40 protein-coding genes (1 of these 40 running past the window's edge) are annotated in these 57,671 nt (G+C 67.7%); 28 read left to right on the top strand and 12 right to left on the bottom strand.

Translation table 11 applies throughout. The features are described 5' to 3' along the window. Positions 1-28 precede the first annotated feature (28 nt). The 6 genes from VFQ05_04420 to VFQ05_04445 all read left to right on the top strand — a co-directional run bounded on the left by VFQ05_04420 (position 29) and on the right by VFQ05_04445 (position 8,352). On the top strand, positions 29-3,007 hold the full coding sequence (locus tag VFQ05_04420; protein ID HET9325996.1) for a response regulator: 2,979 nt from the start codon (positions 29-31) through the stop codon (positions 3,005-3,007). Further along, entirely contained in the window at positions 3,004-3,834 is an 831-nt protein-coding gene (locus VFQ05_04425) for a response regulator (GenBank protein ID HET9325997.1), read from the top strand. The genes VFQ05_04420 and VFQ05_04425 overlap by 4 nt, the downstream gene beginning before the upstream one ends. Positions 3,835-3,857: 23 nt before the next feature. Next, positions 3,858-4,385: a DinB family protein gene (locus VFQ05_04430; GenBank protein ID HET9325998.1), complete on the top strand. Its 528-nt coding sequence runs from the start codon at positions 3,858-3,860 to the stop codon at positions 4,383-4,385. Positions 4,386-4,478: 93 nt separating this feature from the next. Further along, positions 4,479-5,105 (top strand): hypothetical protein, encoded by a 627-nt coding sequence (locus VFQ05_04435; protein HET9325999.1) that lies wholly within the window; start codon positions 4,479-4,481, stop codon positions 5,103-5,105. A 45-nt stretch (positions 5,106-5,150) separates the two neighbouring features. Next, on the top strand, positions 5,151-7,526 hold the full coding sequence (locus VFQ05_04440) for a protein kinase (GenBank protein ID HET9326000.1): 2,376 nt from the start codon (positions 5,151-5,153) through the stop codon (positions 7,524-7,526). Between the two features lie 28 nt (positions 7,527-7,554). Continuing rightward, the gene (locus VFQ05_04445; protein ID HET9326001.1) at positions 7,555-8,352 is read left to right on the top strand and encodes a DUF1003 domain-containing protein; all 798 of its coding nucleotides are present in this window, start codon (positions 7,555-7,557) and stop codon (positions 8,350-8,352) included. A 4-nt stretch (positions 8,353-8,356) separates the two neighbouring features. Here VFQ05_04445 and VFQ05_04450 read toward each other — a convergent pair whose 3' ends face one another. Further along, entirely contained in the window at positions 8,357-11,476 is a 3,120-nt protein-coding gene (locus VFQ05_04450) for a hypothetical protein (protein ID HET9326002.1), read from the bottom strand. 147 nt (positions 11,477-11,623) lie between these two features. Between VFQ05_04450 and VFQ05_04455 the strand changes: the two genes are divergently transcribed. The 6 genes from VFQ05_04455 (at position 11,624) to VFQ05_04480 (ending at position 22,881) form a co-directional block, all read left to right on the top strand. Then, on the top strand, positions 11,624-12,793 hold the full coding sequence (locus tag VFQ05_04455) for a hypothetical protein (protein ID HET9326003.1): 1,170 nt from the start codon (positions 11,624-11,626) through the stop codon (positions 12,791-12,793). A 28-nt stretch (positions 12,794-12,821) separates the two neighbouring features. Further along, positions 12,822-13,502, top strand: coding sequence for a hypothetical protein (locus VFQ05_04460; GenBank protein HET9326004.1), 681 nt, complete (start codon positions 12,822-12,824; stop codon positions 13,500-13,502). Positions 13,503-13,540: 38 nt separating this feature from the next. Then, positions 13,541-14,782, top strand: a complete 1,242-nt coding sequence (locus tag VFQ05_04465) for an aspartyl protease family protein (protein HET9326005.1) — start codon at positions 13,541-13,543, stop codon at positions 14,780-14,782. Further along, complete coding sequence (locus VFQ05_04470) at positions 14,779-15,264, top strand: cupin domain-containing protein (protein ID HET9326006.1); 486 nt, start codon at positions 14,779-14,781, stop codon at positions 15,262-15,264. The genes VFQ05_04465 and VFQ05_04470 overlap by 4 nt, the downstream gene beginning before the upstream one ends. Positions 15,265-15,630: 366 nt before the next feature. Then, positions 15,631-19,620, top strand: coding sequence for a FlgD immunoglobulin-like domain containing protein (locus VFQ05_04475; protein ID HET9326007.1), 3,990 nt, complete (start codon positions 15,631-15,633; stop codon positions 19,618-19,620). 231 nt (positions 19,621-19,851) lie between these two features. Beyond that, positions 19,852-22,881, top strand: coding sequence for a S8 family serine peptidase (locus VFQ05_04480; GenBank protein HET9326008.1), 3,030 nt, complete (start codon positions 19,852-19,854; stop codon positions 22,879-22,881). A gap of 72 nt (positions 22,882-22,953) precedes the next feature. Here VFQ05_04480 and VFQ05_04485 read toward each other — a convergent pair whose 3' ends face one another. The 5 genes from VFQ05_04485 to VFQ05_04505 form a co-directional block, all read right to left on the bottom strand. After that, entirely contained in the window at positions 22,954-23,487 is a 534-nt protein-coding gene (locus VFQ05_04485; GenBank protein HET9326009.1) for a hypothetical protein, read from the bottom strand. 146 nt (positions 23,488-23,633) lie between these two features. Continuing rightward, positions 23,634-24,185, bottom strand: a complete 552-nt coding sequence (locus VFQ05_04490) for a hypothetical protein (GenBank protein HET9326010.1) — start codon at positions 24,183-24,185, stop codon at positions 23,634-23,636. Positions 24,186-24,365: 180 nt separating this feature from the next. Beyond that, the gene (locus VFQ05_04495) at positions 24,366-25,190 is read right to left on the bottom strand and encodes an isocitrate lyase/phosphoenolpyruvate mutase family protein (protein ID HET9326011.1); all 825 of its coding nucleotides are present in this window, start codon (positions 25,188-25,190) and stop codon (positions 24,366-24,368) included. 14 nt (positions 25,191-25,204) lie between these two features. Beyond that, positions 25,205-26,224 (bottom strand): Tad domain-containing protein, encoded by a 1,020-nt coding sequence (locus VFQ05_04500; GenBank protein HET9326012.1) that lies wholly within the window; start codon positions 26,222-26,224, stop codon positions 25,205-25,207. 177 nt (positions 26,225-26,401) lie between these two features. Further along, positions 26,402-28,039 carry a serine/threonine-protein kinase gene (locus tag VFQ05_04505; protein HET9326013.1) on the bottom strand — a complete coding sequence of 546 codons (1,638 nt, stop codon included), beginning with the start codon at positions 28,037-28,039 and terminating at the stop codon, positions 26,402-26,404. Between the two features lie 69 nt (positions 28,040-28,108). On the opposite strand from VFQ05_04505, the gene VFQ05_04510 reads away from it, so the two are divergent. After that, positions 28,109-28,888, top strand: coding sequence for an SDR family oxidoreductase (locus tag VFQ05_04510; protein ID HET9326014.1), 780 nt, complete (start codon positions 28,109-28,111; stop codon positions 28,886-28,888). Here VFQ05_04510 and VFQ05_04515 read toward each other — a convergent pair. Beyond that, the gene (locus tag VFQ05_04515) at positions 28,875-31,445 is read right to left on the bottom strand and encodes a zinc-dependent metalloprotease (GenBank protein HET9326015.1); all 2,571 of its coding nucleotides are present in this window, start codon (positions 31,443-31,445) and stop codon (positions 28,875-28,877) included. The genes VFQ05_04510 and VFQ05_04515 overlap by 14 nt on opposite strands. A gap of 196 nt (positions 31,446-31,641) precedes the next feature. Here VFQ05_04515 and VFQ05_04520 point away from each other — a divergent pair, with 196 nt between their 5' ends. Both VFQ05_04520 and VFQ05_04525 read left to right on the top strand, forming a co-directional pair. Next, positions 31,642-32,502, top strand: coding sequence for a neutral zinc metallopeptidase (locus VFQ05_04520; GenBank protein HET9326016.1), 861 nt, complete (start codon positions 31,642-31,644; stop codon positions 32,500-32,502). Between the two features lie 62 nt (positions 32,503-32,564). Then, complete coding sequence (locus tag VFQ05_04525; protein ID HET9326017.1) at positions 32,565-34,826, top strand: protein kinase; 2,262 nt, start codon at positions 32,565-32,567, stop codon at positions 34,824-34,826. 58 nt (positions 34,827-34,884) lie between these two features. Here VFQ05_04525 and VFQ05_04530 read toward each other — a convergent pair whose 3' ends face one another. Beyond that, positions 34,885-37,551, bottom strand: a complete 2,667-nt coding sequence (locus VFQ05_04530; protein HET9326018.1) for a hypothetical protein — start codon at positions 37,549-37,551, stop codon at positions 34,885-34,887. Positions 37,552-38,310: 759 nt separating this feature from the next. Here VFQ05_04530 and VFQ05_04535 point away from each other — a divergent pair. Beyond that, on the top strand, positions 38,311-42,729 hold the full coding sequence (locus tag VFQ05_04535; GenBank protein HET9326019.1) for an immunoglobulin-like domain-containing protein: 4,419 nt from the start codon (positions 38,311-38,313) through the stop codon (positions 42,727-42,729). Positions 42,730-42,870: 141 nt separating this feature from the next. Continuing rightward, the gene (locus VFQ05_04540; GenBank protein HET9326020.1) at positions 42,871-43,428 is read left to right on the top strand and encodes an outer membrane beta-barrel protein; all 558 of its coding nucleotides are present in this window, start codon (positions 42,871-42,873) and stop codon (positions 43,426-43,428) included. A gap of 44 nt (positions 43,429-43,472) precedes the next feature. Here the strand turns inward: VFQ05_04540 and VFQ05_04545 are convergent, their stop codons facing one another. After that, on the bottom strand, positions 43,473-44,186 hold the full coding sequence (locus VFQ05_04545) for a FlgD immunoglobulin-like domain containing protein (GenBank protein HET9326021.1): 714 nt from the start codon (positions 44,184-44,186) through the stop codon (positions 43,473-43,475). A 311-nt stretch (positions 44,187-44,497) separates the two neighbouring features. On the opposite strand from VFQ05_04545, the gene VFQ05_04550 reads away from it, so the two are divergent. From VFQ05_04550 to VFQ05_04570, 5 genes are all read left to right on the top strand, one after another. Further along, positions 44,498-44,926, top strand: coding sequence for an anti-sigma regulatory factor (locus tag VFQ05_04550; protein HET9326022.1), 429 nt, complete (start codon positions 44,498-44,500; stop codon positions 44,924-44,926). Next, the gene (locus tag VFQ05_04555; GenBank protein HET9326023.1) at positions 44,911-45,861 is read left to right on the top strand and encodes a sensor histidine kinase; all 951 of its coding nucleotides are present in this window, start codon (positions 44,911-44,913) and stop codon (positions 45,859-45,861) included. The genes VFQ05_04550 and VFQ05_04555 overlap by 16 nt, the downstream gene beginning before the upstream one ends. Next, complete coding sequence (locus VFQ05_04560; GenBank protein ID HET9326024.1) at positions 45,839-46,468, top strand: response regulator transcription factor; 630 nt, start codon at positions 45,839-45,841, stop codon at positions 46,466-46,468. The genes VFQ05_04555 and VFQ05_04560 overlap by 23 nt, the downstream gene beginning before the upstream one ends. A 317-nt stretch (positions 46,469-46,785) precedes the next feature. After that, positions 46,786-47,553: a hypothetical protein gene (locus tag VFQ05_04565; protein HET9326025.1), complete on the top strand. Its 768-nt coding sequence runs from the start codon at positions 46,786-46,788 to the stop codon at positions 47,551-47,553. 274 nt (positions 47,554-47,827) lie between these two features. Continuing rightward, complete coding sequence (locus tag VFQ05_04570) at positions 47,828-48,349, top strand: rhodanese-like domain-containing protein (GenBank protein ID HET9326026.1); 522 nt, start codon at positions 47,828-47,830, stop codon at positions 48,347-48,349. 27 nt (positions 48,350-48,376) lie between these two features. On the opposite strand, the gene VFQ05_04575 is transcribed toward VFQ05_04570, so the two are convergent. Beyond that, positions 48,377-49,954: a peptidase S10 gene (locus VFQ05_04575; protein ID HET9326027.1), complete on the bottom strand. Its 1,578-nt coding sequence runs from the start codon at positions 49,952-49,954 to the stop codon at positions 48,377-48,379. A 124-nt stretch (positions 49,955-50,078) separates the two neighbouring features. Between VFQ05_04575 and VFQ05_04580 the strand changes: the two genes are divergently transcribed. The 3 genes from VFQ05_04580 (at position 50,079) to VFQ05_04590 (ending at position 52,211) form a co-directional block, all read left to right on the top strand. Further along, a complete protein-coding gene (locus VFQ05_04580; protein HET9326028.1) occupies positions 50,079-50,801 on the top strand; it encodes a sigma-70 family RNA polymerase sigma factor in 723 nt (240 codons plus the stop codon). Beyond that, a complete protein-coding gene (locus VFQ05_04585) occupies positions 50,798-51,781 on the top strand; it encodes a serine/threonine-protein kinase (GenBank protein ID HET9326029.1) in 984 nt (327 codons plus the stop codon). Before VFQ05_04580 ends, VFQ05_04585 begins: the two co-directional genes overlap by 4 nt. Before the next feature lie 64 nt (positions 51,782-51,845). Further along, a complete protein-coding gene (locus VFQ05_04590) occupies positions 51,846-52,211 on the top strand; it encodes a hypothetical protein (protein HET9326030.1) in 366 nt (121 codons plus the stop codon). A gap of 6 nt (positions 52,212-52,217) precedes the next feature. On the opposite strand, the gene VFQ05_04595 is transcribed toward VFQ05_04590, so the two are convergent. After that, positions 52,218-53,396: a hypothetical protein gene (locus VFQ05_04595; GenBank protein ID HET9326031.1), complete on the bottom strand. Its 1,179-nt coding sequence runs from the start codon at positions 53,394-53,396 to the stop codon at positions 52,218-52,220. 193 nt (positions 53,397-53,589) lie between these two features. Here VFQ05_04595 and VFQ05_04600 point away from each other — a divergent pair, with 193 nt between their 5' ends. Beyond that, positions 53,590-53,865 (top strand): DUF2277 domain-containing protein, encoded by a 276-nt coding sequence (locus VFQ05_04600; protein HET9326032.1) that lies wholly within the window; start codon positions 53,590-53,592, stop codon positions 53,863-53,865. 31 nt (positions 53,866-53,896) lie between these two features. Further along, positions 53,897-54,619: a YebC/PmpR family DNA-binding transcriptional regulator gene (locus tag VFQ05_04605; protein ID HET9326033.1), complete on the top strand. Its 723-nt coding sequence runs from the start codon at positions 53,897-53,899 to the stop codon at positions 54,617-54,619. A 30-nt stretch (positions 54,620-54,649) separates the two neighbouring features. Here VFQ05_04605 and VFQ05_04610 read toward each other — a convergent pair whose 3' ends face one another. Continuing rightward, complete coding sequence (locus tag VFQ05_04610) at positions 54,650-56,020, bottom strand: hypothetical protein (GenBank protein ID HET9326034.1); 1,371 nt, start codon at positions 56,018-56,020, stop codon at positions 54,650-54,652. 172 nt (positions 56,021-56,192) lie between these two features. Between VFQ05_04610 and VFQ05_04615 the strand changes: the two genes are divergently transcribed. After that, positions 56,193-57,671, top strand: partial view of a M3 family metallopeptidase gene (locus VFQ05_04615; protein ID HET9326035.1) — the 5' portion only. 567 nt of this gene lie beyond the right edge of the window; only the first 1,479 of its 2,046 coding nucleotides appear in the window; the start codon lies at positions 56,193-56,195; its stop codon lies off the right edge, out of view.

Genomic DNA, 57,671 nt, shown 5'->3' on the forward strand with positions numbered 1-57,671 from the left:
CTTTCGGCCGCAGGGCGGAGAGCCCCAGATGAGCTCGGTGACCGTCGAACAACGTGAGCGCCTGCTCACCATGCAGTATGCGACCTCGCGTGTCCTCGCCGAGGCCGCCACCATCGATGAAGGCATCCCGCGCATTCTGGAGACGATCTGCCGCACCCTGACCTGGGATCACGGTGCAGTCTGGATCGTGAGCGCCGATGCCGAAGGACTGCGCTGCCTCTACTCGTGGAGGAAGCCGGAAGCCTCCCTAGAGGAGTTCGAACAGAAGAGCCGGGCCACGACGTTCGCCAAAGGGGTCGGCCTTCCAGGCCGCGTGTGGGCCAGCGGCGAGCCCGCCTGGATCGCGGACGTCACGCGTGACACCAACTTTCCGCGCGCAAAGGTGGCGGAGCGCTGCGGCCTGCACGGCGCGTTCGGCTTTCCCATCCTTCTCGGTGGCGAGATTCTCGGGGTCCTCGAGTTCTTCAGCAGCGAGATCCGTGAGCCGGATACCGATCTGCTGCAGATCCTCTCCACCGTCGGCGGACAGATCGGCCACTTCCTCGGGCGACGCTGGGCCGACGAGGCGCTGCAACGCGCCCGCGCCGAGCTGGACCGATTCTTCACCGTGTCGCTCGACATGCTGGCCATCGTCGACTTCCAGGGCGCCTTCCGACGCTTGAATCCGGTTTGGGAGAAGACCCTGGGCTTCCCGGTCGACGAGCTCATGTCGAAGCCCTACCTCGAATGGATCCATCCCGAGGACCGCGAGAGCACCATTCGCGCGGCGAGCCAGGCCGCGGGCGGCGAGCGAGTCATCCAGTTCGAGAACCGTTACCGCTGCGCGGACGGCTCCTACCGCTGGCTGGTGTGGAACGCCACGCCGGTGCCGGAGGAATCCCTGATCTACTGCGTCGCGCACGATGTGACCGAGCGAAAGCGTGCGGAGGAGGCGCTGCGCGGCTATGCGCGTCAGCTCGAAGCGGCCAAGCGGGTGGAGGAGGAGAACGCCAAGCGACTCGCCGAGCTCGTCTTCGAGCTGAAGCTGGCGAAGTCGAAGGCCGAGTCCGCGACACGCGCCAAGAGCGAGTTCCTCGCCAACATGAGCCACGAGATACGCACGCCGCTCCACGCGGTGATCGGCATGACCCAGCTGGCGCTCGGCACGCGCCTGAAACCCGAGCAGCGCGAGTATCTGGACGTGGTCAAGGACTCGGCCGAGGCGCTGCTGGTGCTCATCAACGACATCCTCGACTTCTCCAAGATCGAGGAGCGGAAGCTCGACCTGGACCACGTGCCCTTCGACCTGCGCGACACCGTCGAGGACACCATGCGCCTGCTGGCATTGCGAGCCCAGCAAAAGGGCCTCGAGCTGGCATGCCGTATCTCGCCCGATGCTCCGGCACGGCTGATGGGCGACCCGGGACGGCTCCGCCAGATCGTCGTGAACCTGGTCGGGAACGCGATCAAGTTCACGGAGCATGGCGAGGTCGTCGTCGAGGTCGTTGCGCGATCGCACGACGCGGAGTCGGTCGAGCTGCACGTCATGGTGCGCGACACCGGGATCGGTATCCCATCGGAGGATCAGGCACGCATCTTCGAGGCGTTCGCCCAAGGAGACAGCTCGACGACGCGCCAGTTCGGCGGCACGGGACTGGGACTGGCGATCACCGAGCAGCTGGTCCGGCTGATGAAAGGCAAGGTCTGGGTCGAGAGCACACCGGGCCAGGGAAGCACCTTTCATTTCACCGCCCGATTCGGGCTCGCGGGGGCCGACGAAGGAGCGCCGGCGCCGGTCGATCCGACCCGGCTGCGTGGCCTGCGTGTGCTGGTCGTCGACGACAACGCGACCAACCGCCGCATTCTCGGCGAGATGCTCAGCAATTGGCGTCTCGATCCGACGCTGGTCGAAGGCGCGCCCGCCGCCCTCACGGCGCTCGAGGGTGCACGCCGGGCATCGCGGCCGTTTCACATGGTTCTGATCGACGCGCAGATGCCGGGCATCGATGGTCTCACGCTGGCGCGACGCATCCGAGACCGCAAGGCCTCTGGACCGGCTGTGATCCTTCTGACCTCGGCCGGAATCCAGGAGGCGGCGAGCCTGCGGCGGGCGGGCATCCACGCGGCGCTGCTCAAGCCGGTCAAGCAGTCGGATCTGCTCGACACGATCCTCACCACCCTGGGCAGCCGCACCGCTGGTCGCGAGAGGCCGCCCGAAACGGCGCGCGCGCGCACGCGCAAGCTTCGGGTGCTGGTCGTCGAGGACAACCGTGTGAATCAGACCATGGCGCTGCGCATCCTCGAGAAACGGGGTCACCAGGTGACCCTGGCGGAGAACGGCCAGCAGGCGGTCGAAGCGCTGGACCGCGAGGAGGGCTTCGACGTGGTGCTGATGGACGTTCAGATGCCGGTGATGAACGGCCTCGAGGCGACTGCACGCATTCGCGCCATGGAGAAGGGCAGCGACCGCCACCTCCCCATCGTGGCGATGACGGCGCACGCGATGCGCGGCGACCGTGAGCGATGCCTGGCTGCGGGAATGGACGGCTATCTGGTGAAGCCGATCCAGGCCGACGAGCTGATCGCGGCGCTCGAGGGCTTGGCGGGATCCGACGGCGCCCCCGAAGCGAAGGGCGAACCGGCGGAGCTTGCGGACGTCGCCGCCGCGCGAGCCGCGATGCTCCAGCACCTCGGCGGAGACGTCGCCCTGGCGAGCGAGCTGGCCCACATTTTTCTCGAAGACCACGCCGCCTTGCTGGCGCGGATCGAGGATGCGATCCCCGCCGGGGACGCTGAGGGACTACGCGTCGCCGCCCACACCCTCAAGGGCGCGGTGGGGAACTTCGGCGCCACGAGAGCCGCGGCCGCGGCGTTGAGACTGGAGAAGCTGGGCGCGGGTGGGAACATGGAGGAGGCTCCGCATGCGCTCGAGGACCTGAAATCCGAGCTGGCGCTCCTCGAAACACTGCTTCGCACCATCGTGAAGCCAACGAAGCGTTCCTCGAAACGAAAGCGCAGGACCCGATGAAACGCATCCTGATCGTGGAAGACGAGCGGGCCACGGGCCACCTTCTGGACAAGGTTCTGAAGGACACCGGATACGAGACATCTCTCGTGACCGACGGTGAGTCAGCGCTCACGGAGCTCCGCCGCGGGGCCTTCGACCTGATGCTGCTCGATATCTGGATGCCGATCATGAGCGGGCTCGAAGTCCTGGCCGCGATGCGTGCCGAGAATCTCGGCACCAAGGCCATTGTCATGACCTCGGACGGCACGCCCGAGACGGTCCTGCGGGCGGTGCGCGAGCAGGCGTATCACTACATGAGCAAGCCGGTAAAGCCCTCAGAGCTGCTCGACCTGGTCCGCGACACGCTCGCGGCCAAGCCCATCCCGCCGGTCGAGGTGATCTCGGCGCGTCCCGACTGGGTCGAGCTGATCCTTCCGTGTCAGCTGGAAGCCGCGGACCGCATCCACGGGCTCCTGGCCAAGCTGGTGGTGGACCTGCCCGAGGAGGTGCGCGACAACATCGGCTACGTATTCAGCGAGATGCTGCGCAACGCGGTCGAATGGGGCGGAGGACTCGACCCCAACCGCAAGGTGCGCGTCACCTACGTGCGCGCGCGTCGCATGCTGCTCTACCGCATCGCGGATCCGGGTCCTGGCTTCAAGGTGGAGGAGCTCGCGCATGCGGCGGTGAGCTATCCCATCGAAGAGGTCGGCGAGAGTGCCCGGGTTCGCGCCGAGATGGGGCTGCGTCCGGGCGGATTCGGCATCCTCACGGCACGCGCGCTGGTCGACGAGCTGATCTACAACGAGGCGCACAACGAGGTCCTGTTCGTGAAGTACCTGGACTAGGGAATAGGCAGTCTTCATCCGACATGGACTCGAGAGCCTTCGCGCCACTGTTCGACCTGCTGTTTCGCGAGCTCGTCTTTGGCTCGCCCGATCCCAAGTCGCGCACATACGTGCTCAACCAGGGCGACACGGGGCTGCTCGCGTCGCTGGAGCGGCTCTCCGCCTCGGCCGCCTCCACGACGCATGGCGGCGGCGCCTCGATCGCCGCGCACGTGGATCACCTTCGCTACGGCTTCTCGATGCTCAATCGCTGGGCGAGTGGAGATCCGCCGCCATGGAAGGACGTGGACTGGACCGCGAGCTGGCGGAGGAACGTCGTGTCGGAGGACGAGTGGCGGCAGCTGCGGGATGAGCTTCGTCGCGAGGCCGATGCATGGGCCGAGGTCCTGCACACGCCCCGCGAAGTGAGCGACGTTCAGGCCGGGTGGATGGGGGGCAGCGTGGCGCACTTCGCCTACCACATGGGGGCCATCCGGCAGATCGACCGCGCCACTCGTGGGCCGACCGCCGAAGACGAGGCTCGCGCCCAGGCCGAGACGCGCAAGTCCTGATGGAGGGGCGGCCGTAAAGCCTGTGCAGGGCTCGCCCGATGTGGCCGATAACCATGGCGGTTTTCGAGCGCATCAATCCAGAGGAGGCCGCCCATGGATTCCATCCTGTTCTGGCTCGGCGCACTGCTCGTCCTGAGCCTGCTGTCACCGCTGTTGAAGATCCTGATCGCCGCGACGCACGGCAAGGAGATCGGCGAATCCGCGCTGGCGCAGCAGCCGGACCGGATCCATCTGCAGAAGTCGACCCCCGAAGCCTGGAAGAATCGCCGCGCAGCCGAACAACTGGCCCACTCGTTCGTATCGCGGGGCTTCAGCGATGCGGGAGTTCACACGATCGCCGAGCTGCCGGTCGTCGTGCAGCTGCTCGCGCACGGGGGCGATTCGTTCTACGCGGCGATCTACCAGCATCCGCAGGTCGGAACCTGGTTCGATCTGGTCTCGCTCTACGAGGATGGGACGTCGGTGACCTATTCGACGGCGCGCCCCACGGCGCTCGAGCCGCGTCCCGGCCATCCCACCGTGAACTTGCCGGGTGCGACTCCCGATCACGTCGTGGAGAAGGCCAAGGGACAGCGGCCGCGCAAGCCCCTGATGCCGGCTTCGGCATGGGATGCGGCGGCCGTCTTCGAGCAGGCCTACGAGAACGCCACGGCCTACCGCAAGGGCGTGGGGATCTCGACCGCCGAAGTCGTCGGGACCGCCATGCGCAAGGTGGCCTGATCGCCGGGCTGGACATGTAGCGCCGCTCGTTAGAGTCTGGCTGCTATGCCGCTCGCTCCCGGCACCCGGCTCGGACCCTATGAAGTGCTGGCGCCGCTCGGTGCGGGCGGGATGGGCGAAGTCTACCGCGCGCGGGACACGCGTCTTCGGCGCGAGGTCGCGGTCAAGGTTCTGCGCTCGCAGGATCGTGAGCGGTTGCATCGCTTCGAGCAGGAGGCGCTCGCCGCCTCCGCCCTCAACCATCCACATATCCTCGTGGTGCACGACGTGGGCACCGAAGGCGAGACGGCCTACGTCGTCTTCGAGCTCCTGGAAGGGGAGACCCTCCGCGAGCGGCTCGCGGCCGGTCCTCTTCCCGAGCCGAAAGCCATCGCCTTTGCGCTCCAGATGGTGAACGCGCTGGCCGCGGCGCATGACAAGGGCATCGTTCACCGCGATCTCAAGCCCGAGAACATCTTCCTCACCAAGGATGGCTCGCTGAAGATCCTCGATTTCGGCTTGGCCAAGCTGTCGCGACGAGAAGAATCCGACGAGAGTCTCACGCGGGCGGCCACGGTCAGCTCCGACACGATGCCGGGCGTCGTCATGGGCACCATCGGGTACATGTCGCCGGAGCAGGTGAGGGGTCGGGCCGTCGACGCCCGCTCCGACCTCTTCGCGTTCGGCGCCATCCTCTACGAGATGCTCACCGGGCGCCGCACGTTCACCGGCGACTCGGCGGCGGAAGTGTCGAGCGCGATCCTGCGCGACACGCCGCCCCCGCTCACCCAGAACCCCGCACCTTCGCCGCTCGAGCGGGTGATCCAGCGCTGCCTCGAGAAGTCGCCGGACCAGCGCTTCCAGTCTGCGCGCGATCTCGCCTTCGCGCTCGGCGAGAGCTCGAGCGCCCCCGCGACCGCCGTGGCGCCCGGCATGTCGCGCCGGAGGCCCGCCAGCGTGTGGGGAAGGGTGGCGGCTCCTCTGGTGATCGGGCTCGGGCTTGCCTTTGCGCTCGATGCCGGGGGGATCCGGAAACGGCTCCTCGGCCCTCCGAAGGGCTCGGCCATACGGTCGCTCGCCGTGCTTCCGCTGCGGAACCTCACCGGAGATCCCGAGCAGGAGTATTTCGCCGACGGCATGACGGACGCGCTCACCAGCAGTCTGGCGCAGATCCGCTCGGTCAACGTCATCTCACGAACGTCCGCCATGCTCTACAAGGGGTCGAAGAAATCCCTGCGAGACATCGGCCGCGAGCTGCACGTCGACGTGGTGGTGGAAGGCTCGGTGGCGCGCGCCGGAGATCGGGTGCGCATTGCCGCGCAGCTGATCCGCGCCGAGACCGACGCTCACTTCTGGACTCGGACATTCGAACGCCCGCTCGGCGACGCGCTGGCGCTGCAGGGCGAGATCGCGCGCGCGATCGCCCAGGAGGTCGAGGCGAGGCTGACGGTCGATGAGCAGAGCCGGCTGGGGAAGGGGCGTCCCGTGCTGGCCAAGGCCTACGAAGCCGTCCTGCTTGGCCGGTTCTTCCTCGACCAGGGCACCGAGGAGGGGATGCAGAAGGCGCACCAGCAGTTCCGTCGCGCGCTCGAGATCCAAGCCGACTGCGCGCCGGCCTACGCCGGACTCGCGAGCTACTACGCGACGCTGCCATTCTTCACCACCTCGTCGCCGGCGGAGGTCTTTCCCAAGGCACGGGAGGCGGCGGTCAGGTCGGTGGAGCTGGATGACGGGCTGGCCGAGGCGCATGCGTCGCTCGCATACATCCGCGCGTATTACGAGTGGGACTGGGCGGCCGCCGAGCGGGAATTCCGCAAGGCGCTCGATCTCCGCCCGAGCTTCGCCGATGCCCACTTCTCCTACAGCCGGTTCCTGGCCGCGTCGGGACGCATGAAGGAGGCGATGGAGGAGATTCACCGCGCCGAGGAGCTGGATCCGCGATCCACTCTCCTCAACGCGAACGTGGCGTTGCTGAACTACTTTCAGGGTCACTACGACGAAGCGCTGAGTCATCTGCTCGAGATCAGCCGGGCCGACTCGACGATGTCCACCGCTCGCTGGGGCATCGGCCTGGCGTATGAAGCGAAGGGCATGGGCTCGCAGGCGCTGGCCTCGCTCGAGCAGGCCACGAAGCTCTCGGGAAGCCTGAACCTCAAGGCCTCCCTCGGCCACGCGTATGCGCGCTTCGGCGACGCCTCGCGCGCCCGTGAGATCCTCTCGCTGCTCACCGAGCGAACGCGCAAGGGCTATGTCCCTTCGTACTTCTTCGCCCTGGTCTACGTCGGGCTCGGAGACAAGGACCGCGCGTTCGAATGGCTCGAGCGCGCGTACCAGGAACGCTCGACCGTGCTCGCCTACCTGCGCATCGATCCACGCTTGGCACCGCTGCGTTCCGATCCGCGGTACTCGGCCCTCGTGCGCCGGCTGGGATTTCCCGCCTAACCGACCTTCGACTACGGAGGGAGCCGTCATGGAAACGCTGATCTGGATCGCGACAGGAGCGCTCGCTGGCTGGAGCGCGGGCAAGCTCATGAAGGGCCGCGACTATGGTTGGACGGGCAACATCCTTCTCGGCCTGATCGGGAGTCTCGTCGGCGGCTGGCTGATGGCGCTGCTCGGCGGCAGCCAGGGCCCGGAATGGTGGCAACGCGCCATCGTGGCCGCTCTCGGCTCGGTCGTCGTGCTCGGCATCGCGCGGCGGCTGCGGCCGATGGCGCGCCAGACCCGAGCCGTCCTGGGGGACGTGGCAGCCGCCAGCGCGGATCTCGAAGGTCAGATTCTCAAGCTCTCGGAGCTCGAGCGCCGGGTGGTGGCGCGCATGCTGCAGCGGCAGAAGCCTCTCGATCCGAACGCGACCTTCGAGCAGCAGCTGACGTTCGGCCAGCGGGTCGCAGACAAGGTCGCCTCCTTCGGCGGCAGCTGGACCTTCATCGGCCTCTTCCTGACGTTCATGCTGGTGTGGATGATCGTGAACACCGAGATGGAGAAGCCGTTCGATGTGTTCCCGTTCATCCTGCTGAACCTCATGCTGTCCTGCCTGGCCGCGCTCCAGGCGCCGATCATCATGATGAGCCAGAACCGCCAGGCCGCGAGGGATCGCAGCGACGCACGGCTCGACTACGAAGTGAACGTCCGCGCGGAGACCGAGATCGCGCGGCTGCACGAGAAGATCGACCTGCAGGACGCGGAGATCCACGAGCTGCTCCAGATCACGCGCCATCAACTCGCGGTGCTGGAGCGCATGTCACCGCACCCGAAGAAGGACTGAGGCCTCAGGCCGGTGGCGCCGAGCCCGGCGCCGCCGCGCGCGGTCGCGCCTGATCGGCCCAGGTCTTGAGCCGGCGGAGCGCCCATCGCGATTCGATGTTGTTCCCCGTGTCGGATTCGACGCTCATGAAGTACCAGTCCGCGGCATCGCGCAGCTTGCCTCGCTGCTCCGCCTTGAGACCGGCGAAGTAGTAGATCTCCGAGCGCTGTCTCAAGGTCTTGGTCGCGGCCAGGACCTCCGACTCTTCTCTCAGGCCGAGCAGGTAACGCGCGACCTCCAGGTGGTGCGAGCCGCGTCCCCGGCCGACGTGGTTGACCGTCTCGGCGTAGCGCGGGTGCGACGACCCGGTCTCCATGCAGACCGCGGCGCGCAGAAGCCAGTGATAATCGCCGAGCTCGCCCTGCAGGCGCGAGGGAGCCATCGTCCACAGCAGCTCGGGGACGCCTTCCTGCCAGGCGAGGATCCCGAGCAGGTCACGGTCACTCTCCGGGACGCGGCGCCGGATCCACTCGATCGCCGAAGCTTCGCCCTTGGCGTGCTTGAGATGACGATAGGCGACGATCGCGGACTCGAATCCCTCGGCTCCGGAAAGCTGCATGCGCGACTGCAGCTCGAAGGCCAGCCCGTGCAGACCTTCCGCTCCCAGAGCGTCGGGAATCGATCCGAACGTCCAGCGGTCGGTGAATCCGGCGCGCATCAAGGCTTCGGCGGCCTGCACGCCTTCGCTTTCCCGCGTGCGGAAGAACGCCACGAAACGAGGCGCGACCTCCCGGGTCCATTCGACCCCGGAAAGCCTGCCGCGCGCGTTCTGCAGCACACTCGCCGCTTCGCCGTACCGGCCCTGGCGCCAGAACAGCTCGGCCAGCAGCGCCGGACCGGCGCCGAGGTGCGGCGCCGCGCGATGAGCCGCCCAGGCGATGGCGAGCGCCTGATTCGGCTGACCCAGGTCCTGCAGGATGAGCGCCGTGCGCTCCATGGCTTCGAAGTTCCCGCTGCGGTGCAGGTCCCCCATCAGCTGGAGGGCCTGCTGAGCGCGTCCCTCGAGCTGAAGCAGGCGCGCCATCTGGATGCGTGCATCGAGGCTCATCGCCATCGCCGCCGAGTCGCCCTGAGTCCGCGCCATCCAGCGCTCCAGCACGCGGCGAGCCGCGGGATACTTGCCGCTCTCCTCGAGCCAGGTGGCGTAGCTCTCCACCATTTCCCAGGCGCCCGGATGTGCCGCCAGCTTGCGCGCCAGCGAGGCGCCGACGACCGAGTCGGGCAGGTCGGGCTGGCCGACGAAGGCGCGCAGCGAGTCGCCGTCGTGCTTGAAGAGATGCTTCCACGCCAGAAGCGAAGGATCCGAAGCCGCCAGCACGGCTGCGGCCGACGTCCCGAGCCGCTCAGCCACGCTCAACGCGCCAAGATCGCGCACCGCGATGGCCGCCAGCGCGACCCGGTTCGCGGGTCGCGAGTCGAGGCGCCTCGCGAGGTCGCGTGCCGCGTCACGCACGGCCGGGTCCTCGGGTGCGGTGTGCGCACGCAGCGCTTCATAGCTCCGAATCGCCTGCGCCGATCCCGGCGCGGCGGAGTCGACGTCAGCGCGCAAAGCCACGCGGTCGAGCTTGCCGACGCGCGCGTTGGCCAGGTGCGCATACCAGCGCTGGAAGGCGGCCGGAGTCTTGGCCGTCTTCTTGAGCGAGCCCGTGGCGAACCAGGTGGAGATCTCTGCCGGGCTCTTCGTCTCGATCGCACGCTGCGCGATCTCGTCGAGCGCCGCGTACACGAGACAGCGGCGCTGCGCGCGGGTGATGTCGGCGCTGAGCAGAACGCCTCCCGGCTGGGATTGGGCGGCGAGGACTGCTTCATAGCGCTGGACGCGCTGCGCGAGCGTCGGCTCGGCCGTGCGACTCGCCGGCTTTCGGGCGCCCTTTCGCGTCGTGACCTGACGCGGCGCCATGACCCCCAGCAGTCGCTCCGCGGCGCGCACGGAAGCCTGGCCACTCCGAAGGCCGAGACCGCTCCCGAGCAGGAGCGAGGACGGTACGCCGCGACGCTCGAGGCGGCTCACGAGCCCGAACCACGCCTCGTCCTGGTCACGATCCGCGGCCAGCACCAGCTGGAAATAGGGCGCCTCGAGCGAGACCGGCGGCGCGGCCGCTGGGGCGCTCGCGGCCTTGGACGCCGTTCGGGTCTTCGTGGCGGTCGTTCCCCTGCCGGACCGTGGGACGGTGGCTCCGCTCTTCGAGCGAAGCTTCGCGGAGCTGGCGGACTTCGGTGCCGACGCGGCGCGAGTCGAAGGCGGTGCGGGCGGGGCAACGCCGATCGCTTCGATCGCCAGACGCTCGAGCCCGGCGGCATCGCGCATCACGTAGAGCCGCACCGGGTCCAACGCCTTGAGCCGGCGCGCCTGCTCGCGTGCGGCCGCGGCATAGCCCGTCACGTCGGCGAGCAGGCAGGTCTCGCGCTTCGGATCCTCGGCTCCGAGCGCCCGCGCATAGGCGAGTGCCGCAAGGCCGCGAGCGGCGATCGGATCTGCGAGGCCGGCCCAGTTCGGGGTCTGCAGCGCGAGCAAGCCATAGGCAAGTGCTGCGTGGCGGAAGAGCGCGGCGTCGCGCGCACCGGTCGACCAGGCGCGATCGGCCTCCCGCAGCGCGGCCAAGGCATCGAGACGATCGAGCGCGCGCTGGAGATCGGCGCGCTCGGGTCCCGTGTTGTCGGACCAGCCTCGAGTCCAGGCCTGGCTACGCGCGACCTCGGTGATCATGTCGAGCATCTCCGGAAGATCGGGCAGCTCGGAGAGCCTGCCGATCTCACGGGTTCCGCAGCGCACCGTCCAGCGGCCGTTCGCGAATTGCGCGGTGACGGCCGAGTCACGCGAGCCGGCGAGGCGCCGGATCTCGGTGATCGCGAGCAGCACGCGACGATCGGGGCGAAGCCGGTAAGGGGTGAGCGCCCGCTCGCGCATCACCTCGAACTTGAGACTGCTGTCGGACGAGAAAGGAGTCGGCGGCTCGAACGTCTCGGTGACGGGCGTGCTGGCCTGCTGGGCGATCGGCGGAGAAGAAGGAAACTGGCCACGGTAGCTCACGACCGCGACAGCCGCGATGACAATGAAGGCCAAGATGGCCATCAGGATCTTCATGGGGATCCTCCGATCGGGGCGGAAAGCCGTTTCAGGTATCGGCCGCCCCGCGAGGCGTCTGCACCCCCCTCTGGGGAGGCCGGCGAGCCCCTTCGCGCGGCGGAAAGCGCTGGTCACGACTCCTGAAGATGTGCTGATCTTCGGGCCATGCGATTCGCATGGCCCGCGGCACTGCTCTCGACCATCCTGATCGCTGGCCGCGCCGACGTCGCGACCCTGCCGAAGGTGTCGCCGATCTGGGGCGATCTCCTTCCGGGTCCCTACGCCGTGGGGCTCGTGGTCCTCGAGGAGCAGGACGGCGCACGTCCCGGCCTTCCGATCGACAGCGTCACGGTCACCTCCGGCGGACGCCCGATGCCGATCGTCGTGTGGTATCCGGCGACGACATCGTCACGCCCGCGCGTCACCCTTCGCGAGTACATCGAGCTGACGCCCGCCGGCCTGGGCGCGGCGGTGGCCACGCTGGAGCGCCGCCGCCAGGCGACCGAAGCCTTTGCCGCGGAGGCCGTCGCTTCCGGACTTTCCCGACCTCGGGTCGACTCGGTGATGGCGCTGCCGATGCAGGCCGTCCGTGAGGCGCCACGCAAGGCCGGCCGATTCCCGCTCGTGGTCTTCCTGCACGCGACCCCATGGGGCGCGTCCGTGATGAGCGAGTATCTCGCGAGCCATGGATTCGTCGTCGCCGCGATCCAGTCGAAAGGCGCGCGGCAGGCCGCCTATCGCCTGAGTCGCGAGAACCTCGACGCCATGGTCGAGGACGCGATGTTCACGGTGAGCCGGATGCGGGAGGAGACCGACATCTCGCCCAGGCTGGGGGTGATCGGGATGAGCAACGGCGCCATCGCCGCCATGGCGCTGGAGCCGGGCGGACTTCGCGGGGACGCCATCGTGAGCCTCGACGGCGGGATCGGAGAGCGCGCTGGAGGAACGTATCTCCATGAGCGATCCGAAGGTCATCCCACGCGGTTCACCGTCCCCGTGCTGCATCTCTACACCCCCGAAAATCCGCACCTCGATCTCCAATACCTGCGATCGTACGAGCGGAGCGCCCGCATGCTGGCCCGGATCGGCCAACTGCGACACGCCGACTTCCTCACGGACGGCGCCCTCGAGCGGCTGCTGCCCGGTCGAGCAGGCCCGGCGCCGCAAGGCGCGGCGCGCGGCTTCTCCACGGCCTGTCGTTACACGCTCCAGTTCCTGCGCTGGCGGCTCAAGAACGACAGCGGAGCCAAACGCTTCCTCACACTGACTCCAGAAGCGAACGGGGTCCCCGCGGGATGGATGGGGATCGAGAGACTGCCCGCGACGGCACCCTGACTCACGGAAGGACCATCAGGGGTCATACGTGAAACGGAGCACCGCATGCTGGGGCGCCACGGGAGTGGCTTTGTTTCTCGCGCTCGGGCCATGCGAAGGCGAGGCGGTGGAGCGCTGGGAGGTCGAAGCTCGGCTCGGCGGCGCCTGGAACGCGCCACTTCCCACGACGATTCGCCAGGAGGGGCACGAAGACCTGGATCTGACCGCACGCTGGTCGACTCACGCGCTCGAGCAGCCGCTGTACTACGGGGGCCGCATCGCCGCCTGGAGCGGTCCAGCCGGCTGGGCACTCGATCTGGTTCACCACAAGCTCCATCTCGACGATCCGCCGCCGGAAGTGCAGAGCCTTGCCATCTCGCATGGCTACAATTTGCTCACGATCCAGCGACTCCTTGCGCGCGGCGGGTGGCGGTACGGCGCGGGGCTCGGCGTGGTCGTCGCGCATCCCGAGAGTGAAGTCCGCGGGCTCCGTTTCGACGAGCATCGGGGAATGCTGGGAAGTGGCTACTACCTGGGCGGGCCGACGACGGAGGCGCACATGGGTGGAGTGCGCTCCCTGTGGAAAGGGCTCAGCGGGACGTTGGAAGCGAGGCTCACCGTGTCGTTCGCGAGCGTCCCGGTCGCCGAGGGGAGCCTGCGCGTGCCCAATCTCGCGTTGCACGCGACGGCCGGTCTTTCCTGGGGGTCGGCCGACCACCGCGCTCGTTGACCGGCACGACGCGCTCGTCCTCCGCTTCGAATTTCGCCTTGGACTCCCGCATACTGCCGCGCATGAAAGGCGCCCCCGGCATCCTGGTCGCCATCCTCGCCGCCTTGCTCCTGACACCGAGCCTCGTCTCAGGCCAGTCGATCGCGAAGTCGGAGATCAAGTTTGGGCCCGGCGGTCACGCCACCATTCCGTTCGATCTTCGCAACCAGCACCTCTGGATTCGTGGGCGCCTGAACGGGTCTGATTCGATCTGGATCGTGGTGGATACCGGAGCTTCGGCGAGCGTGATGGACGAAGGGACGGCGCGTCGTCTCTCGATTCCGCTGACCCGAGGTTTCCAGGCCCATGGCGCCGCCGGAATGCAGCGGGGTTACGCCGCGGAGAGCGTGACCGTCGAGCTGCCAGGCCTGAAGCTCCATCGCCCCGTCATCGGCACTCTGGACTTGAGCGGCATCACGCAGTCGGGCGGCCGTCCGATGCAGCTGATCCTCGGCTACGAGCTGTTCGAATCCTCGGTGGTTCGCTTCGACTACGCGCGTGGACTCATGGAGGTGTGGGCCCCGGGAAGAGCCCCGAAGGATCTGCCGGGCACGAAGGTCCCCATGACCCTGGTTCAGAACCATCCCTACGTCGAAGCCACGCTGCACATCCGCGGGCGGCCGGCCCTGCAGGGCCGCTTCGTGATCGACAGCGGCTCGTCGGGAGCCTTGTTCATCGCGCCCGAGATCACGGCGGAGGAGAATCTGGTCTCGGCATTCCCGCGAACCCTCGTGGCGATCGGCCGCGGTGTGGGAGGAGAGGTCAGGAACCGGGAGGGCCGGGCGGACTCTCTCTCGATCGGCGGCCTGACCTTCAAGCGCCCGGTGGTCTCCATGCCGGGTCCGAGTCAGGGCCGCATCAGCGCGGTCGGATCGATCGGCAACATCGGAGGCCAGATCCTGGGCCGCTGCGCCGTGACCTTCGACTATGCGGGAAAGAGCATCTATCTGGAGCCCGGTCCGGAGTTCGATCGTCCCTTCGAAGGAGACATGTCGGGGGCCTCCTTCGCTCGGACCCAAGAAGGCCTCGTCGTGCGGTGGGTGAATCCCGATTCGCCCGCCGCTCAAGCCGGACTCGTGGTGGGAGACAAGATCACACAGGTGGACGATCAGCCGGCGAACACGATCGACCCCAGCGCGCTTCGTCTTCAGATGCGGGAGGAGGGGCGAACCGTGCGGCTCCGGATCCGGCGCGGGTCCGAGACCTTCGAGAAGGCGTTCACCCTGAGACGCCTGATTTGAGCCACGACGTTCGGCGCATCGTCGAGCAGCTTGGGCTGGAACCGCATCCTGAAGGAGGGTTCTTCCGCGAGACCTTCCGTTCCTCGCATGTGCTGCGCGCCGCGGATGGGACGCGTAGCGCCTCCACGGCGATCTACTTCCTTCTCCCGGCCGGCGTGTTCTCCGCCTTTCATCGCATCGAGGGCGCCGACGAGATGTGGCACCTCTACGGCGGCGACTCGGTCGAGATCCACACCATCGGTCAGGACGGCGATCACCAAACCGCCATCCTCGGACACCGCCTCGAGGAAGGCGAGCGGCCTCAGCTGCTGGTCCCCGCAGGGACCTTGCAGGCGGCTCTAGCGCTTGGCCCCGATGCCGGTCTATGCGGCTGCACGGTGTCTCCGGGGTTCGACTTCGCCGACTTCGTCATGCCGACGAGGAAGGAGCTGCTCGAGCGCTTCCCGCAGCACGCGGACCTGATTCGAAGGCTCACGAGGTGAGATAAGTCACGCGGTTGGGCAGTCCGGGCGGCCGACGTTCTGTCGGCCATCACCCACGTTGTCGCCAAACCACCCGCCTGCCTTCACGCCGCATCATCGCTCGTCGCGCATGCGCGAGATCAGGACGCGCACCCCCCGATCCCACGCGCGACCGCGCTGCACGCGTGGCGGACGCTGATCTCCGGTTCTCTCGTCGCGCCGAGTCCTTCACGCGGATTTCGCAACGAGATTACTGACTCCGTGCGAGATGCCTCGTCCGACAGATGTAACGGAGTTGGCAAGCGGCTTGCGTGGACGCACGCGCCCCAGCGCCGCAGCCAGCCACTCCGGGCCGCACTCATCGAACGTCCGGATCAGGGAGAAGCCGTGCCGCATTCTCGGACGTTCCCGTTCGCCTGCGTGGCGATCGTCGCCCTCGCGCTCACCACGACCTTCACCGGCTCGGCGCACGCCGCGAATGCCTCGCTCGAGCAGGTGAGAAACGGCCAGGCTACCTCGTCCGTGACCCCGACTCCGACCTGGGTTTCGGGCAACGCCGGCGCCAGCAACTCGCACTATCTCGAGAGTCACTCGATCGCCTATCGCACCGTCATGGACGGACTCCCGACCGACGGCACCGTGATCGAGCTGATCATCGGCTACAACCTCAAGCGCAGCGGCTCGTATGCGATCGACTACCTCACCCACTATCAGCGGCTGCTGCCGCACGTGCTCTTCGGCCACCGCGATCCAGAGGTCTTCGATCCCCTGAGCGGGATCACGGGCGTCGACGCCACGATCAGCACGGCGCCGATCCCGATCACCACCCGCAACCTCGTCGTCGATCCGGACGGGGCCGAGTCCGACCCCGCGCTGCCGCAGCCCTCGACCAACATGGCGGCCTTGTCGGATGCGGAGCGCCAGATGACGCTCTTCGGCGGCACGCTGATCGACGTCACGTACCTGAGCGAGGGCGACCCCAATCTGGCGACCGGCTCGTCCGAGACCCAGGTGAAGGTGCGGTTCAGGGCGAATAGCGCGCGCGCGGTCCTGGCGTGGGGCGGCCACATCGCCTGCCGCTGGGATTGGGGCTTCAACGCCGACGGCTCGCCGCGCTCGGCCGGCGGCATCAGCGGCTCCTCGTATCACATGCGCCTCATCAACTGGACGCTCGGCAGCCTCGGAAACCAGGACCGCTCGATGTCGACCGACGCCGTCTACCCGGTGCCCAGATGCGACATCTCGAACGCGGGGCCCTTCTGCGCGGGCACGACCAACACCCACAGCGCGCCGGCCGGAATGGAATCGTATCGATGGACGTTGTCCGACAACGGCAGCGGGGCCGTGATCGTCGGCAGCGACAGCAGCCTTTCGGTGTCGGTGCGCACCACCAGCGCCGGCAGCTACACGCTGGTGGTGACGACGGGCGCCAGCGGCTTCACCCGGGAGTGCCAGACCACGGTGACGGTGAACTCGCCGGCGGTCGCCGACGCCGGAGCCGATCAGGAGGTGTGCGCCAGCAGTCCTCAGGTGCGCCTCGCGGGCTGGGCCAGCGGAGGAGTCGGCACCTGGAGCGGCGGCGCGGGTTCTTTCAGCCCCAGTGCCAATGACCCATTCGCGCTGTACACGCCGACCGCGGCCGAGATCGCCGCAGGTGGCGTGACGCTCATCATGACCGTGCGCCCGGTGTCCGGACCCTGCGCGCCCGCGAGCGACGCCATGCGGATCAGCTATCGTCCGGCGGCGACCGTCAATGCCGGCGGCGACCAGACCGTGTGCGCGAGCAGCCCGCAAGTGACGCTCGCCGGCTGGGTCGGCGGTGGAGCCTCGAGCGGCAGCTGGAGCGGAGGCGCAGGCACCTTCCTGCCCGGCAGCGGCGCGCTCAGCGCGACCTACCTGCCGTCAGCCGCCGAGATCGCAGCCGGTGGCGTGACCCTGATCCTCACCACCAACGACCCGTCTGGGCCGTGTGCTCCGGTGAGCGACGACATGCGGATCAACATCCTGCCTGCTGCGACGGTGAACGCCGGCGCCGATCTCACCGTGTGCGCGACGAGTCCTCAGGCGACCCTGGCCGGCGCGATCGGCGGCGGCGCCTCGAGCGCGAGCTGGAGCGGAGGGAACGGATCGTTCAATCCGAATCGCTCGGCCTTGAACGCCGTCTACACGCCGACGGCGGCGGAGATCGCGGCCGGCAGCCTCACGCTCACGCTCGTGACCAATGATCCAGCCGGCCCTTGCGGAGCGGCGAATGACGTGGTGCGCATCGTGATCGATCCCGCGGCGACGGTGAACGCGGGTCCCGACCAGACGCTGTGCGAGAGCAGCCCGGAGGCGCAGCTCGCAGGCTTGGTCGGCGGTGGAGCGGCGAGCGGATCGTGGGACGGTGGAGCCGGAACCTTCAACCCATCGCGATCGGCGCTGAACGCCGTCTACACGCCGACGGCGGGCGAGATCGCGGCGGGCGGCGTGACGCTCACGCTCAATACCAACGATCCCGCCGGTCCTTGCGGCGCCGTGAGCGACCCGGTGCAGCTCGTCTTCCGCCCCTCGGCCATCGCCAATGCCGGCTCCGACCGCCGCGTGTGCGCGAGCAGCCCGCAGGTGACGCTCGCCGGCTCGGTGGCCGGAGGGGCGACGTGGGGCGGGTGGGGCGGTGGAGCGGGAGCGTTCAGTCCGAACCGGACGACCCTCAATGCCGTCTACACGCCGACCGCTGCGGAGATCGAGGCGGGGAGCGTCACGCTCATCCTGACCACCGGCGATCCCGCGGGTCCTTGCCCGGCCACGTCCGACGCCATGACCATCGTGATCGATCCCATCACGGTGGTGAACGCGGGTCTGGATCAGACGGTGTGCGCCAGCAGTCCGCAGGTGCAGCTCGCCGGCGCCGTGAGCGGCACGGTGTCGAGCGGCACCTGGAGCGGCGGCGCCGGAACTTTCAGCCCGAGCCGCAATGCGCTCGACGCCCGGTATACGCCGAGCGCCGCCGAGATCGCTGCCGGCCAGGTGATGCTCACGCTGACCAGCGCGGCTTCGTCAGGCCCCTGTCCTCCGGCCAGCGACGCCATCGCCATCACCATCAACGCCGCCGCCACGGTCAACGCCGGGGCGGATCAGATCGTCTGCGCGGCGACGCCGCAGGTACAGCTCTCCGGCTCGGTGGGGACCGGCGCCACGAGCGGCGCCTGGAGTGGCGGCTCCGGCACCTTCTCACCCAGCGCCTCGGTGCTGTCGCCGACCTACACGCCTTCCGCAGCCGAGGTGGCCGCCGGAAGCGTCACCCTGACCCTCACCACCAACGATCCCGCCGGACCGTGCCCGCCGGTCACGGATCAGGTCAAGATCACATTCGACTCGCCCGCCGTGTCGGTCGCCAACCGCACGGTGTGCACGGGAATGCCGGGCCAGCTGTGCGCGAACGCCACCAAGGGCATCGCGCCATTCGTCTTCAAGTGGAGCAACGGCGCAACCACCTCATGCATCACGGTCGCGGACACCGGCTACTACTCCGTCGAGATGACGGACTCCCGGGGCTGCAAGGCGACCGGCGGCGGCTGGTTCCGCCAGCGCGAATGCGAGGGCCTGCTGGCGCACACGAACACCACGTGCGGCACGTTCATCGACGGCACGGCGGACGGCATCGCGGACGATATCCACGTCCAGATCAGCAACAACGTCATCACCAACATCGCTCCCGGCGTGTTCTTCTACTTCACCAAGATCGATGCGCCGCGCTCCGACTTCACGGTCTCGCTGGTCCAGGAGAAGAGCAGCCCGGACGTGCCGTTCTGCGAGATCCAGCAGGTCCAGGTCGGCCTTTACGACTCGAGCTGCCAGCGGATTGGCGACGGTCTCGAAATGGGCTTTGGCCAGGCCGCGGTCGAGATCAAGGACGCCACGCCGGGACAGGTGTTCATCATCAACGTGAAGTACTCCCTGAAGAATCTGGTGGGTGTCACGCTGCCGCCGAGCGGAGGGATCCACTACGACTTCAAGACCATGATCGACGGCCAGGTGGTGGACTCCGATCCCGAAGGGATCAACATCGGGGAGGACATCACCGGGACGGTGGGAGTCGAGCCGTCCACCGACCCGGGCATCGCCCTTTACCGTCCGATGCCGAATCCGTTCACGAGCGGCATGAGGATGGCCTACGCGGTGAGCGGCTCCGCCGAGCACGTCCGCATCCGCGTATTCGACATCGCTGGACGCGCGGTGCGCACGCTGGCCGACGGCCCTCAGTCGGCGGGACGTTACCTGGTCTCATGGGACGGGAGGGATGACGAGGGACGCCGTCTTCAAGGGAGCATCTACTTCGTGCACGTGACGATCGGCGAGCGCGCGCGGAAGGTACGCGTGGCATTCCTCGACTGACCGCAAGACCCACAAAGGCGCTGCGGGTGGCCATCTCCTTCGAGGTGGCCACCATCGTTTTCCTGAGGTCTCCGGGACTGTTCTGGATTTGTAATGACACCCGGCCCGTCCCCGTGTTACCTAGGCGACCTGCGTGCTCGCTGAACACCCCTGACCGGGTTCCTCGCAGCAGCCGGCATGCGTCGTTCCGGATCTCGGAGTAACCCCCCTTACCCGACACTGGAGGCGCAGATGCGGTCGCACCGTTTCCCCCTTCCCCTGTTCATGTCGCTCGTTTTCCTCCTCTCACACGGCGGGCTCGCGTCGTCCGCCGAGCGGCCAGGCCGCGTGTCGCCGCCGCCGCAGCTCGGCTTCCAGGCGGCGGCTCCGGAGCAAGCCGCATTCGTTCTCGATCGCGTGCTCGTGAAGCTCACCGATCAGGCGCGGAAGAACTCGAAAGTCCCGGCCAGCTGGCGCTACCGGGAGGCGCTGCCGGGAGCGGTCGTCGGGCTCGAAGCCGTCGACCGGGAGCTGCGCAACGGCGGCGTGAGTGCTCTGCGTCGCGCTCACATCGAGCCGCGCAACGTCGCTGAAGCCGAGCGGCTCGGCATTGGCCGCTGGATAATGGTCGAGTTGCGCGGCGGCAATGCCGAGCAAGTCGCCGAGCGGCTGTCACGGCTCCCGGAAGTCGAGGCGGTCACGCTCGACTACATCGCGTTCCCGGCCGTCGTCCCCGCTGATCCGCTCTACTCGATCCACTGGGGCCACAACAACACGGCGCAGATGCTGAGCTACAACTGGACCAACCACAACCACGAGACCGGTTCGCCGGTCGGCACGGTGGGTTTCGACGCCAACGCGCAGACCGCGTGGGACGGCACGCAAGGATTCGGATCCAGCTCGATCATCATCGGGATCATCGACAGCGGCGTGCAGGCCGCGCATCCGGACCTGCTCCAGGTGGCCGGTTTCGATTTCGGTGACAACGACTCCAACCCCGACGACAACTCGTCCCAGGCCGGGCACGGCACGGCCTGCGCCGGTGTGGCGGCCGGGCGCGCCAATTCCCTGGGAAGCGTCGGCATCGCGGCGGGATGCAGCATCATGCCGCTCAAGGTCGCGAACAGTGCCGGCACGATGACCTTCTCGTCGATCCAGAACGCGCTCATGTGGGGCGCGGACAATGGCGCCGACATCCTGAGCCTGAGCCTGGGGGCGGCGATCACCAGCGATCCCGCGACCGACAACGCGATCAACTACGCTTTCAATGCGGGCTGCGCGATCCTGGCCGCCACCGGCAACGAGAACAAGAGCACGATCAGCTACCCCGCCATCCACGCCAACGTCATCGGCGTGGGCGCAGCCTCGCCTTGCGGAGATCGCAAGCGCTCGAGCAGCCTCAGCTCCGAGGTCAATCCGGGCGTGAGCACCGATCCGAACGGCTACACCTGTGACGGCGAGCGCTGGTGGGGCTCGAACTACGGCGTGACCACCGCCGGCGCGGCCGGCGCGGTGGACGTCATCGCCCCGACCATTCTGCCCACCACCGACCGGCTCGGCGCCGCCGGCTACGATCCGAGCGACTACTCCAAGTGGTTCAACGGCACGTCGTGCGCCACGCCATACGCCGCCGGCGTGTGCGCACTGATCAAGTCGAAGAACCCGACCTGGACGCCTTCGCAGATCCGCACGCAGCTGCTGACCACGGCGCAGGACGTGACCAGCGTCGAGTCGGGCGCAGGCTGGGACCGCTACGCCGGCTACGGCATGGTCGACGCCGCGGCGGCAGTCGGCGGCGCACCGCCGACCGAACAGATCACGGTCACGTCCCCCAATGGCGGCGAGACGCTGACCGCCGGGACCACGGCCACGATCACCTGGACCTGGTCCGGCAGCATCAGCACGGTGAACATCGACTACTCGACCAACGGCGGCAGCACCTGGACCTCGATCGTCACCGGCACCGCCAACGATGGGTCGCACTCGTGGACGGTTCCTTCCACCGCGACCACGCAAGGGCGTGTGCGGGTGAGCGGCGGCACGGCCACCGACATGAGCAACGCCAACTTCACGATCAGCGTGCCGGGAGGCAGCTACGCCACGCTGCCCTACTCGACCGGTTTCGAGTCCGGTGCGCTCGATCAGTACTGGTTCACGGGCGTGACCGGCAACGGCCGGGTGCGGGTGCTCAACACCAACACGCCGCACAGCGGCACGTATCACATGGTGATGGATGACGCGGTGAGTGGCGGCTTCAGCCAGACCGAGGCCCGGCTGCGCCTCAACCTCGCCGGCCAGACCCAGGTGAACCTGACCTTCTGGTGGAAGGACTTCGGTGACGAGACTCACACGCAGGACGGCATCTACTTCTCGAGCAACGGCGGAAGCAGCTACGTGAAGGTCTACAGCCTGAATGGCGGCAGCTTCTCCGACAACACCTGGCGCACGTTCACGATCGATGTCGACGCGCTCGCCGCGGCCAACGGGTTGAGCCTGACCTCGACGTTCGTGGTCAAGTTCCAGCAGTATGACGACTATCCGATCACGACCGACGGCTTCTGCTTCGACGACATCTCGGTGACCGTCCCCTCCGGCGGCGGAGGCGCGATCACCGCGGAGAGCGAGTCCAACAACACGTCGGGCACGGCCGATGGGCCGGTGGGAACGGGCGTGGGCGTGAGCGGCAGCATCTCGACGTCTTCCGACCAGGATTACTTCTACTTCGACGTGAGCACGGCGGGGAACATCAACATCTCGCTCGCCATCGGCAGCTCGGCCGATCTGGACTGGTTCCTCTACAACTCCAGCATGGTCGAGGTCGCGCGCGGGTTTTCGACCGCCAACCCCGAGGTCGGCAACTACAACGCCGCGGCTGGGCGCTACTACCTCATGGTCGACGGCTACCTCTCGGCGGTGAGCGGCTACACGCTCACCGTGAATGGGGGTCTGGCGAACATCATCATCCCGGCGCAGAAGGCCGTGGCGACGCTGAACGAGGCGCCGCTGGTGTTCTTCCTCGGCCAGAATCGTCCCAATCCGTTCCGGGGGAACACGGCGATCGACTTTGCGCTCACCCGGCCGGGGCCCGTCGATCTGCGGATCTTCGACGTCACCGGCCGAGTGATGAAGACGCTGGTCGATCGTGAGCTCGGCGCCGGCAAGCACGGCATCGAGTGGCGGGGCGAGAGCGACGAAGGCGCCCGCGTGCCGCCGGGTGTCTACTTCTACCGGCTGGTGACGCCCGGCTTCACGCAGACTCGGAAGATGCTGCTGGCCCCCTGAAGCGCATTCATCCGGAAACACGAGCGGCGCGGGGATGATCCCGCGCCGCTCCTATTTCGAGAACCTCGTGGGTCAGCCCCCGCCCTTGATCCTCCGGAACTCGCGCACGAAGCTCCGGGCATCCCGCTCGGAAAACGACGACATGACGTCGTCGTGGTCGCAGAGATCGGTGTCTTCGAAGAGCGGCCTTCCGTCGCGCGAGATGAACTGCAGGCGCCCGTCCTCGTACCTCACGTCCCGGAGGTCGCGGATCCGGCACTCGAAGCTGTCGTCGATCATCTCCCGCACGGTGCCGGCCACCGCCGTGACGATCGCCCTTCCGAGCGCGTTGTCCTGCTCCTCCTTCTTGTCGCGCAGCTTGCGCTTCACCTTGTGGACCACCCAGTCGGAGAGCTGGACGGCCACCACCCGGTGGGTGAGCAATAGGGTGACCTTGCCGTCCTCGGTGGTGATCGCGAGCCGCGCATCGGCGACGTCCTGATGCTCGGCCCACCGGACGTAGTCGCTGGAGAAGTCCAGGGTCATCCCCGACCGGGCGGTGGTTGGCTGGAGGGTCAGGGACACAGTGCCCAGAAGGGCGGAAAGGACGAAGGGGGCAGTCTTCATGGTCGTCTCTCGAGGTCGAGGGGGGCGGCCGGGCTTGCGCTCTCTACGTCCCGTCCCGGAACGCGGTTGCAGGCCCACGGCCAAGTCGAGCAGAAAGACGAAGGCGCCCGGGAGTCAGGTGACTGCCAGGCGCCAGGATGGCCGTCTCAGAACCCGATCGCGAGTCCGGCCGACAGGCTCCAGAAGCTCGGGTCGACCTCTCCCGAAGGGATCTCGGTCGAGGTCTCGCCCATGAACACGTACCGGCCTTGCAGATCGAGTCCCACCATCGGCACCAGCGAGAAACGAAATCCGGCTCCGAGGTGGGTGCCGAACTGGACCTCGTTGCTGGCGGGATAGAGGTTGTTTTGGTACTCGATGCCCTGGAAGTAAGCACCCACACCAGCGCCGGCGTAGAGCATGGGGACAGGGCTCACCCAGGCCGACAGCGTCACCGGCACGGTCTTCATCTCGAAGGTCTCGCCCGCGAATTCCATCTCTTCACTGCGGTAGCCGGCCTGGAGCTCGAGCTGGGTGCGGGGCAGGAAGCCATTGCGCAGGGCGACCGCCATCATGGTGCGGTTCCCGTCGCCGTCCAAGGATTGGCTGATGCCGATCGAGGGCACGATCTGAATGGCGTGGGCGGGACGGGCGCCAAGCGAGACGATCGCGAGCACCAGCCCCATCCATGCGGACAGCGCAAAACGGTTGCAGGGCATTCCGACTCCTTCTTCGGCCAGGGGAGACCGATGGCGAGGATCAAGAGTCGTGCCTTCGAATTGGGCTTGGAAAACCTCGATGTCCGCGCGGCTGGGAGGTCGAAGGTCGTGCAGATTGCACGCCCGCCGTGCGGCGGGGACAGCCGTGGAGCTGTGGCGAGGCGGACGCGGGAGAGGCCGCTATGCCCGCTCGGCGGCTTCCGTGAAGATCCCGTCCACCTGATCGAAGGGCGCGGCGGCGGCGAGTCCGTCGAACGTCCCATCCCGGGCGATCTCGCGGGCGGCGGCCATGAATGCGCCCCAGGCGCTGCGGGCCAGACCCCCGCCGACGCTGATCCGCCGGACGCCCAGCGCCTCGAGCTTCGCGACCGTGCTGTGGTTGCTGCCCATCAGCACGTTCACCGGCTTCGGCGCGACCGCGCGGACCACCGCGTCGATCTGCTCCGCGGTCTTGATGCCGGGGGCGTAGAGACACTCGGCGCCAGCCTCCGCGAACGCCTTGAGGCGGCGCAGCGTGTCGTCGAGGTCGGGACGGCCGAACCGGAATCCTTCGGTGCGGGCGGTCAGCAGGACCCCGGTTCCGGCGAGCGCTTCATGAGCGGCCTTCACCCGCTCGACGGCGAGCTGGAAATCGAAGAGGGGCTTCTCCGCGTCGCCCGTCGCGTCCTCGATGGAGAGGCCGGAAATTCCGGTCGTCGCCGCGCGTCGCACGTTGGCGGCCACCTGCGAAGGCTCCACAGCGTAGCCGCCCTCGAAGTCGGCGTTGATGGGGATGGTCACCGCATCCGCGACCTCTTCGTAGTGCCGAAGAGCGTCCGCCAGCGGTAAGCGGCTGTCGGCGTAGCCTCGCGACCAGGCGAGACCGGCGCTGGTCGTCGCCAGCGCCTTGAATCCGACCGACTCCAGAAACCGTGCGCTGCCCACATCCCAGGGATTGGGGATGACGAAGCAGCCGGCTTCATGAAGGTCGCGAAAGGTCGCGTGCTTGGACTTTGGACCGGGCACGCGGCAAGGCTAGCTCATTCGACGAGCCTCAGCACGTACAACGTCCCGCCGCCCGACCCACCCCCCTCGCCGGGGGTGACATCGTTGACGAACTGCCCGGTGAGCGTGCCGTTCCCCGGAGGCCGTTGCTTGATGAAGAAGGCCGAGAATTTGATGATCCTCACGAACTTCTTGCCATTGACGTCGAAGGTCTCGATGACCGGCAGGGGAATGACGCGATTGCCGTTGCCGGCGTATTCGTCGTAGCAGATGTTCTGGCGCCGGTCGGTGTCCGCGTCGAATCGTGCCTGCATCCCCTGGCGGAAGGGGCCGACCTTGTTGCCGGGCTCGGTCAGGGTGAACTCCTGGCCTTCCTCCAGACAGCAGCCGTAGCCGTACTCCGCGTAGCAACGCACGGCGGCTCCGCCGTTGAGCCCGGTGCAGGGGCCCTCGTTGCACGGCGGATAGTCGAGCAGCTGGTAGTTTCCCTGCTCGCCTTCTCCCGATCCGACCTTGAGCTCGTAGTCCCTGCTGCAATCGGGATCGAACCAGCCCGAATTCGGCGGTTCGACCGGTCCCATGGGAACCAGCCCGTCGCAGGGCTTGGCCGCGGTGTCGGCTTCGGCGGTCGCGTCCGCCCTCATCTCCAGGTCGGTGACACCGATGGCGCGGGCGATGTAGGTGATGATGGACCCACCGGCGCCGATCTCTCGCCGCACGGTGACTTTCACCTGGAGCGGCTGCGGGAATTGGACGTCCGCCGGGTCGACCAGGACCGGAGTCGAGCCATCCTCGAAGGCCTTGTTGAGGGCTCCCGTCTCCAGCGCTCGCACGATGGCCGTGTCCGGATCGATGGTCCCGGTCTCGAGGTTGATGGCGGATGCGCCGGCGAGCGCGGCGGCGTCGGCGGCCCGCTGGAGCTGCGTTCGGGTCGCGACCAGCTTGGTGGCATCGACGGCCAGGCCCAGGAACCCGAGCAGGAAGACGATGAAGAACGCGAGATAAACGATGACGATGCCACGCTCGCGACGTGGCGGGGCGGAAGGGGGGGACATGTCCGGAATCCGAGCCGTTCCGTCGGCGGTTCGGGACCGGTTTGACCGGTCACATGGGCGATCGACTCATGGCGTCTGAAGCCTGAGACCGTGTGACCCTCGGCACAGCGGCGCAAGAATTCTAGAGAGATGCCAGATGGCTGTCCAAACAATTGTGCAATATGCCGTGCGCTTTGCTCAGGCCGGCTGTAGCTCGGACGCCTCGCGCTCGGTTTCTCTGCGGAGATGCGCACGCCACCACGCCTCCGCCTGCTCGTCTTCCCATGGAACGCACGGAATCGCCTTCAACCGCCTCTCGAGCTCGCGAGCGCCGGAGGGCCGTCGCTCGGGCTCCTTCTCCAGGCAGGCGAGGATCACGGCGTCGAGCTCGGGTGGAACCTGCTGGGATGCGTGACGGGAAGGCGGCTCGGGAGCCTCCTTGATGTGCTTCGAGACCACGTCGTAGAAGCTGGCGCCCTCGAACACCGAGTGGCCGGTGACGAGCCAGTACGCGACGCAACCGAGGCCATAGAGATCGGCACGGCTGTCCACCTCTCGCCCCAAGGCCATCTCGGGAGCCATGAACGCCGGAGTGCCGATCGCCTGCTCGGGAAGGGTGAGCCTGAGATCCGACGGCGGAGGGGCGATCTGGTGACCGACCAGCCCGAAGTCCAGGACCTTCACGAAGTCGAAGGTCTGCCCGCTGCGGCAAACGTAGATGTTGGCCGGCTTGACGTCCCGATGGATGAGGCCTTTGGCGTGGGCCTCGTCGAGCGATTGGCAGGCCTGCTTCAGCAGATGGATCACGCGGGCGGCCGGCAACGCGCCGAAGCGCCGCACCAGATGCTCGCAGTCCACGCCGTCGAGCAGCTCCATCACGTAATAGAAACGTCCCTCGTCGGTGACGCCGAAATCGTAGAGGCAGACCGTATGCTCGGAGGTCAACGACGCGGTGGTCTTCGCCTCGAGCTCGAAGCGCTTGAGCACCAGCCGCGCGGCTTCCGGGCTCGACGCGGCGATGGCTTCGGGGCGAATGAACTTGATGGCCGCCTCCCGGGCCAGGAACTGGTGTGTCGCCTTCCACACTTCGCCCATGCCGCCCTGCCCGAGCCGCTCGAGGAGCCGGTAGCTGCCGAGCTCGCGCGCCCGCGAGACGTCGGTCCCGAGGCGGAAGACGATCCGTGCGCCGACGTACGCCATCCCGAGGACGATCAGGTAGGGGAAGACGTGCATGAAGAAGAACATCATGGGAGGCATCTCGCTCCAGAGGTGGAGCCGGTCCACCGTGATGGCCACCACGACCGGCGCCGCCGACGCCGAGCCGAGAAGCGCGAGCAGGGCGCGTCCTGGAGCCGCCGGCACCACGATCGTGTAGAAGAGCATCCAGATCGCGACCCACGACGGCGACAGCACGTGGAAGACTTCCGGCGGCACGTTCTCGGGCACGTCGAGATACATGGCGAACGCGATCCCGTAACTCGCCGCCACCTGGAAGACGAGACCGACGTGGACCTTCGCTTCCGGAGTGAGGCGGGGGCTTCCGGCCAGGACCGCGACCAGGAGCCCGCCGAGGATCGAGAGCACCGTCGCCAACCACTCCGGACTCTGGAACCTCTCGGCGATGTGGCCCATGACCAGCGCTGGAACAGCGTCGGCCAGGAAGAACGCGGAGCAATAGACGATGGCGATGAGGCGCAGCCTCCGGGCGGCCTGCTGGAGGAGCTCGGGCGGCAGGCTGGACACGCGCGAGCTCGATTCCGCGCGTCCCTTCCGCGGCAGGAAGAGTGTCGCGCCGGCACCGGCTTCGAAACGCTTGCGTGTGGAGAAGAGAGCCATGTCCTCGATGCGTCTGGTCCGGATCGCTTGGGCCGGTTAGGTTAGCCCTAGTCGAACGAGGAGGAAACCATGCGCTTCGCCGATCGGGTCGTGGTCGTCACCGGGGCGGGATACGGAATCGGTCGCGGGATTGCCGAGGCCTTCGCCCGCGAAGGCGCCCATGTGGTGATCTCCGGGCGATCCACGGACAAGCTCGCCCAGGTCTCGGAGGCGCTTGCCTCCGGACCGGCGAAGCCACTGGTCGTGCCGGCCGACGTCAGGCTCGAAGCGGACGTGGAGCGCCTGATCTCGACGACCACCCAGAACTTCGGACGGCTCGACGTCCTCGTCAACAACGCGGGAATCGCGGGTCCCACGGCACTGGCTCGGGATGTCTCCATCGCCGACTGGGAAGAGACGCTCCGCGTCAATCTCACCGGCGCGTTCCTGTGCGCGCGCCGCGCCTCGGCGGTGATGATCGAGGCCCGTCGCGGCTCGATCGTCAACATCTCCTCGGTGGCGGGACGGATGGGCTATCCGCTGCGCACGCCTTACGCGTCCTCGAAGTGGGGGATGATCGGACTGAGCCACTCGCTCGCGGCCGAGCTGGGACTCTTCAACGTGCGGGTGAATGCCGTCCTCCCGGGCTCGACCGAAGGCGAGCGGATCGAGCGGGTCATCGCCGCGCGCTCCGCCACCGAAGGCCGGACGCCGGAAGAGATCCGGCAGTGGTTCACCAAGGACATCCCGCTCCAGCGCATGGTGACCGCCGCCGAGGTCGCGAACGCCGTGCTCTTCCTGGCTTCCGACGACGCCTCGGGGATCACCGGTCAGGCGTTCAGCGTCTGCGGCGGTTTCACCATGCGGTGAGCTCGCGGACCTCGCGGCGGGACGCGGCGCTCCAGGGCATCCACTCGCATTCATCCGCCTCGCTCCATCCGCCGATCGGCGGCCCGGGTGGCGGATCGGGAGGAGCGTTCGGTGGCGCCCCGGCCAGCGAAGCCCCGGCGGGCCGCGACAGGAAGCGCTGGATGTCGCGCGACAGGGTGAGACCGAGCGCGCGATCCGACGCCGAGCCGCTCCGTCCCAGTCTCTTCGAGAGCCGCTCGAGGCTCTGCTCCAGCGCCGCACGCACCGCCGGTGTCTGTCTCGGCTCCGACGCGGCAATGATCAGCCGCCTCACGGCGACCGCCTGAGTCGTGCGCCGGATCTCCTGGAGCCTCGGCTTGCCGGGCGTCTCCGTGGCGAAGACCTTCCTCTCGATCGCGGCCAGCACGTCCTCGACGCCTGGAAACGCCGGGTCGCGGCGATGGAAGTCGACCAGGCGGGCGAGGCGCTCGGGCGGCAGCAGCGCCGCGAGCGTCATGTCGGATGCGGTCGCGGCGGCGCCGAGGGCGTCGAACACCGCTCCGGTGCGCGAGTCGAAGAGCTCACGGCGCGGCGGGTATTCCACCGACGGAGGGAGCAGCCGGGCGATCAGCGGATCCGGGAGGTCCAGAGCCTGGGGCTCGATCGTGGTGAGCACGGCGTCGAGAGCGGCGCGCTGTCGCGCCGGCGGCACGGGTGTGGTGAGCGATTGCGCGTCACCTTTCACGGCGTAGCTGTAGTCGACGCCGCCGATCGACTTCGCCGCGGCGTCGAGCTGATAGCGGTGGTGGAAATAGAGCGGCGCGAGCACTTCAGCCAGTCCGCCGAGGGGCGCGCCGGCCGGCAGGTTGCGCTCGCCGAACCGGTCGAGGGCGATCCGCCGCACGGTCATCGCCTGCTCGAGACCCGCGATCGCGTCGGCGCCGTTGTCCCACATCGCGGCCAGCGGGTGAGCGGCTCCGGCCGGGCGCGTGTCGGGATCGGTCACGTAGCGATATCCGAGCTGGGCGTTCTCCCGAAGAATGGCTTCGAGCCCGGCTCGCTCGTCCTCGCCCGGAGGGAACTGCGCATAGGCGTACAGCACCTGCCGCAGGTCCCACAGGCCCGCTCCCGAGGCATAGGCGCGCGAGAAGTCGAGCGTGCCGTCGGGCCGCACGGCGATCATGGGCGCGGGATAGTCCATCACCGAGGCGCGGCCTCCGTAGGTGCTGGCGGCGAAGTTGTGGTTGAAGCCCAGCGTATGCCCGATCTCGTGGGCCGCGAGCTGACGGATGCGCGCCAGGCTCAGCTCCACCGGATCGTCCGGAGCTCCGCTGCCGGTCTTCTCGGCGCCGGCCAGACCTTCGAAGATCAGGCGATCCTGGCGAATCCGCAGCGATCCCAGCACGACGTGACCTTTGACCATCTCGCCGGTACGAGGATCGATCACCCCGCCGCCGTAGGACCACCCTCGGGTGGCGCGATGCACCCACTGGATGACGTTGTAGCGAACGTCGAGCGGACTGACGTCCGCCGGCAACAACTGGACCTTGAACGCGTCGATGAACCCGGCGGCTTCGAACGCCCTGGCCCACCACGAGGCGCCTTCGACCAGCGCGCTCCGGATCGGCTCCGGCGCGCCCGAGTCGACGTAGAAGACGATCGGCTTCTTCACCCGCGAGTGCTTCGCGCCGGGGTCGACTTTCTCCAGCCGATGGCGCACCAGCCACCGCACCTCGAGGTCCGAGGCGATGGGCTGTGCGTAATCGGCGAAGACCACCTCGAACGAGCCGGATCTTGGATCCCATGCTCGCGGGCGATACCCGTCGTCGGGCAGGCGAACCAGCGACTGATGCTGGACGATCGTGACGGCCTGAGGCGTGGGCGCGGTTGCGCGTACCTCCCTTCCCGGCTCGTCGCCGGCGAAGGTGAGGACGGTTTCGAACTCGAGGTTGTCGGGGAAGCTCGGACACTGAGTGGGATCGAGCGCGCTGCGATCCTTGTCGAGGCTGAAGCTGCCCTGATTCGTGGTCTTGAGCGTGGCCACGACCCCGTGCGCATCGCGCAGCAGGAACGGCGTGAAGTCCACCAGCAGCCGGCCATCCGGCGCCTCGGCCGCGATCTCGGCTCCCCACAGAACCGATGCGGCGAACGACTCCTGCACCGCGCGCACCTCGAGGCTGTCCTTCGATTGCGCGCGGTACCGGAGATTCGGCTGCTCGAGGAGCACGCGCGCGCCCACGCGGCGGAAGACGACCACCCGCGTGTCCCCCCACTGTCCGCGATCGAGCCCCACCGGATTCGAGCCGAGTCCGGTGCGGATGCCCTCGAGGTAGAGGAAGCGTCCGCACTCCGATCGCGGCCCCGATGGCTTGGGAAGCTCGAGGAAGAGCTTGCCGGCCTTGGCATCGAGCCAGCTGGTGAGCAGCCCGTCCCGCCGCACCGCCGACTTGGTCTTGGCGGCGAAGGATGCGGGCACGCTCGTTCGCGTGGCGGCGTGCGCCGACACGGCGAGCGAGAGCCACAGTGCCGCGCACATGGTTCGTGTGAAGGCCGCGCGTGGAGCGGCGAGATCAGCCATGGGCCTCGCTGGAATTCGGAGCATCGAGCGTGTGGACCGGAGCGAGCGGCGGAGAATAGTCGGTGGCGCGCCAACGGTCTAGGCGCGGCGCCGAGAGACCGGATCACCTTTTCACTGGCAATGTCCCTGATCCTAGGCATCATCGAATGGAGATCGCGCCATGCGCCGGCGCCGAGGCCGAACCCAGGAGGTCCCCGTGCGGTGGGCAGGCGGAAGGCGCAGTGGGAATGTCGAAGATCGCCGCGGAATGGGAGGCGGCCGCCTCGCGATCGGCGGGGGAGTGGGAGGGCTCGTCATCCTCCTTCTGGCGATGCTCTTTGGCGCCGACCCGCTCGCACTCCTTCGCCAGGTCCAGAACGATCCCACCGTCCTCCAGACGCCCGGTCAGCCGGGGGCTCCGGGCCAGGGGATCCCCGACGAGGCTCGTGAATTCATCTCGGTGGTGCTGGCCGAGACCGAGGACGTCTGGCACGAGCAGTTCCGCAGGATGGGGCGTGAGTACGCCGAGCCCCGCCTGGTGCTGTTCACCGACCAGGTGGAGTCTGCCTGCGGAGTCGCCGGAGCGTCGGTGGGCCCCTTCTATTGTCCGAGTGACGATCAGATCTACCTCGACCTCGGCTTCTTCGAGCAGCTCGAGCGGCTCGGTGGTCCGGGAGACTTCGCTCAGGCCTACGTGGTGGCTCACGAGGTCGGTCACCACGTCCAGGACCTGCTGGGCATCACCGACCAGGTCCATTCGCTGCAGCGGCAGGTGAGCCGTGAGGAGGCCAACCAGCTCTCGGTGCGCGTCGAGCTCCAGGCCGACTTCTTCGCCGGAGTCTGGGCCCATCACACGGAGCGCATGTCCCAGATGATCGAGCCGGGAGACATCGAGGAGGCCCTGCAGGCGGCGAGCGCCATCGGCGACGACCGGCTCCAGCGCCGCTCGCAAGGCTACGTGGTGCCCGACGCCTTCACGCACGGAAGCTCCGCGCAGCGAGTCGCGTGGTTCCGCCGCGGCTACGAGACCGGCGATCCGGCGCAGGGGGACACCTTCGGGGAAGGCTCCCTCCAGTAGCTTCAGGCCCTTTCGCTGAACCGTTCCATCCGGCCTCGAATACCGTATCCTGTCCCTCCTCTATGCCAGCGCCAGGAACCCCAGCCACCATCGAGCGGATCGCTCACTATCGTGTCACCCGCAAGCTCGGCGAAGGGGGCATGGGGGTGGTCTATGCCGCCGAGGACGAGCGACTCGGCCGCAACGTCGCGATCAAGATGATCCGGGCCGGGGTCGCCGATCCCACCGCGCGCGAGCGTCTCTGGCGCGAGGCGCGGTCCGCGGCCGCGGTCAACCATCCGAACGTCTGCCAGCTCTACGAGGTGGGTGACGCCAACGGCGAGCTCTATCTGGCGATGGAGCTGCTCGAAGGCGAATCGCTGGCGGAGCGAATCTCCCGCGGCCCGCTGATGGTCTCGGAAGCCGGCCACGTCGCGCTCGCGATCCTGGATGCGCTCGCGCCGCTCCATCGTCAGGGGGTGCTGCACCGCGATCTCAAGCCTTCCAATGTGTTCCTCACGCCTCTGGGCGTGAAGCTGCTCGACTTCGGTCTGGCGGGATCGATCAGCGGCATGGGCGGTCCCACGAACCTCACCCGCTCCGACATGGTGGTGGGCACGCCTCACTACGTCTCGCCCGAGCAGCTCGAAGGCCGCGAGGTCGATGGCCGCGCGGATCTGTTCGCGGTCGGCGCCGTGCTCTACGAGATGCTGTGCGGGCGCCAGGCATTCCCTGGCCAGACCGTGGCGCAGATCTTCAATGCGATCCTGCGCGAGGAGCCCCCGCAGCTCGGTGGTTCCGAGGCCGTCGCCAGCCTCGAGCGCGTGCTGCGCCGCGCGATCGCCAAGCGGCCCGAGCGCCGCTATCCCACGGCCGAGGCCATGGCCATCGAGCTGCGCGCCGCACTCCTGCTGGCCGGATCGTCGGGAAGCACGATGCGAGCGCAGCCGTTGCATCGCCTCCTGGTGCTCCCATTCCGGATGCTGAGGCCGGACGAGGACATCGAGTTCCTGGCTTTCAGTCTTCCGGACGCGATCTCGAATTCGCTTTCCAGCCTCGACTCGGTCGTCGTGCGCTCCAGCATGGCCGCCGCGCGGCTCAAGCTGGAGGACCTCGACCTGGCGGAAGTGTCGACCAAGGCCGACGTCGACATGGTGCTCACCGGAACGCTGCTGCGAGCGGGAGATCAGCTGCGCGTCGCCAACCAGCTGGTCGACGCTCGGGACGGCTCGGTGATCTGGTCTCAGACGTCGCAGGTGTCGATGGGCGACATCTTCCAGCTCCAGGACGGTCTCACGCGCCGCATCGTCGAATCGCTGCCGGTGCGTCTGAGCGCGCACGACGAGAGCGCGCTGCGGCGCGACGCGCCGCGGCACCCCAAGGCCTACGAGCTCTATCTGCGGGCCAACCGGCTCGGGCAGCAGGCGTCTCAGTGGGGCATGGCGCGCGATCTTTATCTCGAATGCCTGGATCTCGACGCCGACTTCGCTCCGGCCTGGGCCGGCGTCGGGCGGCTCTACCGGATCCTCGCGCTCTATGCCTCCGACGAGCCCGATGCGCTCTACGAGAAAGCGCAGCAGGCCTTCCAGAAGGCGCTCGAGCTCAGCCCCGACCTGCCCATGGCTCACCACCTGTTCACCAATGTCGAGGTGGACCTGGGACAAGCGCAGCAAGCCATGGTTCGATTGCTCAAGCGCGCCGCCAGCCATCCCACCGACGCCGAGCTGTTCGCGGGGCTGGTCCAGAGCTGCCGCTATTGCGGCCTGCTCGACGCGTCGATCGCGGCCTACGAGCACGCATTCCGTCTCGACAAGACCGTGCGCACCAGCGTCCACCACGCCTATCTCATGCGCGGCGACTACCAGACGGCGATCGACACCGACATCGAGGACATGCGCCACGTGACCTTCGTGGCCCTGGACATGTCGGGAAGGCGGGAAGAGGCGGTGCAGATGGCCAGGGAGATCGAAGCCAAGCCGCTGCCCGCCATGCTGCGGTCGTTCGTGGAGCTGACGCGGGTCCAGTTCGAAGGCAGGAACGAGGAGGCCGCCGCCATCCTCCGCGAGCTGGTGCCGAAGTTCTCGCTGCGCGACCCGTGCTCCAAGTTCTACGTGGCGCGCCAGCTCTCCGCGGTGGGAGAGCACTCGCAGGCCATGCGCCTCCTGGGTGACGCCGTCGACGGGGGCTTCTCCGCGTTCGAGTTCATGACACGGGATCCCTGGCTCTCGCCGCTCCGCGGAACCGAGGAGTTCCGCTCCATCCTGCGCCGCGCCGAGCTGCGCGAGCGCCAGGCGCGAGCCGCCTTCATCGAGGCGGGCGGGGAGCGCGTCCTCGGGATTGCCTGACAGCAGCGGCGCGGACCCGTGAGGATCCGCGCCGCGATGGTTCCAGGTGAGATCGAGATCAGGCCGCCAGCGCCTGCTCCTCGTCTTCCTCGTCGTCTCTCTCGATGGCGATCGCGTCGTGCACGTCGGCGGTCATCTTCCGCTCGTCGCGCAGCCCGTCGATCATCGCTTCGGCCTGCTTGAGCAGGAACCGCAGCGAGCCGGTCTTCTCGACGGCCTGATCGACCATCGCCTTCTGCCCTTGCAGCGCCTCCAGGCTCGAACGGACGTCGGCCAGGAGCCCTTCGGCCCGGGCCAGCCGCTCCTCGGCCTTGCTCATCTGCCGCTCGCGCTCGTCCAGGCTGCTGGTGGTCTCGTGGATGTCCTTCAGCCGCCCGCGCAGCTCGTCCAGCAGCTCGCGGCTCTCGGCCACCTCGCGATGCGCCGAGGTGATCGAGCGGACGTCCTCGAAGGTCTTCTCGGCCATGGCGAACATCCGGCCGAAGTCGGACTGGATGGTGCGCACGGTGTCCTGGCGAGCCGCGATCTGTTCCAGTGAGCGCGTGACCTCTTCGTCCACGCGCTCCCACTTCGCCAGACGCTGCTCGAACTGGCCGAGCTTCTGGTCGACGATCTTGAGGCTCGAGACCCGGTCCTCGATCTGCGCCGCCATCTGCCCGACGCTCGTCGCCCGCTTGCCCGCGGTCTCGAGCGCTTCGGCCAGCTCCTTGGAGATCGTGTCGAGCTCTTCCGCCGAGGTCGCGGCGTCCTGGCGGAGCTTGGACGCCTGCTGCAGCTTGGAGATCGCCTCTTCGAGCGCGCTCTCGCGCTGCTCGATCTCGGCCTTGAGCGTCTCCGAGCGCTCGGCGAGGTTCTCGACCGTCTCGCAGCGCTTCTCGAAGGCCGCGACGGCTTTGCCCAGCACGTCCGTCTGCCGGCCGGCCTGCTCGACGCCTGAGGTCACGTCCGCGATCGTGCGGCTCAGCCGCTCGGCTTCCTCGGAGTACTCGGACAGCACGTTGAAGCGCTGCTCGGCCGCCTCCATGCGCTGCTCCAGGGACTGGCCGCGCTCGTCGAGCCGGCTGCACAGCGTGGTCACCTCGCCGAGGCGGTTGTGCAGCTCCTCGACCACGTGCTGGCGGGTCTCGATCGACGACATGTGCTCCTGGATGCGATTGGTCTGCGACTGCACCTGATCCAGCGTCGGCGTCAGGCTCTGCAGCGAGATGACTTGCTGGCGCAGGCTGCTCAGGGACTGCTCGACCGAGATCAGCCAGTTCCGGGTGTCCGACTGGCTCTCACGCATGCGCCCGATCTCGGCCTGCGTGTTCCTGGATTGCTCGAGCGCGTCCCGCACCATGGCCGTCGAGCTGCCCAGGCGGTCGATCTCCTTGAGGATGGCCTCGACCGCAGGCCGCGACTCCTCGATGCGGGCCACTTTGGCGCTCAGGTCATGAGCCGTGGCGCCGGCCTCGTCCAGATCGCGACGCAGTGCCGGCAGCTTCCTCACGTCCTCGTCGATGCGGCTCGTTTCATCGAGCAGCGTCTGGACCTGCGTGCCGAGCGCGTGGGTCTGCGCGTTGAGCTCGGCCACGGTCTGGCTGGCTTCGCGCAGCCCCTGATAGCGGTTCTCGAAGTCCGACAGGGCGCCACGCAGGTCGGCCACGCGCTGGCTGACCGACTCGAGTCCCTTGCTCTCGAAGTCGAAGCGCTCGATCGTGTTCTTCATCTCGTCCTGCGCCGAGGTGAGCTCGTGCCGGATGATGCCGGTCTGCTCCTCGGTCTGCCGCTGGAGCTGCGAGATCTGGCTGGAGCGGTCGAGCACTTCCTCGTGGAGCGAGCGCAGCGCGGCCAGCGCCTCGTGCATGGTGGTGAGGCTCTTCTCGTTCTCGTGCTGTTGGCGCACGCCGGCGTCGATCTGCCTCATCGCTCGATCCAGGCTATCGGCCTGCGAAAGGGCGCGCTCGACGGCCTCCGACTGGGCCTCGAGGGCGGACGTCTTCTGGGCCAGCGAGTCGGCCGTTGCCTTCATGCTGCCGAGCTCGCGCTTGACCTCGTCCACCGTGTGGCGGACGCCGTCCATCCCGCGCATCGACTGCTCGACGCCGATGATCCGGCGCTCCTTGTCCTGGAGGTCCCGGCCGAGGTCGTCGCGGCGCCGCTCCATCGCCTCCATCTTCGACATCGCGAGCTTGTGCGCGTCCATCAAGCGCTCGTGCTGCTCGCGCAGGCGGCCCAGATGCTCCGAGGTGCCCTCGACCTGCGAGCGGACCTGGTCGGCCTCGCCGTGGATCAACGAGAACGGCTTCTCCACTTCGAGGAAGCTCTCGAGACGCTCGCGCAGGTTGACGGCCAGGTCGACCTTCTCGCTCAGCTCCTCGAACACGGCGCGGATCGTGGAGGAATCCTGCAGCACGGTCTTCATGGCCTCTTCCGTGCGATTCTGCTCGTCGACCAGGGTCTGTGCGCGCTCGCTCAGCCCCTGAATCTGCTCGGTGACGTTGGTGATGGTATCGAGATGCGGCTCGACCTCGCGCAAGCGGGCCACGACCGCTTCCACGGCGGTGCTCGCCTTGGTGATCGGGTCGCCGAGATCGTGCAGGGTGTCCGCGGCCGAGTGAGACGTCTCGAGAAGCTTCGCGAACGCCTCGCGCTCGGCACGCATCTCCTGCAGGAGCGCGCGCATGTCCTCCGCGAGTTCGCGATCTTTGGTACCGTCGCCGAACAGATTCTTGAGAAGGGCCATCGTACGCTCCCTGTAACGCGCCGACCGTTCGGCCGGATCGAGCCGCCGGACCTGCTGCGCGATGTGGGTAAACGCTTCCCGTGCCCTGGACGCGGGAAGCTGGGTTCGTCTCGTGCGGGCGTCGCTCAGTGCAAGAGGCAGGCCCTTTCGGCCTGGCGACCGGCAGAAGCCCGAAGGCGGTCTCGATCGAGGCTCACCGCGCGCGGCCAATGCCTTGAAACAGTGGAAGTTCCCGGGGACCGCCCGCCGCTCTCGAGTCCGGTCTTCTGACCGCCGAAGAGCCTCGAAAGCCCCGACCCAGCTCGGACGGCCGCCCACAATTCAGGCACGAGGGGACGGTCATTGGCCGGCGCCGATCCGGCGTCCGAGAAGGTCCGGCTCACGGCGGTCGAGCTTCGAGAAACGGCGAGGGTATCGCGCGCGCCCGGGGCTGAGTGCTTTTCCCCAGTGCGGGCGCGCATCCCCACGATGAGGTCTCGTTCATCGATCGCGGACTCGGAATTCCAGGCATCCTGCGACGCACGCCGCGCCGTCTCGGCCACGCGCACGCTGTCAACCCGTTCGCCGCGAACGCGGTGCCGCTTCGGATGCGTTTCCCCAGGAGAACGTTCGCGGCGTGGCATGCCGGTTGCGCTTGCATCGCGGCGACACCGGGGGTGAATGGACGTCGTCCCCACGCAGACCGACATTCATCCCATCGGGGTGGCATCTACGCTGTCTGGGCATGACCCGGGCGCGCGCTCCGGGAGCACGACATCCATGCCACGCTCCTCTCGTCTCTCGCTGCAGCTGGCTCTCGCGACGGCGCTGTTCGTCTCCTTCGCGACGCCTTCACTGGCCCAGACTCCAACGGTCTCCACCGACAAGGAGGACTACGTCCCCGGCGAGATCGTCCACATCTCGGGCAGCGGCTGGCTTCCCGGCGAGACCGTGATGATGATCCTGTTCGAGACGCCGGAAAACCCGGACGTTCGGATGCTGACCGCCGTCGCGGACTCATCGGGATCCTTCACCAACGAGGAGTTCTCGCCCGTCGAGCGCGACATGGGTGTCACGTTCACGCTCGTGGCGACGGGTCAGACCTCGGGATGGACCGCCCAGACGGTCTTCACCGACGGACCCAAGGTGGGTTCGGTCAGCGTCGGCTCTCCGTCGACGTCGCAGCTCTGTCCTGGCTCGACCGTCACCTATTCGGTGACCGTCCAGCGCGGCACCGGTCCGGGATCGAGCGGCAACTTCAACGCCGCCCTGACGGTGCCGAGCGGCCTTCCCGCCGGGGTCACGGCCTCGTTCTCACCGGGCTCGCTGCCGTTTCCGCCGGGCCAGAACACGAACGGCTCCACGCTCACGCTGACGTCGACGAGCGCGACGCTCAAAGGGGAGGTCTCGTTCACCGTACGCGCCTCCAACAGCGCAATGGACTTCGCGGAGGGCGCTGGATCGCTGACCGTGGACACTCAGGCCCCTACGGCGAGCGCGCCGGCCACGAGCACGATCGCGGTCGGACCGAGCTGCCAGGCGGTGATCCCCGATCTGAGGTCGACAGTCGTGCGGTCCGACAACTGCACGCCGTCCGGCTCGCTCATCGTGACGCAGAACCCCGGCGCCGGCACGATGGTCGGCTTGGGCACGACGGTCGTCACCTTCACCGTGAAGGACGCGCTGGGCAACGAAGCCTCGACGTCCACGAGCGTCAGCGTGGTCGACCAGACACCGCCGTCGGTCGCGCTGCTCGGAGCCAATCCGGTGGTCCTCGAGGCGGGAGCGGCCTATGCCGAGCCGGGCGCGAATGCCACCGACAACTGCGCGGGCGCGCTGCCGGTATCGGTTTCGGGCGCGGTCAATACCAGCCAGCCGGGCTCGTACACGCTGACCTATACGGCCAACGACGGGAACGGCAACTCGGCGAACGCCACCCGCACGGTGAACGTGGTCGACACCACCGCGCCTGTGATGGCACTGAACGGCGGGACTCCGGTCACGGTCGAGTGTCACACCAGCTTCAATGACCCGGGTGCTCTGGCCACCGACATCGTCGACGGTGATCTCTCCTCGGCCATCCAGGTCTCCGGCTCGGCCGACGTGAACACGCCGGGCAGCTACACGGTGGTCTACAGCGTCACCGATGCCCACGGCAACGCCGCGAACATCAGCCGCACCGTGAACGTGGTCGACACCACCGCGCCGGTCATGGCCCTCCACGGTGAAAGCGCCATGACGGTGGAATGCCACACGAGCTTCACCGATGCCGGCGCCACCGCGGCCGATCTCTGCGCGGGCGACCTTTCAGCCGCGATCCAGGCCGCCGGCTCGGTGGATGTGAACACGCCGGGCAGCTATGCGGTGGTCTACAGCGTCACCGATGCCCACGGCAACTCCGCGAATGTCAGCCGCACCGTGAACGTGGTCGACACCACCGCGCCGGTCATGGTCCTCCACGGTGAAAGCGCCATGACGGTCGAGTGCCACACGAGCTTCACCGACCCTGGCGCCACCGCGACCGATCTCTGCGCGGGCGATCTGTCAGCCGCGATCCAGGTCTCCGGTCTGGTCGATGTGAACACCCCGGGCACCTACACGCTGACCTACCAGGTGAGCGACGGAATCAACACGTCGAGCATCGGCCGCACCGTGAACGTGGTCGACACCACCGACCCCATCCTGGCCCTGAACGGGGCGAGCCCGATCACCGTCGAGTGCCACACGAGCTTCACTGACCCTGGCGCCACCGCCAGCGATCTCTGCGCGGGCGATCTTTCGGGCGCGATCCAGGTTTCCGGCTCCGTGGACGTCAACACCCCGGGCACGTACACGCTGATCTATCAGGTGAGCGACGGATTCAACACGTCGAGCATCAGCCGTACCGTGCACGTGGACGACACCACCGACCCGGTCCTGGCGCTGAACGGGACGAGCCCGGTGACGGTCGAGTGCCATACGAGCTTCAGCGATGCCGGCGCCACGGCCAGCGACCTCTGCGCGGGCGATCTGTCGGGCGCGATCCAGGTCTCCGGTCTGGTCGATGTGAACACCCCGGGCGCCTACACGCTCATCTACAGCGTCAACGACGGGCACGGCAACTCGGCGGCTCTCAGCCGCACGGTGAACGTGGTGGACACGATCGACCCGATCCTCACGCTGATCGGGGCGACCGAGGTGACGGTCGAGTGCCACGCCACCTTCAGCGATCCCGGCGCCACGGCGAGCGATCTCTGCGCCGGCGACCTCTCGAACGTTATTCAGGTTGCCGGTCTCGTGGACGTGAACACGCCGGGCCGCTACGCGCTGGTCTATCAGGTGAGCGACGGGTTCAACTCGTCGAGCGTGAGCCGCACGGTGAACGTCGTCGACACCACCGACCCGGTCCTGGCTCTGAACGGGACCAGCCCGGTGACCGTCGAGTGCCATGCGAGCTTCACCGACCCCGGCGCCACGGCCAGCGATCTCTGTGCCGGCGACCTTTCGAGCGCCATTCAGATTTCGGGATCCGTGGACGTCAACACCGTCGGGACCTACACGCTCAGCTACAGCGTCAGCGACGGCCACGGCAACTCGTCGAGCATGAGCCGAACGGTGAACGTGCTGGACACCACGGCGCCCACGCTCAGCGTCCCCGCGGCCATCCGCGCGTCGACCGGCACTTCGGCGACGGTGTGCGGAGCGGTCGTGCCGCTTGCCAGCCTCGGCGAAGCCAGCGCGATCGACGCCTGTGCCGGCGCGCTCTCGGTCGAGCGGATCGGCGTTCCCGACGGCGGCCTGTTCCCGGTTGGGACCACCACGATCACCTACAAGGTCGCCGATCCCAGCGGAAACGTGGCCACGGGCACGCAATCGGTGCTCGTCGTGGACGAGACCGCGCCCACGATCACCTGCCCGTCCAACATCGTGCAGGTGGTCGATCCCGGTCAGTGCGCGGCCGTCGTTCGCTACGCGATCACCGTGAACGACAACTGTCCCGGAGCAACCTTCACCGCGACTCCGGCATCCGGCTCGTCGTTCGCCATGGGAAGCGCGACGTCGGTGACCGTGACGGCCACGGATGCCGCGGGCAACACCGCCACGTGCAGCTTCGACGTCCAAGTCGTGAACCCGGCGCCGGTCGTCACCATCAGCTCCCCGGCGAGCGGATCGGTGTTCCCGGTCGGGAGCCCGGTGAGCTTCAACGGAACGTTCACGGACAACGCCGGCGACACTCATGCCGCGCAGTGGGTGCTCGACGGCAAGACGCTCCCCGGGGTGGTGGACGAATCCGCCGGCTCGGCCAGCCTGACCTACGCGTTCCCGAACGCGGGCGTCTACGCGGTCACCCTGATCGTCATGGATCAATGCGGTGGATCCGGAACGGCGACCGAAGTCGCCGGCCTCACCGCGATGGTGGTGGTCTATGACCCGACCGCCGGCTTCGTGACCGGCGGCGGCTGGATCCAGTCTCCGGCCGGCGCCTATCGGCCGGACACCACGATGGTCGGCAAAGCCAACTTCGGCTTCGTCTCCAAGTACAAGAAGGGCCAGACCACTCCGTCCGGTGAGACCGAGTTCCAGTTCAAGGCCGGCAACCTCAACTTCCATAGCCACGGCTACGAGTGGCTGGTGGTGGCCGGCTCCAAGGCGCAGTTCAAGGGATGGGGCTCCGTCAACGGCACGGCCGATTACGGGTTCCTGCTCACCGCCCTGGACGGCCAGGTCCTGAACGACAAGGCAGTCGACAAGTTCCGCATCAAGATCTGGAAGCTCGCGGATGGAGTCATCGTCTACGACAACCAGTTCGGCGCGGCGGATTCGAGCGGACCGTCCACCGCACTCGGCGGCGGGTCGATTCAGATCGTGACCAACGCCAACGCCAACCGCGCTTCACTGATGGCCGATCCCGGAGCGGATCGGTCCGGCGAGCGGCCCAGCCTCGCGCTGGCGCCGGCCATGCCGAACCCGTTCCGCTTCTCGACCATGCTGCGCTTCAGCCTCGGCGAGCGGAGCCGCGTGACCGTGACGGTCTACGACGCGGCGGGACGAGAAGTGGGCCGCCCTCTGGACGATGACGTGGCCGCGGGCTCACACGCCGTCCGCTGGCCGGGCAAGGGCCCGTCTCCGAGCTCCGGCGTCTACTTCGTACGCATGACCGCCATGTCCGCATCGGGCCAGCGGTTCGTGAAGCAGCAGTCCCTGGTGCTGGTCCGCTAGGACGGCGCCGGGCAGGGAAAGGTCTCGGGGGACGAGACCCGAGGGGTGAAGCGGCAGGAGTCCCCCGCCGATAACCCCTCACTCGGAGGTCGGAGGGCGGCCGTGGCGCGACCGCCCTCGCTCCGAAACCAAGGAGGGTTCATGAGGCGCGCGCTGCTGTTCACGTTGCTCATCGCCACTCTCGGGACCGGGAGTGCCTTCGCTCAGTCCGATCTCGGAATGAAGAGCGTCGGCGTGGCGGCCGGATACGTCAGCCCCGAGGACCTCGACGGCACGTTCAGCATCGGTGTCTTCGCGGACCACGGCACCATCGTCCCCAATCTCGGCCTCGAGTCGCGCATCGACTTCTGGTCGACGTCCGAGGAAGCGTTCGGGACCGAAGTCTCGATTCGCGACATCGCGATTGGCGCGCGCACCAAGTACTACTTCGAGGTGGCGCATCCTTCACTGCGGCCATTCGCCGGCGCCGGGCTGGCGCTCCACCTGCTGCACGCCGAGGTCACGATTCCGGCGATGCCGGGCTTCCCCGAGCAGAGCTTCGACGATTCGGAGACCAAGCTCGGCCTCGACATCGGCGGCGGCATCAACATGCCGATGAATCCGCGCTGGGACTTCAACGGCGAGCTGTGGTACGGCATCGTCAGCGACGTGGGACAGTTCTCGCTCCGGGCCGGGTTCGGCTACAAGCTCGGCTCCTGAGCGCCGCTCGACCGTGAGGGCCCGGCCCTACCAAGGCCGGGCTCTCAGCGTTTCGCGGTCGAGATCCCCTCGAGCACTCGTGCCAGGGGAACCGGGGGGTCGACTTTGAAGAGGAGCTGCGCGCGCTGGTCCAGACCCGCCGCGAAGGTCACCCAGTAGTTGCCTGCGGGCACGTCATTCCCGAATCGATCGAGACCATCCCACCGCACCTGATTGATGCCGGGAGGCCGCTTGGCCGCCAGCAGGGTCTGCACCGTGTCTGCCGCCAGAGTCAGGACCTGCAGGGAGACATTCAAGGATTCGGGAATTTCGAAATAGATGGTGGTCGCCGTCTCGACGGGATTGGGGATCGGCAGCAGATCTCCGTATGAGACGAGCCGGAGCGTGTCGCCCACGTGGAGGTCGGAGGAAACCACCGTGAGCACGGCGCTGAGGTCGCTGACCGACGGGATGAGCGTGGTGCGGGTCTGATAGGCGCCGGGGAGGAGCCCCGAAAAGGAATAGGCCCCGTCCGTGGTCATGGCCTGCGCAACCACGGTGGACCCGCTCAGGAGGTCGACCGGGATGCCGTCCGCGTCGCGGACCACCTGGGTGCCCGCGAAGGTCCCCTGCGCGTTGACCCGGTAGCCCGTCAGGGTCACGTGGCCGCGCATGGTGTGGCGGCCCGGCGCAGGGCTGACGGGGTCGTCCTCCGCCCCACAGGACGCGAGCAGTGAGAGGGCGGCAATGCCCCATGGTACGAAGCGCAAAGGCCTCACGAGGTGCTCCTTAGCCCGGTGCACTGGAAGTCTCCATCGGGCGGGGGGCTCGTTCAAGGAAGTTGGCGGCTCGGCCAGCCGCCGGGCGGGAGAGGGGGGGCGCGAAACCCGGCCTGTTTCAGACCTCGACAATGCCCGTGCAGAGTGCGTATTCTGCCCTTCGCATCCCCACAGGGTGGCCGAAATCGTGGGTCCCACATCGCCGGCGGCCAACGCGCCTCGTCGCCGCGAAATCTCTCCAAACCCACGGGATTGCCCGGCAACTCCAGGCATGATCACGCATGTCCTGAGCCCGACGCAGGAGACCAGCCATGAGAGCCGCGACCGATCTGCACGCGAACGGAGGTGTGCGCGTGCACATCGACGGCGATCGCTCCATCGTCTCGGCTCGGCAGCGCGGCCGAGCTCTCGCGCTCGGCCTGGGCTTCACCAAGGGAGGCGCGACGTTCGTGGTCACTGCCATCTCCGAGCTGGCCCGCAACATCCTGCTCTATGCCAGCGAGGGCGAGATCGAGCTGCATCCGGTGGAGCGGACCGGCAAGGAAGGACTCGAGATCATTGCACGGGACCGCGGACCCGGAATCGAGAGTGTTCGACGGGCACTGGAAGACGGCTACTCCACGTCCGGCCGCCCCGGCCTGGGTCTGCCCGGCGTGCAGCGCCTGATGGATGAGTTCCAAGTGGTCTCGGCGGGTGAAAATGGGACCGAGATTCGAGTGGTGAAGTGGAAACGTCCCTAGACCTCGAATCCCGCTGTGTCACGGCCCTGCGCGCTTACCTGGAGGGCGCCGGGGAGTCCTCCCTTCATGAGGCCTACGAGCTGGGGCGGGATGCGCTCGGACGCGGCCTCGGCATCCTCGACTTGACCGCGGTCCTCCACACCGCACTCGCGGAATTGGCGTTCTCGGCCCAGCTCGGAAATGGACGGGAGGTCATTGGCCGCGCCGAGCCGTTCCTGCTCGAATGTTTTTCACCGTTCGAGATGGCGCATCGAGGAGCTCGCGAGGCGAACGCCGCGCTGCGCCGGCTGGACGAGGTCCGGGAAGCCGAGAACCGCCGCCTGGCGCGCGAGCTCCACGACGAAGCCGGCCAGATGCTCGTCGCCGCGCATTTGACGCTGCGCGACGTCGCTGACGAGCTCGGACCGCCGGCCTGTCGCCCGCTGGAGCGCGTGCACGACCAGCTCCGGAAGGCGGAGTGGGAGTTGCGGCGCATCGCTCACGAGATGCGGCCCAGCATGCTCGACGATCTGGGTCTGTGGCCGGCGCTGGCGTTTCTGGCCAAAGGAATCTCCGCGCGTTATGGCCTGCTGGTGCGTGTCGAGGGCGAACTCGACACGCGGTTTCCGCACGAGATCGAGACCGCGCTCTTCCGCGTGGCTCAGGAGGCGCTCAACAACGCCGCGCGACACGCGCGGGCGAGAACCGTGATGCTGAGTGCGTCGCTGGCACCGGATCAGCTCGCGCTGACCGTCGCCGACGACGGATGTGGATTCGAGCCGCGAAACCTCTCCGGACGAACGGAGGGTGCGGGGCTCGGGCTGCGCGGAATCCGGGAGCGACTCGAGCCGTTGGGCGGGTCTCTGGACATCCGTTCGGCTCCAGGTGAAGGCACCGTGCTGATCATGCATCTCCCTTTGAGGATTGAAGACCATGCTGCGCGTATTGCTGGCTGACGATCATCCTGTCGTGCGGGAAGGGCTCCGTGCGCTTCTGGAATGTCACGGCTTGTCGGTGGTGGCGGAGGCGGAAAATGGGCGGGAGGCCGTCGAGCTCGCGCGCACGACCCAGCCCGACGTCGCGGTGCTCGACATCGGCATGCCCGAGCTCAATGGGCTCGATGCGTTGCGCGCCATCCGGCGCGAGTCGCCGCATCTCAGGGCGGTCTTGCTCACGATTCACGACGACGACGCCTACGTGATGGAAGGCCGGCGTCTCGGCGCGCTCGGCTTCGTCCTCAAGAGCGAAGCCGGTTCGGAGCTGCTGAACGCCGTCCAGGCCGTCGCCGCAGGGCGGACTTATCTGAGCCCGCGGCTTTCGAGCGAGGTGGTGGAGGCGCTCGCCGCCGGAGTCGCGCCGGTCGCCAACCATCTCACCGATCGAGAGCGCGAGGTCCTCCAGCTGATCTCGGAGGGGCAGACCACCAAAGAAGTGGCCAATACGCTCGGGATCAGCGTCAAGACCGCGGGAACCCACCGCACCAACATCATGCGCAAGCTCGGTGTGCACGAGACCGCCGGCCTGGTGCGGTACGCGATCCGCCAGGGCTTGATCAGGGCCTGACACTCTTCCTGCTCAGGTCTTCACCCGATGTTCGGCAGGGGTCTCCAATCCTACTTTGGAGGTGGCGAGCCGAGAGGCTTGGCCCGCACCGGTGGGAGGTCCGTGAAGAACTTCCCCTCGAGGAGGAAGAGACGAAGATCCGCAGGCTTTGTGCCTCGCGGCCGTCCGACCCGAGCGAGTGCGCGCGAGAGGAACGTGGGGAGGGCCGAATGGCGATGACCGGACATGTTCTGGTGATTGCACGAAAGCCTTCCCCCACGTTCGACTGACGAACGCCCTTCCCCCACGTTCGACTCATTGGGCCGCTGGGAAACAGCATGCGTCGCAAGCCGAGCTTCAGCGCCTTCGTCGACTCCAGCACGGGAATGGGGACGGTGGCGCATTCCACGGTCCGAATGTACGTCCCGCTCCAGTTCTCGGTGCGCTCGGAGATCATCGCCAGAGACCGGAGCGGGCCGCTGCATCGCCGTCAGGGCATCGACATCATGGGTTGGTCTCATCTTCCCGAGCTGAGAATGGAATTCGTGTTTCGGCGTCACGAGCACGGCAAGGAAGACCCGGCCGACCAGTGGGGAACGGCGACCGTGGTCCCGCCCGGCTTTCGTCTGCCGATTCCCGGCCAGTCGTTAGACCGCGTGGATCCCGAGAGGCGGGATCTCTGGGTCGTGACGACGGAGCCCAAGCGGCAGCCGCCGTGGCTCGAGCACTACGCGGGCGCCTGCGGGCAGCACGCACTGACATTCACTCGCCCGCTGCAGACCCACGCGACGCTGGACGTGTCGTGTCAGTGCGAAGAGAGCCACGACAGCCAGGGCACGAAGGTCGATGTGTGGGGAAACGTGACTTTCGAGCGTTCGACGTCGATGAGGCTCATGCTGCGGAACGGCGATCAGACGAACGCTTCAGCCGTCATGGATGGCAAAGACATGGTGGTGATCCCGGCGGGCGCCAGGATCCCGGTCGAGCGGCAGAGCGTGACGGTCGCGGTCGGCCGGCGTCCCTGGATCAGCATGAGAGTGAGCGACGCTGAAGGCCGGGTTCTGTGCCCCGAGCACACGCTCGGTTACAGCATGCGTCTCTGGTGAGTGAGAAGAGGCGCGGCGAGCAAAGGCTCTCCAGCGCCTGGAGGACTCCGCGGCCGACGTCGCGGATCCCCGTCTGAAAAGCGAGCAGGGGAGTCGGGAGCCTGCTGGCCCAGGATTGGGATCCGTCACGACGGCCGCGGGTGTATCCGGGCATTCCGCATGCCCCCCGGGGACGGCGGGCCCGAAGAGCGAGAGTTGGCTTGGGCTTGACCGCTCCAACCCTCCGCGGCGGGACAATTGAGCATCGCTCCTGAGACCCCACCTCGGAGGCCCCATGTACGCCGGCACGCTGCTGCTCTCCCTGCTCCTCGCGGTCGCTTCTTCTCCAGCTCGGCCACCCGAACGTCCCGCCAATCCGTCCATCGACATGGAAGCGCATCTGCGGATCTCGGCGGAAGCCGCCCGCCATCGAGAGAGCCGACGCATCTCCGAAGCGGAGTTCATCCGCATGAGCCGTGAGCCTGGAACCGTGGTGCTCGATGCGCGAAGCCGCGAGAAGTTCGAGCAGCTTCACGTCAAGGGAGCCGTTCACCTGAGCTTCCCGGACATCACGATCGAGCGGCTCCGCCAGCTCTTTCCCGAACCCAGCACGCGGTTCCTCATCTACTGCAACAACAACTTCACTGATGCCGAGGGCCCGTTTCCGTCGAAGCTGCCGAGCGCGTCGCTCAATCTGTCGACGTACATCGCGCTCTACACCTACGGTTACCGGAACGTCTACGAGCTCGGGCCGACGATTCCCTTGAAGGACTCGAAGATCGAGTTCGAGAGCACGAAGTCTCTGCCGGACCACTAGCCGGCCGCGAACAAGGCGCAGCCGGCTCTACCGCCGCCTGCGTCCCGTGCTCCGTTCACGAGGAGCGCGACGTGTCCGTGAGCCTTTCCCGGGCGCGAGCGCACCCTCGAGGAATCGCGACAAGTCCCGCTTCATCTGCACCAGCGACGGCCGGTGGATGTACATCATGTGCCCCGCCTCGTAGAAGCCTTGCGTCACGTTGCCGCGCAAGCTCGGCTCGAGGCCGAGGCGGTTGAACGTGTACTCGGTGGCGAAGTAGGGCGTCGCGAGATCGTAGTAGCCATTGGCCACGAACACCTTGAGGTGCGGGTTCATGGAGATCGATCGCCTCAGCGTCTCGGCCACTTCGACGAAACGGTTCTCGTGCTCCTGGAATCGCCACGCCTCGTTGGTCTTGAAGTTGAGGATCTCGTAAGGCAGGTCGCTCTCGAAGCGCAGCTCGCCGCGAACGTAGTCGTTGAAGGTCGCGGTATAGGGCCCGATGATGTTGTTGGCGCTGGGATCGGACGCGATCGCATCGCCGGCCGCGTCGCGATCCACCCCGGTGATGCGGCTGTCGAGACGTCCGACCGTGCGCCTCTGGTCGCGCAGCAGCTCCTTGGTGAACCGGTGGATCTCGACGCGCAGATTCGTGCGCTCGATGTATTCGGCGGACAACCCCGTGAAGCGGGCCAGCTTGGCGACCACCGCCGACCGCTCGCGGGCCGACAAGGTGTCGTTCCTCATGAGCGCCGGCGCGTACTCGTCGCGCGCGAACGCCTCGGCCTTTCGCAGCGTGGCCTGGAGGTCCTTCTGAAGGTCGGCGGAGAGCCGGCGGTGGTACCAGGCGGTCGCGGTGTAGCTGGGCAGGAACAGCACGTAGGGGAGGTCGTTCATCGGCTGGAAGTCGAGCGTCTGGAAGTCGAGCACGCACGACACCAGCATGATGCCGTTCAAATAGAGCCCGTGGCGTTCCTGGAGATACCCGGACAGCCCCGCGGCACGCGTCGATCCGTAGCTCTCGCCGATCAGGAACTTGGGTGAGAGCCAGCGCCGGTAACGCGTGGTGTAGAGCCGGATGAAATCGCCGACGGACTCGATGTCCTTCTTGAAGGCCAGGAAATCCTTGTTCTTCTCGCCGACCACCGCCCGGCTGTAGCCGGTCGTGACCGGATCGATGAACACCAGGTCGGTCTCATCGAGCAGCGAAGAGTCGTTGTCGATCAGACGGAAGGGCGGCGGCGGCAGCTCGCCGATCTCGCCGAGGTCGACGCGCTTCGGGCCGAGGACGCCGAGGTGGAGCCAGACCGAGGCGGAGCCGGGGCCGCCGTTGAAGGAGAAGGTGACGGGCCGGCGCGCCGGGTCGCCGCCGTCGCGCAGCGTGTAGGCGATGAAGAACACCTGCGCCTTGGGCTTTTCGCCCTCGGCCTCGCCTTCCTGCTCGCCCTTCTTCTCGGACTCCTCCTTGAGGACCAGCGTCCCCGTCGTCACCGTGTACGCGATCATCCGCCCGCCGATGGTGGCCCGGTGATGGGTGACCACGATGTGGTCGACGGGCTGCGGTGGAGGAGCCTTGGGATGCTCGGTCGTCGTGGTGACGGACTTCTTCTCGGTCTTCTCGGGCATCCTGGCTCCTTCGCACGGCGCGGCATGCGGCCAAGTGCTTCGCAGGGTTGGGAGCTTCGACGAATGAGCGCGGCATCATACGGCATCTGCGCGGGGTCATGCCGGTCCGCTAGAATCGCCGGCCATGAGTGGCTTTCCCACCACCCGGCGATCGGTCCTGCTCGCCGCGCGGAGCGACGACGACGGTGAGCGACGGCGCGCCTACGGAGCCATCGTCGCCGTGTATTGGAAGCCGGCGTACGCCTACGTGCGCTGGCACTGGAAGCGCCCGCCCGAGGACGCTCGCGACCTGGTCCAGGGCTTCTTCGCCGCCGCTTACGAGAAGGGTTTCCTCGAACGCTACGATCCGGCGCGCGCGCGCTTTCGCACCTGGCTTCGCGTCTGCCTCGACGGCCACGTGTCGAATCACCGCCAGGCGGAAAGCCGCGCGAAGCGCGGGGGCGGAGAGCCGCTGCTCTCGCTCGACTTCGAAGGCGCCGAAGCCGGCCTCGCGGATCGGAGCGCGAGCGGTCTGGACCCTGAGGCGTTGTTCGAGCGGGAGTGGGTGCGGTCACTCTTCGAAGACGCCATCGCCGCCCTGCGGGCGCGCTGCGAGGCCGAGGACAAGACCGCGCACCTGCGCGTCTTCATGCGCTACGACATCGAGGATCACCCGCAGGGACAAGCGCCGTCCTATGCCGATCTGGCTCGCGAGCTCGACCTTCCGGTCACCCAGATCACCAACCATCTCCATTGGACGCGACGAGTCTTTCGCGGCCTCGTGCTCGACCGGCTGCGCGAGCTGACGGTCGACGAAGCGGAGTTCCGCAGCGAAGCGCGTCGTTTGCTGGGACGCGAGACGCCATGACGCGCCTCCACGACCGCGGCATCGAGCGGCTGCGCCAGGCGATCGAGGCCCCGGATCTCGAAGGCAGCCGCTACCGCATTCAGGAGCCGCTGGGGAAGGGCGGCATGGGCACCGTGTACCTGGCCGAGGATCTGCTGCTCGAGCGCCCGGTGGCCATCAAGGTGCTCAACATCGAGGGGCTGAGCGAGGAAGGCGTGGAGCGGATGTTCCGCGAAGCGCGCACGCTGGCGCGGCTCGAGCATCCCGGCATCGTGCCGATCCACGATCTCGGCCGACTGCCGGACGGCCGCGTGTTCTACGCCATGAAGCGCGTGCGAGGAGAGCGGCTCGATCGCCATGTGAGTCCGGCGACGCCGCTGGCCGAGCGGGCTCGCCTGTTCCTCAAGCTGTGCGAAGCGGTGGCCTTCGCCCACGCCGCGGGGATCCTCCACCGCGACATCAAGCCCGAGAACGTCATGGTCGGGGAGTTCGGCGAGGTTCTGATCCTCGACTGGGGCGTGGCCAAGTGGGCGAGCGAAGCGCGAAGCTCGCACCGAGGGACGCCTGCTCCCACTCTTCCCGGACCACCTGCGGTGCGCGACACCGTGGCCGGCACGGTCCTCGGGACGCCCGCCTACATGGCGCCCGAGCAGGCGCGAGGCGAGGCCGGCCGCATCGACGAGCGCACCGACGTCTACGGTCTCGGCGCGACGCTGTGGTTCCTTCTCACGGGGCAACCGCCGGGGTCCGGCACAGCGCCCCGATCGAGCGCGATGGCGGCGGTGTGCGAGCGGGCCATGGCCGAGGATCCGGAGCAGCGTTATCCACGAGTCAGCGAGCTGGCAGAGGAGGTTCGCCGCTTCCTCGACGACGCCCGGGTGCTGGCGCATCGCGAGGGGCCATTCGAGCTCACTGCGCGCTTCGTACGCCGCTATCGGGTGGCGATCGGACTGGTGCTGGCCTACGTGGCGGTGCGGGCGCTGCTGCTGATCCGCGGCTAAAGGAAACGGGACTCGCGCACAAGAGGAGGAGCCGGGCGAGAGGCCCGGAGAACGGGAGGACATCATGAACAAGGTGCTGCTTGGCGTGGTGCTGGGAGGCGCTCTCGGAGTCCTGGACGGGCTCACCGCGTGGTTCACGCCCGCGGTGCGCTCGCAGCTGCTGGGCATCGTGATCGGGTCCACCGTCAAGGGACTGGTGGCCGGCGTGGCGATCGGCTTCTTCGCCCGCAAGGTGAGCTCGCTGGCGTGGGGGATCGTGTTCGGTTTGCTGGTCGGGTTGCTGCTCGCCTGGGCGGTGGCGGCGATGCCGGATGCGAGCGGCAAGCACTACTATTTCGAGATCATGCTGCCTGGAGCGCTGGTCGGCCTCATCGTGGGGTACGCCACGCAGCGCTTCGGTCGCGCCCCGGCGCCCGCTCGGGCCGGCTGACCGGGATCAGAATCCGATCGAGAGCTGCGCGCCGACGATCGAGAACCGAGGATCCTCGGCGCCGGGGTTGTCGTTGTCCTGCTCCGTCCACTGGTAGATGACCTTGGCCGTGGCATCGCGCGCGATGCGATAGCCGACGCCCGCTTCGATCCGTGTGACGTCCCAGTCCCAGGTGTGCTCGGCGCCGGAAGAATTCGTGATCTTGCCGAACTGCTGGATGTCCCACCGACCGGCGAGGTAGATCCCCGAAGACATCGAGTACTTGAGCTCCGCATAGCCGCCCTCGACGTCGAGATCGCCCACGGTCGGCGTCTCCCACGTGTTGCGCATGGCCTCCGCGCGCAGCTCGACGTGGGCCACCTGCACCTCGAGGTCGGCCATGAAGAGCTGTTGCGCGTAGTCGTTGACCGTCTTTCCGGGAGGCATGTCGGGATTCACGCTCTCGTGGAGATACGGCCCGTAGGACGCGGAGACTCCGAAACGAACCGCCGGCGACGGCGTGAAGCCGATGCGTCCGAGCACGGACTTGCCGGAATTGTCGTCTTTCACCGTGCTCCCCCAGCTGGGCGCGCCGGCCACGACCCCCAGCGCGTATTCGAACGGCCGCTGGCTGCCGGTGAGCGTGATGCCCACGTCCCAGAAGGAGTCGTCGATGACCGGCATGCCGATGCCCATGGGAGAGCCGAAGTAGTCGACACCGAGCTGTCCACGACCTGCCGTGGCGAGCAGCGCGTCCGCGGTGGGCGGAACGGCGTACCAGAGCGTGGTGGTGTGGTACTGGTACATCAATGGAGCGCTGACCAGCGGGTTCTTGTTCGAGTAAGTGCGCGGCGCCCAGGTTCCCACCGGCCAGGGTTGCTTGCCGGCGATGAGCCTGAGATCCCGCTCCAGCCACGGCGTGTAGATGATGTACGCCCCATCGACGTAGATGCCGGACGCATCGTCGTACACGACCTGCCCGAGGACCTGGACGTGGTCGTCCATCTGGGCATCCATGAACAGCCGCAGGCGATAAGGATCGAAGGGATTGTCGCCACGGGTCAGCGTGTTGTATTCGAAGGCGTCGCTGTGCTCGGCCACCATCAGATCGAGCAATCCGTGCCACTCGAGATCGGCGGCAAGAGCCGGCAATGGCGAGAGCAGTACGAGCGCCGTCGCCCACGCGACGCGGCGACCACGAGCCATGGCGAATCCCCTCCCTGGGTGGGCGCCTCGAACGCCGAGGCACCGCCGGGAGGGTTGTCGGCATCACGATGGGGCCACCTTAGCCCGCGTATGGGACCTGGAAAAAAGCGCGGGCTCCCGGCTCGAGCCGGGCTAATCTACGGGGCTGAACGGGGCCGTCCGCGACTCCGGCAGCCCAAATCGTGAGGACTCCATGTGCAGGAACATCAAGACCCTATTCAACTTCGAGCCCGTCGCCAGCGACGAGGAAGTGAACGCCGCCTCACTCCAGTTCGTCCGCAAGATCAGCGGCTTCACCAAGCCTTCGCGGGCGAATCAGGAGGCCTTCGATCGCGCGGTCGTGGACGTCGCCGCGGTGGCTCGGCGCCTGATCGACTCCCTGGTCACGACATCGCCCCCGCGGGATCGTGAGACCGAAGCCGCGCTGGCCAAGGAGCGCAGCCTGCGCCGTTTTGGCCCACGCGTGTAGAGTGTCCTGATTCTCGAAACCGGGAGCGGCGATGGGACGCATCTTCGAAACTCGCAAGGCGACGATGTTCGCGCGCTGGGACAAGATGTCCAAGGCGTTCGCGCGCATCGGCAAGGAAATCACGATCGCGGTCAAAGCCGGCGGACCGAGTCCCGAGAACAATCCGGCGCTGCGCCGCATCATCCAGAACGCCCGCGCGATCAACATGCCCAAGGACAAGGTCGAGGCTGCGATCAAGCGCGCCTCCGGCCAGGGCGGAGCCAGCTACGAAGAGATCCTCTACGAAGGTTACGCGCCGCACGGCGTGGCGATGCTGGTCGAGACCGCCACGGACAATCCGACGCGGACCGTGGCGAACGTGCGTGCGTGCTTCAACAAGGTGGGCGGCAACATGGGCGCCACCGGCAGCGTGGGCTTCCAGTTCCGGCGGATGGGGGTGTTCCGGCTGAACCCCTCGGGCATCCAGCCTGAAGCGCTCGAGCTCGAGCTGATCGACCACGGGCTCGAGGAGATGGGAGAGAGCGCGGGAGAGAAGGGAGAGCCTCAGCTGGTGATCCGCTGCTCGTTCGCGGAGTTCGGACACCTGCAGAAGGCGCTCGAGGACCGGGGCATCACCCCGGTCTCGGCCGAGTCCGAGTTCATTCCGCAGAACCCCATGGTGCTGCCGGATGACAAGGCGACCGAGGTGCTCAAGCTGGTCGACCTTCTGGAGCAGGATGAAGACGTCCAGAGGGTCTTCCACAACCTGGGGTAGGACCGCGGCGCGGCCCCACCCCAGGTTTCTTCAGCGTCCGTCTCCCGCCACCGCAACGCCCAGGTCCACGTCATCGACGCGGTCGAGTCGGGCGAGATCGTCGCGCAGTGGGTGCCAGGCATTGGCCGTGGCCACGAGCGCGAGATCCCCGGTCGGGGGCAGGTCCTCCAGGAACACGAAGGCCGCACCCACCATGAAGCGCGCGAGCGTTCCGCGCTGATAGCGGCCCGACGTGCTGGTGGAGCGCCGCGCCTGCAGCACCTGCTGGAGCGTCGTGCCTTCCCCGCAGGTCGACTTCCAGCGGGTCTCGATGTCGCGCGCGCGATCCGGATTCGACTGGCGCAGCGCGTCGGAGACCAGCGCGTAGGCGTCGAGGCTGCCTTCCGGCGTGTACGAGGTCCACACCACGCGCGCAAGCGTCGAGCGGTCATAGCTCCGGTGCGATAGCGTCGCGCCGTCGACGGTCGAGATCACCTCGTATTCCACGCCGACCGTCACCTCGCGGGTGCGCGCCACGACTTCGATGGGCACGTCGACCCAGCGCGTGGTGGTGTTGCCTTCGGCGTCACGGACCGAGATGCGTCGCGCGACGGTCTCGTGGAAGAGGTGGAGGCGGGTCTGCGACTTCACGCCGCCCACCGCGCCCCACACGATCCGCTGCGCGCCGGCCTTGCGGCCGATGCGCAGCGCGTCCTCCCGCGACAGCCGGCGCAGCTGGGAAACGCTCATCGACTGCTCGACGGCGTCGGCGCCGAGCACGCGAGTGAATCGCGCCTCGGAACCAAGGTCCTGGGAGAGCGCGTCGCGCCAGGCGTCCGCCGCTTCATGTCCGATGGCCAGGTCGCGCGATGTCTCGAACGGCATGATGGCGACCCGGGTGAGCGCCTTGGCCCATGCCAGGTCGGCGAGCTTCGCCGCATCGCGGTAACCGGTGACGTAGCGCTCGACGTCGGCGAAGTGGAGGTACGCGGCCTTGGGCCGGCGTGAGTCCCGGGCGGCGAGTCCGCGCTGGTAATGGATGCGCGCGGCAGCGAGGCGCAATACCTGCTCCTCCTCGACGGACGCCTGGTCGCCGGCGGGAAGCACGGCGTAACGCACCGCGCCGGCGCGGAAGTCGGCGAGCTCGAGGATCTGCTCCGCCGCGGTCAGCGTGTCGATCGAGGTGAGGCCGTGGATCTTCTGCCGCCACTCCTGAACGATCATCGTTCCCGCGGCATGGGCGGCTTGCCGCGCGCGAGGGTTGCCGGGCTCACGGTCGAGCGCCTTGGTGGCGAGCTGCCAGGCTCGCCAGGCGTCGCCGCCGGCGAGCTTTTCCTCGCTCTTCCTGGCGAGCTTGGTGGGACCGGCGCAGGCGAGAACGAGCGGAAGCGCCAGCAAGGCCGGCGCGAGTCTTCGCAACATGGGACCCTCCCTTCGTCGGACCGTTATCGGCCGGAACCGAGGAGGAATTCAGGTAAGATGCGAGGCCCGACATGCTCGTGACCCCCTCGAACCCAGGTGGCTGCCCATGTTCCTGCGAAGCTGCTTGCTGCTTGCCTTTCTTGCGACCCCGGTCGTCGCCCGGGCGGCCGAGATGACTTCTGCGACCAATCCTCTGCTCACCGAGTGGAAGACCCCCTTCGGCGTTCCACCGTTCGCGGACATCAAGCCGGAGCACTTCATGCCGGCCTTCACCGAGGCGATGGCGAAGCACGACCAGGAGATCGCGGCGATCGCGAAGGACTCCTCGCCGGCGACGTTCGCCAACACGATCGAGGCCTATGACCGCGCCGGCGTCCTGCTCCAGCGCGTGAACTCGGTGTTCAACAATCTCTCCTCGGCCGAGACCAACCCGGCGCTCCAGGCCATCGCCAAGGAGATCGCGCCCAAGATGGCCTCGCACCGCGATGACATCGTGCTCGATCCCGTCCTGTTCGCGCGGGTGAAGACGGTTTGGGACTCGAGGTCGAAGCTCTCGCTGGCGGCGGATCAGGCCAAGCTCCTCGAAGACACCTGGAAGACCTTCGTCCGCGGCGGCGCGCGCCTGGACGAGGCGGGGAAGAAGCGCCTGCGCGAGATCAACGCCGAGCTGGCGAGCGCCTCGGTCCAGTTCGGCGACCACCTGCTCGACGAGACCAACCAGTTCAAGCTGGTGATCGAGAAGCGCGAAGATCTCGCGGGTTTGCCCGAACGCGTGATCGCGTCGGCGGCCAGCGCGGCCAAGGACGCGAAGCTCGACGGAAAGTGGGTGTTCACACTCCATGCCCCGAGCTACGGCCCTTTCATGCAGTACGCCGACCGCCGTGAGCTTCGGAAGCAGATGTTCATGGCCTACACGAACAAGGCGGGGCAGGCCGGCAAGAACGACAACCGGGGGATCGCGAGCCGCATGGCCGCGCTCCGGGCCGAGCGCGCGCAGCTCCTGGGCTACAAGACGCATGCTCATTTCGTTCTCGACGAGAACATGGCGAAGACGCCGGAGCGCGTGCAGCAGCTGCTCGACCGCGTGTGGGCGCCGGCCAAGCAGGTGGCGGCGCGCGAGCGCGACGCGATGAGCGCGGAAGCCAAGGCGAGCGGCGGCGACCCGAAGATCGAGCCCTGGGACTGGGCCTACTACGCGGAGAAGGTGCGCCAGCGGAAATACCAGATCGACGAAGCCGCGGTGCGCCCCTACTTCCCGCTCGACCAGGTGCGCGAAGGCGCGTTCTGGACCGCGAACAAGCTCTACGGGGTCACCTTCACGCAGAGGAAGGACATCCCCGTCTACCATCCCGAGGTCAAGGCCTGGGAGATGAAGGACGCCGACGGCTCGCATCTGGCGGTGTTCTACACCGATGACCATCCCCGCCCCGGGAAGCGAAGCGGCGCCTGGGCGTCGCGCTTCCGCGACACGTGGATGCGGCCGGACGCGCCCGTGAGGCCGATCGTCACCAACGTGTGCAACATCTCGCGACCCGCCGGCGACGCGCCCGCGCTGCTCTCGCTGGAAGAGACCGAGACCCTGTTCCACGAGTTCGGTCACGCGCTCCACTCCATGCTGTCGCAGGTCCGCTACCGGAGCCAGGGCGGTGTG

This window comes from Candidatus Eisenbacteria bacterium (assembly GCA_035712145.1).
Lineage (GTDB): Bacteria > Eisenbacteria > RBG-16-71-46 > RBG-16-71-46 > RBG-16-71-46 > DASTBI01.

Bases quoted from the DNA above. Each gene is read 5' to 3' on its own strand.
- VFQ05_04420 (HET9325996.1), top strand. From the start codon at position 29: ATGAGCTCGGTGACCGTCGAACAACGTGAGCGCCTGCTCACCATGCAG.
- VFQ05_04425 (HET9325997.1), top strand. From the start codon at position 3,004: ATGAAACGCATCCTGATCGTGGAAGACGAGCGGGCCACGGGCCACCTT.
- VFQ05_04430 (HET9325998.1), top strand. From the start codon at position 3,858: ATGGACTCGAGAGCCTTCGCGCCACTGTTCGACCTGCTGTTTCGCGAG.
- VFQ05_04435 (HET9325999.1), top strand. From the start codon at position 4,479: ATGGATTCCATCCTGTTCTGGCTCGGCGCACTGCTCGTCCTGAGCCTG.
- VFQ05_04440 (HET9326000.1), top strand. From the start codon at position 5,151: ATGCCGCTCGCTCCCGGCACCCGGCTCGGACCCTATGAAGTGCTGGCG.
- VFQ05_04445 (HET9326001.1), top strand. From the start codon at position 7,555: ATGGAAACGCTGATCTGGATCGCGACAGGAGCGCTCGCTGGCTGGAGC.
- VFQ05_04450 (HET9326002.1), bottom strand. From the start codon at position 11,476: ATGAAGATCCTGATGGCCATCTTGGCCTTCATTGTCATCGCGGCTGTC.
- VFQ05_04455 (HET9326003.1), top strand. From the start codon at position 11,624: ATGCGATTCGCATGGCCCGCGGCACTGCTCTCGACCATCCTGATCGCT.
- VFQ05_04480 (HET9326008.1), top strand. From the start codon at position 19,852: ATGCGGTCGCACCGTTTCCCCCTTCCCCTGTTCATGTCGCTCGTTTTC.
- VFQ05_04485 (HET9326009.1), bottom strand. From the start codon at position 23,487: ATGAAGACTGCCCCCTTCGTCCTTTCCGCCCTTCTGGGCACTGTGTCC.
- VFQ05_04490 (HET9326010.1), bottom strand. From the start codon at position 24,185: ATGCCCTGCAACCGTTTTGCGCTGTCCGCATGGATGGGGCTGGTGCTC.
- VFQ05_04500 (HET9326012.1), bottom strand. From the start codon at position 26,224: ATGTCCCCCCCTTCCGCCCCGCCACGTCGCGAGCGTGGCATCGTCATC.
- VFQ05_04505 (HET9326013.1), bottom strand. From the start codon at position 28,039: ATGGCTCTCTTCTCCACACGCAAGCGTTTCGAAGCCGGTGCCGGCGCG.
- VFQ05_04510 (HET9326014.1), top strand. From the start codon at position 28,109: ATGCGCTTCGCCGATCGGGTCGTGGTCGTCACCGGGGCGGGATACGGA.
- VFQ05_04515 (HET9326015.1), bottom strand. From the start codon at position 31,445: ATGGCTGATCTCGCCGCTCCACGCGCGGCCTTCACACGAACCATGTGC.
- VFQ05_04525 (HET9326017.1), top strand. From the start codon at position 32,565: ATGCCAGCGCCAGGAACCCCAGCCACCATCGAGCGGATCGCTCACTAT.
- VFQ05_04530 (HET9326018.1), bottom strand. From the start codon at position 37,551: ATGGCCCTTCTCAAGAATCTGTTCGGCGACGGTACCAAAGATCGCGAA.
- VFQ05_04535 (HET9326019.1), top strand. From the start codon at position 38,311: ATGCCACGCTCCTCTCGTCTCTCGCTGCAGCTGGCTCTCGCGACGGCG.
- VFQ05_04540 (HET9326020.1), top strand. From the start codon at position 42,871: ATGAGGCGCGCGCTGCTGTTCACGTTGCTCATCGCCACTCTCGGGACC.
- VFQ05_04550 (HET9326022.1), top strand. From the start codon at position 44,498: ATGAGAGCCGCGACCGATCTGCACGCGAACGGAGGTGTGCGCGTGCAC.
- VFQ05_04560 (HET9326024.1), top strand. From the start codon at position 45,839: ATGCTGCGCGTATTGCTGGCTGACGATCATCCTGTCGTGCGGGAAGGG.
- VFQ05_04565 (HET9326025.1), top strand. From the start codon at position 46,786: ATGCGTCGCAAGCCGAGCTTCAGCGCCTTCGTCGACTCCAGCACGGGA.
- VFQ05_04570 (HET9326026.1), top strand. From the start codon at position 47,828: ATGTACGCCGGCACGCTGCTGCTCTCCCTGCTCCTCGCGGTCGCTTCT.
- VFQ05_04575 (HET9326027.1), bottom strand. From the start codon at position 49,954: ATGCCCGAGAAGACCGAGAAGAAGTCCGTCACCACGACGACCGAGCAT.
- VFQ05_04580 (HET9326028.1), top strand. From the start codon at position 50,079: ATGAGTGGCTTTCCCACCACCCGGCGATCGGTCCTGCTCGCCGCGCGG.
- VFQ05_04585 (HET9326029.1), top strand. From the start codon at position 50,798: ATGACGCGCCTCCACGACCGCGGCATCGAGCGGCTGCGCCAGGCGATC.
- VFQ05_04590 (HET9326030.1), top strand. From the start codon at position 51,846: ATGAACAAGGTGCTGCTTGGCGTGGTGCTGGGAGGCGCTCTCGGAGTC.
- VFQ05_04595 (HET9326031.1), bottom strand. From the start codon at position 53,396: ATGGCTCGTGGTCGCCGCGTCGCGTGGGCGACGGCGCTCGTACTGCTC.
- VFQ05_04600 (HET9326032.1), top strand. From the start codon at position 53,590: ATGTGCAGGAACATCAAGACCCTATTCAACTTCGAGCCCGTCGCCAGC.
- VFQ05_04605 (HET9326033.1), top strand. From the start codon at position 53,897: ATGGGACGCATCTTCGAAACTCGCAAGGCGACGATGTTCGCGCGCTGG.
- VFQ05_04610 (HET9326034.1), bottom strand. From the start codon at position 56,020: ATGTTGCGAAGACTCGCGCCGGCCTTGCTGGCGCTTCCGCTCGTTCTC.